A 56,505-nucleotide genomic window follows, 5' to 3' on the forward strand; every position below is an offset into this window, starting at 1 on the left:
CACCAGCTTCACGCCGCGCAGACCGCGACGGGCAAGGTGCGTAGAAAGTCGGTCCAGAAGACTCAGCTTCGGAATGACCGATCGCCATGCCGAGCACTTCGCGCCGGCCATCGCTGTTAACGCCAACGGCAATGATGACCGCGACAGAGACAATGCGACCGGCTCGCCGCACTTTGATGTAGGTCGCGTCCATCCAGAGATAGGGCCAGTCGCCTTCGATCGGACGATCGAGAAAGGCCTTCACCCGCTCGTCGATCTCCACGCACAGTCGGCTGACCTGGCTCTTTGAGATACCACTCATGCCCATGGCTTTGACCAGATCGTCCACCGACCGGGTCGAGATCCCCTGGATATAAGCTTCCTGGATGACGGCCGTCAGTGCCTTCTCTGCCATACGGCGGGGCTCCAGAAACCCTGGAAAATATGTTCCCTTGCGCAGCTKGGGGATCCGCAGCTCGACCGTGCCTGCCCGCGTCTCCCAGTCCCCGATCCCGATAGCCGTTGCGCTGCGCGAGGCGCTCGGGATCCTTATCGCCATAGGCCGCGCCCGTAAGGTCGCCCACTTCCAGCTCCATCAGCCGCTGCGCGGCAAAGCCGATCATATCGCGTAGAAAATCGCCGTCGGCTGTCTTCCCAACCAGGGCGTGCAGGTCCATCTTGTCATTGGTCATCGGTGGTCTCCGTAAGTTGAGTCTCGCAACCCAAACTTATCCGAAGTTCGCCGGTGACCACCCGCGAAACTGACCGGCCGCTACAGCGCTTTATCGATGAGCGCGCGTCCGGTCAGCTTCGCTACCCTCAAAACCTACACCACGCGCCGGAACACGACCGACCACACCTAGAAGATGCCAGCGGAGCGGGTCTGCAAGAAGGATCGAGCTTATGCGTGAGGTAGCAGCCATCGAAACAGGCTAATGGCATCTTCAGCGATTGGGAATGACCGCAAGAGGGGCGACCACCGCCTGACGGAAAACCCCTCGACCAGCGTTGTCGGACACTTTCTCAATCCGACAGTGATTCTCGGACATGTGATTGGCGTCAGGCGGATTGTGCCGCAACACCACAATATCCTCAAAAACACGCCTTATCGCAGCCATGATCTTCAACATGATATTCATGCTATGACGATCATTCGACACGCGATCTTTCCTGGAGACACAGCGGCGGTGCTGAGCATCTGGCGTGAGTTTATCGCCAATTCCCCGGTCAATCTCGATTATCAAAACAACGATGCCGAGTTCGCCAACCTGCCCGGTAAGTATGCACCGCCGAAAGGATGCATTCTGCTTGCGGATCGGGAAGGCGAAATTGAGGGCTGCGTTGCGATGCGCCAAGTCACTCCCGAAATATGTGAGATGAAGCGCCTATATGTTCGTCCCCATGCTCAAGGACGCCATCTTGGTCGCGCCCTCGCCGAACGCCTGATCCAAGAAGCTCGCGCTGTTGGCTACAGAGAAATGAGGCTCGATGTGCAGGCGAAGTTCGTCCCCGCGCGCAAGCTGTATGAGGCTCTCGGTTTCGTCGCGGCTGAGCCGATATCCTTCAATCCGGTTCCCGGCGCGTCGTTTCTCGGTCTCTACCTCTAGCCGATACGATAATTGATCTCGGTTTGGTGGCCGTAAATCAGGTGTTGCCGTCAATGTCGGCTTCGGAGCAAAGCGAGAGGCCGGTCAAATGACCGGCTATGGTCGGCGGTATACCGGCAACTTTACCCGGTTGCCGGTTCGCTGCCGAATATGAACGAACGGCGGATTTCAGGAAGGTGACGGCAGTGCTGGAAAGCCGACCGCTCAAGATTGCGACATCATTACCCTAACCGTGCAACTTACCGGCTCCTCAGCCTTAACGGCTTCCTTATGACATACGGCGAGTCTGTCGCGGTTCTCACGAGCCAGGTCGGCGGCGTCCACAATCACCCGCCAGCCTTCGGGGTTACCGGCACGCATGAGGCGGATACCGGCATCCCATAGAGATGGCTCGCCCAGCGTGCGACGGGCAACCCGTTCCGGCCAGAGCCAGCTTTGCGGGCCGATGCTGGCCGCCCAGCCGGGATAGATCATCCACAGAAGCGACACGGCAAGTGCAGCGCCACCGCCGCAATAGAACATCTGCCAGCGCTGTCCCAGCTTGGTCCTAATGATGCCGACCGCACGCATCTGATCCGCATGGGCTTGATGATGCAATTCCAGCGATTTTTTGATGGTCGCCTTATCCGTCGCTCGTGCGGCATCCGCCGCCACGTCAATCCGCTCCGCCATGCTCTCTGGCGTCAACTGCATGGCGGGCGCGTCCATGATCTTCTGCGTATATCCTGCCAGCGTCGCGAGATAGCCGTTCATCTTGGCAAGCGTTGGGCCGTAGTCGGGAAATTCGAGGCTCTGCTTCTCGATGGCGATATGCTCAAGCGCGCGGGCCATCACCGCCATGCGCCCTTCAAGCCGTTCCTCCATAGCGGCGACGCGCTCCGAGAGATGCGCGAACGCCTCGGCGGCGGCATTGGGCCGGGGTTCCGGTTCGTTCAAAAGGCTCTGCTCGTCGTCCATATCGTGGTCTCCTTGGGTTAGCGGCTCATGCCGCGACTGATGTCGCGTCCGTGATCGAAGGGGATGGAGGATGCGAGGTCGTAGGACAGGCTGCGGCCCGCCTGCTGGCCAATCTCAAGCCCAAGCTCCCGGCTGCGAAGGCCCAGCACAGATTCAAGCTGGGCGTCGCGCTCAAGGCTTTTCGCCATGCCCGCCATCTGCTGCGCCGCACTTTTCGCGCCCCTGAAATTGCCGTCGCGCACAAGCTCGGCATGATGGCGCTGCAACTGCTGCCACCCTTCCACGAACCTGTCGGCCCGCTGGAAGGGGTCCATGCGGATTTCGGTCTCCAATTGCATCGCCCGCACGGCGGCCTGACCACGTCCCTCTGCGGCCTCGCGCACTAGCTCCGGGCTGCTGCGGAACGCGCTGTTTAGGTCGGACGAACCTTCGGGGCGGATCGCGTCCAGAGCATCGCGCGCCCTGTCGAACGCCTCGCGCTGGTGGGGCATGGTGTCCAGACCTTGCGCGCGAGTCGCCTGGATCGCGTCGAACGCCTTGGCGTAGCGCTCCACCGCGCCGCGCACGCCGCCAGCCCGCATCGGCTGCATATCATATTCGGGCTGGTGCTGAACGGCCCGCTCCTGCGCGGCCGGTTCAGCCTTGGGCTGGAAGCCCGCAAATATGTCGCGTTCTTGCTGCGGCGGAAGGTTCGGCCGGAAACTGTCGAAGATACCCCGCGCTTTCTCGACCATGGGCCTGACGATTTCCGCGATCCGCTCGCCGAACGTGATGCCGCGCCGTTCGGCGAACTCCTTTACAGGGTCCGCCTTTTGGTAATCGGTGGCCATGTCCTTGCCGCGCTCGCGCGAAAGCGTGCGAACAAGCCGGGACTGATCGCGAAAATCGTCGCGGCCGTAATGAAGCGCCATGCCCTCCCGGTGGCGGGACATGGCGACATAAGCCCCGTGGCGATCCATCCCCGGCGTCGCCAACACATGCGCCCTGTCCACGGTCATGCCCTGCGCCTTGTGGATGGTGGCGGCATAGCCATGGTCGAGGTCGCGATAGTCTTTCGTGTCGAACGATACGACACGCCCATCATCGGTGCGGACGGACATATGGCCTTCACTCACATGTTCGATGGTGCCCAACGTGCCGTTCTTCACCTCCAGGCTGCGCTCGTTGCGCAAGAACATGATACGATCGCCAGAGGCGAATGGACGTTCGCCGCGCTCGGTCTTCACCTGGCGCTCGTCGCCCAATTCGCCCGCATTGCGCATCGCCGCGCGCGCTGCCTCGTTGAGGTCGCGCACCTCTGCATTGGTATGGGTGAGGATGATGCGGCTGGCGTCGGGCTTGGCCTGCCGTTCGCGATCCCAACGCTCGGCCAGATCGCGCCGCGCATCCTCGCGCGTATCGGCCTGATGCACCATGCCCTTGTCGGCATAGGCAGCAACGGCCTCGCCGGTCCTGCCCGTGGCCAGATGGCGGGTAGCAACCTGTTGCCACTCTTCATGCTGGCGGCGAACCTGCGTGATCTCGACGCCGCCATGGCGCTCATGGATCGCGCGAAACGCCGCGCCCGCTTCGATCGACTGCAATTGCTGCGGATCGCCGACCAGCACGACCTTCGCGCCAACGTCGGCGGCATGGGACAGCACGCGCTCCATCTGGCGCGTGCCGACCATGCCCGCCTCATCAATCACGAGCACATCGCGGGCGGTTAGAAGATCGCGGCCTTGTGCCCAGCTATGTTCAATACTGGCGATGGTGCGCGACGCGATGCCGGAACCATTCTCCAGCCCCTCGGCGGCAATGCCCGCAAGCGCCGCGCCGCGCACGTTGAGGCCAGCGCTTTCCCACACGTCGCGGGCTACCCCCAGCATGGCGCTTTTGCCGGTCCCGGCATAACCCAGCACCAGTGACAATCCGCGCCCTCCCGTTATATGGCGCAGCGCGGCTTCCTGCTCTGCTCCCAGAGCAAGGCCACGACTCTCGGCGGCGCGACTGGCGTAGGTCGCCGCCGCCGAGCGACCATCGCTCCGGTCCATCGCAAGCCTGTCTGCTGCGCGGCTCATCCGCTGTTCGGTCTCAATCATCTCCCGCGACGTGAACCGCTCGTCGCCGCGCCCGTCCTTGCCCAGCGCGATCAGCTCCGGCGAATTATGCACCGCGCGCATGGCAGCGTTGAACTGCTCCTGCCCGTCGCTGTGCCGGTGGATGAACATCGCCATGTCGCGGTTGGTGAATGTCGCCTGTTGGTGAGTAATGGCGTTAAGGGCAATTCCAGGATCGGCGATGATGCGTTCGCCATTCTCCCGTGCGATCTCACGGTGCATCTCGGCGCGGTCGGCTTCCAGTCCCTGGCCATCCATCCGATGCGCGGGGCCGCCGATCTTGCTTTGCGGTTCTAGGTCGATGCCCTGATCGGCAAGGCTGCGGCGATCGATACGCGCGTCTATGTCGAGTTCGGCCAGCCGCGCGTTGACGTGGGTCTCCCAGCGTTCGCGCCAGCGCTCGACATTCTCATGATCGTTCCACTCGCGCACCTTCGCCCCGAAGCCAGCCGTGCCGTCTTCGCGCTGCACGACCTCCCGCATGGTGAGCATGACATGAGCGTGCGGCTTAGGCTGGCCGGCCGCGCCTATGTCCCAATGCACGTTGAGGTCGGCGATCATGCCGCGATCAACAAACTCGGCAGACACGAAATCGCGAGCCAGTTCGATGCCCTGCGCCTTGGTCATTTCGCGCGGAATGGCAAACTCGACCTCGCGGGCAAGCTGGGCGTCCTTGCGCTTCTCGAATGCCTCGACATCATTCCAGAGGCGTTCGCGGTCGCACCATTGTTCGGGCGCACCTTCGGGCAACATGATTTCGCTATGCTCGACGCCGGAGCGGGCGCGGAAATCTTGGGGCCGGTCTAGGCGCTCGTCGTGCAGGCGGTCGCCCGCACGATAGGCGGCGGCGGAGACGGCGGAGCGACCCGCCGCGCGACTGATGACCTGAACGGAAAAATGGAAGATCGCCATGACGATCGTCCATCTACTACGCTCCAGCGCACGTCGGAACGACGTATAAGCGCGCCCTTCTCGAAAATTTCTCGGACGGGACTAGGCGGTGTCAGGCTGTCCCGGCGACTCTACTGCGCTTGCGGAGGGTTCTTCTTATCATAGCGCCATCGTCACTCAATGGAGACCTTACGATGCGCAAACCCCGCGATTTTGATTCGGAACTAAAGCCTTGGCCGACAAGGCCAAGGCGCTCAAGGAGCGGCGCGTGCGCCAGCTTGGCGAGCTGGTGACGGCGACCGGGGCGGATACGCTCGACGCTGATATGCTGGCCGGGGCGCTTCTCCATGCCGTCACGGTGAAGGACGCCGCGACAAAGGAGGGCTGGCGCAAGGCGGGCGCAGGCTTCTTTCTCGGCAAAGGTGGCAAGCCTGCGGGCGGACCTTCTGGCCAGCAAAGCGGCACTCTCCCGCTCGACGGCGGCGCGGCATCGGCTTGAAGCTCAGAAGGCGCGAACCGACATGCAGGATTGGGCCGTCGCACGCCGTGAACGCACGCGGCATTTGATCGAATTGGGCGGCCTCGTCGTCAAGGCCGGGCTAGTCGATCTGACCGACGATGACCGCGCCACGCTTTACGGCGCGTTCCTCACAGTTGCCGACCGGCTGCGCGGAGAGGAATGCGCCAACGCACTTGCCATCTGGAAGCGCAAGGGGAAGCGCGGGTTCACCGCAGAGGACGCCCGAGCAAACGCAGAAATAAATCGCTGAGGCGGGGCCGTCCCGACGATTGTGCAGTGGCATAAAACTGAACTATTCCACTGCATGGCTGCCGATGACTGCCGGAATGCACGCAAGCTTCCCGGTTGCGGGCACATCGACAATGATTTCCTGCCAGTGATGGTCGAAGCTGCCTAGCCAGCGTAGGATACGCGCCTGCATATCCAGCCGTTGCGTTCACTCGCGCATGGCGACCGACGGCTATCGGGAGGCACGCTTCTGGGCCTTATTGATCAACGTGCGCCGCTCGGTCTCCTCTGCGTCGCGCGCCATTTGTTCCCAACGTTCAGCAGAATGCTCATGCTGCCGTCGCCGGTTGGGGAGGTCCGCCTTCGAAGCCGCGAGGCGCTCGCTGGCGGCGTTCTGGTGGTAGAAATCGGCGGCGCTCATGTTTCCACCTCGCAAGTTGATGATCCATTACCCGCGGCTGATGGCGAGGCGTCACAGTCCCCTCTCGCCGCTCTGCGCAACATGGTTGATTGCCAATCATAGCCGTTGTCATGCCACAGGTAAAACCAGGGTCGCACCATCGCAATCGACCGCTCCCTGATGGCAGCATCCGTCATGGCAAGCGACTATGCGGCGGATAAAGCATCTCTGCCGCATACTCTGGCGCATCGGTCACATGCGAGGCCAGCGCGCTGCCCTAGTCACCTGAATCCGAAGTTCGACTCATTGCTTTTTGGCAGAATCGTTTGACGGAGGCGAGGATATCGTCGGCGGATTTGACCCACTTGTAGGGCTTGGGGTTTTCGTTGTGCGCGGCAATGAAGGCGGCAATATCAGCTTCGAGTTCCGCCGTTGATCTGTGGACAGCGCGTTGCAATTGCTTGCGCGTCAGCTCGGCGAACCAGCGCTCGACCTGATTGATCCAAGATGCCGACGTTGGCGTAAAGTGCACATGCCAGTGCGGACGACGTGCGAGCCAAGCCTTGATCCGAGGCGTCTTGTGGGTCGCATAGTTGTCCATCACAAGATGGACCTCGGGACCTTCAGGCATCGCCGCGTCGATCTGCTTGAGAAAGTCGAGGAACTCGGTCGCGCGATGCCGCTTGTAGCATTTTCCGATCACGGCCCCGGTGGCGATGTCGAGCGCGGCGAACAGCGATGTCGTGCCGTTGCGAACATAGGTATGAGTGCGCCGCTCGGGCATGCCGGGCGCCATGGGCAGGACTGGTTGCTCGCGATCAAGGGCCTGGATCTGCGATTTCTCGTCCACGCACAGCACGACCGCGCGGTTCGGAGGCGACAGGTAAAGGCCCACAATGTCTTGCACCTTGTCGACGAACAGGGGATCGCTCGACAGCTTGAAGGTCTCCGACCGGTGGGGCTGAAGACCGAATGCACCCCAAATCCGGCGGATCGTGGTATGCGATAGTCCGACCTCGGCCGCCATCGAACGGATCGACCAATGCGTGGCGTCCTTGGGCGTGGTGTTCAGCGTCCGCTCGATCACCTGGGCCACTTGCGCATCGCTCACCGTCCGCGGTCGGCCTGCCCGATATTCGTCGGTCAGCCCTTCAATCCCGCTTGCGCAAAACGACGACGCCATTTGCCAACCGTGTGCTCGTGAACCCCGAGCCTTTCGGCAACCTCCTTACTCTGCAAACCGTCCGCGCACAGCAACACCATCCGGCAGCGGTCCGATAACGAGCGCGGCGCCTTGTGACGCCGAACCTGCGATTCCAGAAACGTGCGATCTGTCGCACTCAACTCGACAACATCTGCCTGACGACCAACCACCGCATGCCTCCTGCCAATGCAGCGGCATATACAATGAAGCTTATTTCAGTTCCAGGTGACTAGATCGAAAGCTCAAAACTGTCCGGCAACGCTTCAATCAGTTGGTAAGCCTCGACCGGTAAAAAGGAGGCATGCCCAGCCGAATAAATCGCCGCGTAGCTTCGCGAGAGAGCGTATTCCTTCGGGGAATGGCGACCGGCTTCACTGCCGCCGAGCCGTCGGTGCATCGCGTGCGGAACATATCTGCAAGAGGCGCTTGCATCGATGGCGCTGGACATTTGAAGGTTGGACAGACGCTGTTACTCGACATCGGGCGCCTGGAAGAAATCGCGGCCACGACCGTTTGGGTCAGGGATGAATTGGCAGGATTGCGGTTCGCCAAGGACATCGATCCGCTGGAAGCGAAAACGCGAGGCCAGGCCAGTCCACCGCGCGGCAAATTCAGCCAAGGGTGATGCCAATGTGCTGCTCGGTTCCCCGTGGTGACGTCCTCGGAACCAGGGAAGGCCAGGCGGGAAGGATGTAGACGAACAATTCGCCGAGCCGTCCGAACAAAGCGTCGCTTTCTGCTTCCATCGGCCCCTATTCCGATGGAAGGAATGGCACGGTTGTGTAACAATTGCATCGCATAGCGGTGAAAGAACACATAGGAGAGGGATGGAAGGTCAGCCGGTGAAATCGGCCATTTTGCTACCTTATTGAGGTATGCCTGTGACATTGCCGCCGCCCAACGCTGGACTGCCCTTCGGACAATGGCTCGCTGAGATTGCTGAGGTAAATGGCGACTTACAGGGGCTGATCATGTTTTCCAGGGCCGATCCGCTGTTCCCACGCGATGGCGAACCCGACGCCGTGCGCTCCCGCCTCCAATCGGTCTGGGCCGATCAGGACTTGCTGCCTGTTGTCGATGAAGCCGAGCGACTATGGCGTTCGACGCGTCAAGGCGACAGTAGCGGGGTTACTCCGTCCGGCAAACTGCGGAAATAGCGCTGGTCGCTCTCTGATAACAACGCTTCGTTAATCACTTTTTCATGATTATACGCAAAACCATTAATGCGTCCTTACGGTCCCCACCAGGGCGTGCTTCGATCAGACCCCGGCGCTCCCCCTTCTGTGGCGTCGGGGTCAACCGATGTGGAATTGATGGCCGAATATCTTGTTTCCTGCGTTCAGCGCGATCTAACAAAACTGAATCACCCTTTGCACCGCCTCGGTGGTCGAGATCACGAAACCATGCAACGGTGGAACCGAGATGTCTCGATGGTCATCGACCTGATCCGAAAGGGGGATGACAGCTTCTGGCTACAGATCGGCGCCAATCTCGTCCGGATTGAAGTGGCTGAGAAACCGCGAAGGCTTGTGTTGAGTGATGGGTTTGCGATAGATGCCCTGCTGAATCTCCCCGGCTGCTTATAGACCCAATAAGTGCCCGTGTTGACAGGATCGGCGAGATCCTGCGAAGCCTTTCTTTGCGGGGTCAGTCACAAAGCAAGGCTTCGCAGCCCGGCATAGAGCGGGGGCATTAGCGCCGGGACAGCGCCCCTAGAAGACGGCAGATGAACCGTTTATGAAAGGTGGCGAACCGATTCCGGCACCACGATAATTCGATACTGCCCAGCTTTCCTCGATCATGACACCGCTATATGCGTGAGAGATGCCGAAGCTGTGCGAAACACTACCAGTGCCATGGGATGCTTCGGCCATAGTTGGCGTAAGGCGATCACGGGAAGGGGAGTATACGCCCGAACTGGTCGGCCTGTCGCTCAACCAGGCATTGGATCATGTTATGAACCCCAGCCACCCCATGCGGATAAAGTTTTGTATATGGGTGCGATGGGGCGCTCGGGACCTCCAGATCGAACGCCGCGCTATCATGAAACTGGCATCGGCTCCCGATCGCCCTCAGATACTGGCGATAGATATCGGCGGTGCTCACGTTCCAGCCGCACAAGTCGGTGATCCAGACCAAAATCCCCTCTAGCATGATGCATGCGATATTGCTCGCTATGGGCCTATCGTTCATTCCCGGTCATTCAATATTCATGCACGGCAGCTAAAGGAGGTCCGGCGAGGCCCCACAACTTGAGGACTGCATCCGGTGGGGCCTCGTTCCTTGCAGCGCCGAAGGGAGCAAACGCCCCACACTGAGGAGTCATCATGCATCGCTGATAATTCGCGGCATCGCCCGCAGTGTGATGCCTGACGAGCAGCCTCGCCTCGCCTTTTCCGTGATATGTCGCTCAGGTCGTCAGATCCTTTGCCAACGCTCCGGCGCGCAACCATTGCTCGAACGTCATGGGTTGCCGATCCAGAGCACGGATCACATAAAGCATCCTGCGACGGACGACGACGGTCAGCGTTCTCATGCGTCTGGCTATCTGCCGGTGACTGAGGCCATCGACGCGATTGAGAAGGAAGGTTTCGAGAACCGGCGCGGGTAGCGTCTGGAGAAAGGCGATGTTGACGATCAGGTCATCATCACGCCCGCTATCCCAGGCCAGCGGTTCGCTATGGCCCAAAGCGCGCAAGCGCTCCTGGCACGAGGCGCGATAACGGCGGCGCAGGTCGCTTTCGGCAGGCGCGATGTCCGTATTTCTCCAACGCTTCGACACGCCGCCATCCAGCATCGCGGCGATCATGCCCAGCGCTTCGGCCACGCATGCCTGAACAGCGCCGTTGCTGACGGACAAGCGGCAAGCGATTTCGGCGTAGGAGAGGTCGTCCACGCGGTGCATCAGGAAGATCACGCGCGTGACGACCGGCAGTCGCGCCACGGCGGCGTCATAGGCTGCGCGCAATTGGTGGGATGGCTCACCCATGCGCAGTCTCCCCGATGGCGGTAGCTCTTGCATCCAGCCATGCGTTACATCTGGTTTCCACCAGATGGTTCAGCGCTGCGGCACGCTCCATCGCCCAAACCAGTTCCTCCGGGTTGATACGGAAGTTCCGGCCGTAACGAACCTCGACATAAGCGCGACGAATGCAGCCGAACACACGGCGCTCGAACAGGGTTTCGCGTGGCCATGCCTTGGCAAGTTCCCTATCCAGTTCTTCGGCCACTTCGCGCAATTCGTCGAGCGCGTGGGTGCGTAGCCCGTGCAGGGTGAGCGACCAGGCCACACACTGATAAAGATGCTCGCAGGCCTGATGCAGCAGCAGCGCTGCCATCGGCATATTGTCCCGCCCTTGATAGAAGGCTGCACCCAACAGGAAGTCTGTCGCACGGCCATGCCAACGGGTAAATTCCGCTTTCCCACGTTCATGATGGCGGGCGGGGGGCAATGTGCGCGGCGACTCCAGCCGGGCGCTGCTTGCCTCATAAAGCGCGATGCCCTCGGTCGCGATCGTGACAAACCAGGGCACGCCATGAACGAGCGCGTGGTTCACATGGCTCAGGCCGTGTACGCAGAGCCGTACCGGATGCGAGATCTCGCCCAATTCCCACGCCCGGCGGAGCCGATCCCGCGCCGCCGTCCAATCGTCTCGGCGGGCGGCGAGTTTGTTGTGGTTGACGATCGCGAGCAACCGGATCGGCGCGGCGGGAGGAGCGAATGCCCAATGCTGCGCCGCATGATGGCCATAAAGGATCAACTTGACGATATGGCCTGATTTGTAGCGTTCAGCGCGCTTGCCCGCGAGCATGGCGTCGAACCCCTCGAACAGCAGCGCGGCAATTCGGCGGACCTCCTGCTGCATGGCAAATGGCAGATGGTCGAGATCGGTGCGCAACATCATGCGTCCCTCTCCCCCGGCAGGCCGGTGTAGCCGGTGATCCGTCCCACGGCGTCGAGCAACGTCGCGACTGTCTCCACGATCTCGGCGGGCGGCATCACGGTGAGCACGGCGCGCGCCTGATCGGGCGTTCGTCCTTGACGGTGATAGCGCGACAGCGGCGGGATCAGCCGCGCCAGTTCCGGCGAGGGCGGCGGCATTCCGTTTGCCTGCGTCTCTTCCAGCCCCCGCTCAAGATCGAGGCCGATATGCTGGCGGTTCCACTCGTCGGAACAACCTGCGCGTAGCAGGACCGTCTTTAGCGCAAACTCGCTCGCATAGGCCGCTTCGCGCACGACTAGCGAGGGACGATCGCGCGCATGTCCCTCTACCATCAGCCCCACGAAATCCATTGCGCGGCGATAGAATGTCACGGCCAGGATGCGGTCGAAGTCGCCGGGACGGTGATAGAGGTCGAGATTATGGCGGGGATGCTGGCCAAGGCCGGAACGCAGGGACTGGGGCTGTGCATCGTCGCCAAGGCGGGCCAGCAATGCGCCGAACGCCTCCGACAGGTGCATTTCGGCTTCGGCGGCGCTGGCGTCCAGTTTGCGCGCGATCCGGGCGAGGTCGAAACCACGGCGGCGGTATTGGGCGAACGCCGTGCGCTGCGGCTCGTCCAGCGCGTCGGCCGCAGCCGTGATCCGGTCATGGATCGTTTGGCGTTCTGCACTCCTTGGCGGGTCCATCGCCCGGTCGAAGAGAATGATCCCGTCGTCATAGCGCTTGGCCAGCCAAGGGTTGGTAAAATGGAAGCGTTCGGCCTCGTCGATGGTGAAGACGGAAAGCTCGGCCGCTACTGCCCGACCCAGTTCCGATTTAAGCACGGCCTGGGCGCGTCCCCAATAGCGCTCCAGTCCCTTATAGGCCTCATGATCGACAAAGCCCCAGATGTCGAAGACAAGCGGCTCGTTGCCCCATTTGACCGGCTTTCCCGCGTCGGCATGGTCACCGACCAGCATCAGCCAGTGCATCGTCCCGCGCCTCGGCGCGCTGCTGCGGCGATCGACGAAATAGGCGCGCAATATCCTTACAGTGCGTTCCATCGCCATTCGGCCGAAGGCATCGAAATGAAGCATGCGTGCCGGGACGCGCTCGCGCATCTCATTGTGATCGAGCGTCGCGCGCCGTTGGTCCACACCATGGGCAAGCGCATCATGGTCGTCGTCCATAAGAGACCTCCACTCCGCATCCATGGCGGATGAGGCGGAAGCGACGGGGTGGATGCGGCAATGGTCCCGAACTCCCGCGCGCTGGGCGCGGGAGCCGCCGGAACTGCTAACATGCCAGAGACATGCGCCGCCGCCTTTGACCCGAAGGTTTGGACATACGCGACGGCATCCCGGAAAACGAGGTTTCCGAGTTGGTTCTCTGGGCAGGATTAGCAGTCCTGGCGCTGCCTTTTGCGCAACGCGCGGACAGCTTATCAAAAAATGGGTGCGAAACAAAGAGGGGACAGGATTGGCGGTTTGTAGCCAACCGTCTGTGGAATGTCGTTCTTTGGTTCCAGCAAGAAACGAACCGCCCCGGCTTGGCCGGGGCGGTTTTTTCAAATCAGGATCGATCGTGCCCGTCCCGGTCGCGCGCTTGCGGACGCGAGGAACCCGGAGGCGAAGCCGCCTCCGGGTCGGGCAAGGTCAGGCGGCTTTGGCCATTGGCTGCGCCTTCTTTTCATCGGCGGCTTTGGCGGTATCGAACAGTGGCGCAATCGCATTCCACCGCTCGGCACTGCCGACGCCGCCCCGGTCGGTATAGGTTGACGGGGGAAAGGCCATCCAGCGCGGCACCCAGCTATCCACTTTGGCGCGTCCGCCCGTTCCCGCAAGACAATCGCGCACGATCTGGCGCTGCACCTTGACGCTCTCCCCGGCATTGGCCGTTGCCACGGCATCGCCCGCGACCTCCGCGACAATACGGCCGATCACTTGCTTGTCGCGGATGCTATCGAGCAGCGCATCATCGGCCTGCCAGGCCGCCGCCATATCGACGCGGAGCAATGCGCCCACCAACTCGACTATCGCGCTTCCTGCCGTCAGCGTCTCGCCCATCACGATCGCGAGGATCGACAGCACCGCCTCATCGGGCAATTCCAGCAGATGGACGAACAGTCCCGGCAGGCCATCGTCGCCCGCATAGCCACCCGTGACGGTCGGCGTGTCGGGATCGAAGCCCAGCAACGCCAGAACCTCGCGCTGTCTGGCGTCAAACATCGCTTCCGAAACACAGACCTCCACGCTCTCGGCGATGGCGTCCGTGTTGGCGCGCTGCTTCTCCACGTCCAGCCGCCACATCGGCGAACCGACAATGGCATGAGCCACCATCAGGCGTAGCGCCATGGCAGGCTGTGAGAGCAAGGAGGCGCGCACAGCGGCATGGCGGTGCAAATCGACATAGTTCTGGATCGGCGCGCTGATTTCCGGGCGCACCGGCTTGGTTCCGGCGTCGCCCCCTTCAACATGCTTCTCGCGCCTCCGGGCTTCCTTGGTGGTCAGATACCCCTCATGGAAGGTGACTTCGCCGCGATGACTGATGGCGACATAGACCTGTCCGCCTTGCTTCTTCGGGCAGCGCTCATGCTCCCATGTATGGAAATAGTCACCGCGCTCCATGACGACGACCTCCGGCCATCTCGTTTCGCGATAGGATTCCACCCGGTCCTCAACTGCCGCCATCTGCGCCGTCCAAAAGTCGGCGGGACAAGCGAAATAGCTGTCCTCGCCGAACAGGTCGGAAACGACCTCGCCGGAATAGGTGGCAAGGTCGAACAGCGCGACCTTGGTGGAAATGGCCGCGCCACCCATCAGCCATGATTTGAGATTCTGGCCCATTGGGGCGTGATCGTTCTCACTGTCGAGCAATGCCAGCCAATCCCGCTGTTGCCCCTTGGTGGCAAGGGTCAGGTGCCGGACAGTGACGGCATCGATCCTGTCGGCCCGATAAAGATTGCGGATTCGCGGCATGAGATTGCCCAGCGCGAGAGTGCGCTTCACCTGCAAGGTCGTCAGACCAAAGGTAAGGGAAATGTCCTCCACATTGCGGCCTTCCCGGACCAATCGGGTGAAGGTTTCGCATTGGGTCATCTCGTCCGGGTCCAGACGTGCGATATTCTCTATGAGCGAGGCTTCCAGCGCCGCCGCATCGTCGCCCGCTTCCATGACGGCGCAGGGCAACGGGTCGATGCTCCCGCTTTCCTCCGCGACCGCCAGCGCGGCATGATAGCGCCGCTTGCCTGCTACGATCTCATAGGTGTCTGGCGATCTATTCTGGCGAACGATCAGCGGCACGAGGATGCCCCGCGTGCGGACGGAGGGCAGGATATTGGTGAGGTCGGGAGCCTTCCTGCCACCGCGCATGTTAGCGGGCGAGACCGAGAGGCAGGCGATGTCGATATGCTTGAGTTCCATGTCCTTTACTCCTTGCCAAAACACCGGCCCCGGAATGCGGGGTGGGCGGCAAGAGCGACCGGAAGGCGCGTCGGCAGAGGCGGGCTGCACCTGCAAGGCTGAAACGAAGAGGAAGACCCGGCACCGCCGGGTTGCGGCCCGCCGCGACGGGCCTAGAGGGTAGCGACGCCCACACCGCTTGCCGGAACCGGTTGACGCCATCGCGCGCGCGATGTCCGCATGGGGATTGGCGTGGCCGGTCCCCTGCGTCATGCGATCGTAGCGCCCTTGGGCGACGAGACGGCGCGCAGCGGCGGCTCGGTGGAGCGAAGCGGAATAGAGCGCGGCCCGTGCGGAATGCGCGGGGACGCCCGCCATCGGTTCATGAGGACAAGCCCTGCCATGGCGACCTTGCAGCGAGCTGTTGTAAGGGCGGGCTTCCAATCAATTCCATGTTGGCAGAAAGCCCTGTGTGTTAAAGTCAGGCAGGCGCGAACATGCACTATCCCCGACGTAGGCTTACCCCGCTGGGAGCCACGACGGAATAGATTGGCATTTCATCTGCGTTGCATCGCACGGATACGGCTGAGCGGGCGACGGTTTGGGACAGTAATGGCACTTCGCAGCACCGTGTCGCCCAAAAGGAGATTGGAACTGTTGGATGTGAAGCAGCCACGGAAGCGAGCGCGACAGGCTCAATGCGCTGTCTGCGGGCGGCGTATGTCGGGAAAATGGGCTAAGCTGGATGGAGTGATGACCCTCATGCCTCGTTTTCACAGCAGGATTGGTGGTCGCGCCTGTCCAGGAACCCGCCAAGCCGCAATTCTTCTCGATCATCTATGTGCGGATGAGGCGGGCCATTTTTTGACCCCATGATTATGGGGTAACTGCGGTGAAGATCACCCGTTCTTTTGTGGCGGTGAATGGAAGGCCCCTTAACCCGCGCAGCCTCGACGCCTGCTTGCAGCGTCGATAGCTTTTACCGGTTCCCGCCACATCTCTTTTATCGCGGCGATGGTGGTGGGGACAAATCATTCTACAGCGACGCGCAGCAATGGCGCAGTCGGACGTTTTCGGCGCGTCAATTCGGCCTGCGCGGCTGTAAGGCAGGAAGCGCCCCCATCATGCCAACATAGCAGGCGCGCTCGGCAGTTTTAAAACACAATTGGAGGAATTAGCGCGATATTGGCGCAGTCGGCACTTCAGTACCCGCGCCCTTGCGGGGTGGGATCGTTTGAGGCAGATTGATTCGCGACGGGCAGGCCATCGCAAAGGACGATGGATATGCCAAATACATCATAGCTCAGACGATCTGCGGGGACCGGCGAGCGTAAAAAGCGTGGCAACCAGGCAACAGCGCCTGAGAAAATGCGCATGGGTAATGAGGCGGGCAAATTCCCGCCAATTCCCTCTACGTCCGCCGGTGTCCCTCACCGTCCCTCTACAGCCCTACGACATGTATCCGGGTGGCCTGACAGGCTGCAATGGGCGTCTTGTCTTGCGCGGAAACTCCGCCAATTCTGGCTTTAGGGGGCTTTGGCAACGCATGACTTGAAAGCTCTCTTATGCCGAACATCGATCGCATAATTCGCCTCAAAACCGTTCTCGACCGCACCGGCCTCTCCCGGTCCACCATCTACCGCAAGATCGCGGAAGGGACTTTTCCACGCCAAGTGCCGATCAGCATCCATGGTGCTGGCTGGCACGAGTCTGCGGTCAATCGCTGGGTCGCCGATCCTGCCGCTTACCGGCCGGACAACGACAATCCTCCATCGCTTGGGAAGTCCAGTCATGGAGAAGGGTGACAACGCCGCGCCACCCAATCGCCTGACCGCCGCCAACGATAACGGGACGGGCACTGAGTCGCCCAGCGTCGACATAGACACGGCGCTGATCCGCATCGCGGAGGCCATCGGCCGCCATATTGCGCGCCAGCATATTCGCGCGTGCAGGGCGGCCAATGACAATGAGCCGTAAAGATCGGAATGATGGAGTCATTGACATCGTCGCTATTCGATGGCATATAATCCATCATGAAGGCGGAACCGTTGCTCAACGAACGTCACCAGCTTGATGCGAAGTCCTTTGTGGAGCTTCGTATCTGGCGGGTGCCGCAGCCGGTGAAGGGATCGATGCACGATCTCAAATATGCTCTCGCCTATATTGTCGATGGCATCTGCGTGCTGCGTTACGACAATGAGGCGGGCAAGGGCGATCATCGGCATGTCGGCGAGATCGAAACGGCCTATGCCTTCACGACGCCCGCCACATTGCTGGCGGACTTCTGGAAGGACGTAGACCAATGGAGGCCAGAATGAACATCGTTACGCTCTCCGTCGCCAGCCGCGACGATGTGACGCGCCGTGCGCTTGCCGCTTTCGAAGGCGAGGCCCAGGGCGCGCATCATAGCTTCGCCAGTCCCGATCTGCTGTGGCAGACGCTCACCCGCAAGCGCTGGGATTTGATCCAGGCGATGACCGGCCAAGGCGTCATGTCGATCCGTGAGGCCGCGCGGCGCGTGGGCCGGGACATGAAGGCAGTGCATGGCGACGTGCAGGCGCTTATCAGCGCTGGTGTAATCCATAAGGAGGGGCGCGGCATCGTCTTCCCCTATGATGGCGTCCATGTCGATTTCATGCTGACCAAGGCTGCCTGACGGCGGAACGGACCGTAGGAGCTTTTCTCATGACCCGTATTGCCCTTTACGCCCGTTACTCGTCGGACCAGCAGAGCGCCGCGTCGATCGAGGATCAGCTTCGCATCTGCCGCGAGCGCGCCGAGCGTGAGGGCTGGCATGTCATCCACAGCTATCAGGATGCCGCAATCTCAGGTGCGAGCATGATCCTGCGTCCGGGCATTCAATCGCTACTCCAGGACGCACAGGCGGGTAAGTTCGATATCGTCGTTGCCGAAGCGCTCGATCGCGTGTCGCGCGATCAGGCCGACGTGGCGACGCTTTACAAGCATCTCCAGTTTGCCCGCGTCCCGCTGGTGACGCTGGCCGAGGGCGAGATCAGCGAACTTCACGTTGGTCTCAAGGGCACAATGAACGCCCTTTTCCTCAAGGACCTGGCGAAGAAAACCCATCGCGGACAGCGCGGGCGGGTGGAAAAAGGCTTCTCAGCGGGGCCGGTGGGTTATGGCTACCGCAATGTTCGGCGGCTTTCGAGCGAGGGTGAACTGGTGCGGGGCGAATGCCGGATCGAGCCGTCAGAGGCGCCCATTGTGGATCGCATCTTTCGCGAGTACGCGGCGGGCAAAAGCCCGCGCGCCATCGCGCGTGACCTAAACCGGGACGGCATTCTCGGTCCATCCGGCCGCGCTTGGAGCGACACGACCATACGCGGCAAGCCTAACCTGGGCATCGGTATCCTCAACAACGAGATGTATGTCGGCGTGCGGGTCTGGAATCGCAAGCGGGCCGTCAAGGACCCCCGCACAGGACGGACCGTGCGGCGTCCCAATCCCGAATCCGAATGGGTCCGGGTCGAAGTGCCTGGCCTGCGAATTGTCAGTGACGATATGTGGCAGGCGGTGAAGCGGCGACGAGATGTGCTGGTCGAGCAATATAAGCCGATGATCGATGGCTTTCATGCGGCGCAGGCGAGCCGGATGCACCTTGGCCGTCGTCCCGTCACTCTGCTGTCGGGCCTTGTCGAATGCGGCATGTGCGGGGGCACGGTGGGCTTGGCGGTCAACGGGCGCTTTGGCTGTATCAATCACCATCGCCGCCATACCTGCGACAACAACCGCACCATTCGCCGCGAAGCGCTGGAAGAGCGGGCGCTTGCGGGTCTGCGCGAACGGCTGGTGTCGCCGGAGAAGGTGCAGGCGGCAGTCGCCGCTTACGCCGAACATATCAACCAAGAGAACCGCGAACACCAGGCGCAGGTCGAAGCCGACCGCCGCGCCCTGGACAAGATCGAGCGCGCCATTGCCGGGATCATGACGGCGATCGAGGACGGGCTGTACCAGCCCACGATGAAGGCCCGCATGGCGGAACTGGAGCGGCAGAAGGCCGAAATCGCTACCCGCATGGCGTCGGCCCCGCAGGCTGTTCCAGACGTTCATCCCGGCATCGCTGGAATCTACGAACGGGAGGTAGAGCGATTCACCCAAGCGCTCGAAGACCCGGAAACCCGGCTCGACGCCTCCGACGCCATTCGGTCGCTCATTCACCGGATTGTCCTGCATCGTGGCGACAAGTGGGGCGAAATCCATGCCACGCTACACGGCGCCCTCATGGGCATCCTCGACTTTGCAAAGGAAACCCCTCGACCCGCCCCCGTTGTTACGACAAAGGTGGCTCAGGGTTCGCGGGAGAGGCTATGAAGACTTGGCAGCGTGCTGCCTAGTCGCAGTCGATGAGGGTCTTTCTGTCTTTCTGAGGGCGCACCGGACCCGAAGCAAGCCCCTCCCCCAACCTTCAAACGAGGCACGTGACTCGTTTGAACCCGTGAAGACGGGAGAGGGCTAAAGGCAGGCAAAGCGCGACGCCGCCTTAAGCCTAAAATCCTCCCCTGTAAGGGGAGGGGGACCACGAAGTGGTGGAGGGGTCTTACCCCATCGATAGGGCAACACCCCTCCGTCAGGGCTACGGCCTGCCACCTCCCCTACCAGGGGAGGATGACTGAAACCGACCATTTGTTGCCGGTTAGAATGTCGAGGCGGCTTCCCGATTGCAGACATACATAAGCGATGCCATCGTGCGGCGCATGACAAATGAGCAAGAGCAGAGAGCAGCGGACGAATGGCAGACAGCCCTAGTAGAGCAACCCTTCTGATGTGGGGTGTCCGTCTTACAAGCTGCATTGTTGCAATGTTGCTACCAGACGTCGTAGCGGCGCAGGACGTTCAGCCGTGGGCAGGCTACACCACCCAGGGTCTTGGTGAGACCCGCGCGCCTTGGCAGTTCAAGTGGGACGATCCCGAGAACGAGTGGCTGAGGATCAGCACTGATAGTCAGAAGGCAACCTGGTTCCTCCAGCTGGCCAGCGATCTAACGGCCAAGGACCAAACCAAAAGCGCGCGTCGTGTGTGGCTCAAGATTGATTACAGCAAACAGCTGAGTGAGCGCGCAAGGGACTCGAAGGCGCTGTGGGTCATCAACTGTAACGACCAAACATTCACGGTGCGAAACCAGACTTGGTATGCGCCCAATGGGGTCGTACAAGAGACACGATCCTACCCGACCACGGACATCATCCCGGAGAGCATGGCCGCGACGATTGCACGCCGGGTCTGCTCTCAATGAAGGTGTTAACGACGGGCAAAGCCGTCTGGGGTGGTGTCGCGGCGCTCTTGCTCGCCGGTGTGCCTGTCATGGTCGAGAAGACACCAACCCAAGTTTATGAGGGCCTGAAACCTTGGTTCCCTCTCTTCTACGGGCTTGCTGGTATCGCTGCCGTCTTTGCCGTGTTTGCGCTCGGTTATAGCCAAGGACGATCCAGCAAAGAATTGAAGGGTGATCTGCCCATCGTCACCGAACCCGCGAAGGGGCGAGCGATCAAGGACCTGATCTACGCCGCAAACCAGATTGCCTCGATCCTCTTGGAGCAAGGCGCGCTTCGCGTAGGTGCCCTGGAAGCCAAGTATCCTACTCTGGAACGGGATCACGAGGCATGGCACGATGATGATGCCCGCGTGGCACGAGACGATCTCATGGCTATCGCGCGTTATTGTCGAGACCTTAGAGTCGTGAATGGACCGGGGTGGATGGCTGGCCCTGATGCGTCGGGCGACTTCAAGCCCGAGGAGCGGGCCGAATACCAACCGACGATCGAGCAGCGCCGCGATCGGCTAGTGACGCGGCTCAGGGAAATGGATGCAGTATAAAGAACGCGCTGAACTTGGGGTTGCTCGTCTAGCCATAATCTCGGTTTCGACACTGCGGAGTGTCTGCTTTTCTAGCTATTGGCTCAAATAGCTGTCGGTCAGAAAGCCACCCCTTTCCGTCATCCCAGAGCAAGACCTATCCGAGCGGACATTCCCAAACCCTATTCCCCTTCCAATGTAGGATTTCCTCTGATCTATCGTGACGGATGGACCCGCACGCCCTCCGCGCCAGCCGCCCCCTACCAATGCCCCCAAAACCGTCGCGCGGCTGTGACCCACCTGTCGCGTCCCCGTCGCATGGGCGGCGCGTGGCTGTGACCTTGCAGCGGCTTCGCTGTCGCGTCGGCGGTACGTCACCATGGCTATTGCGCCCACAACCCCGGCAAAACCCACCCCAGCAACGGCGTGAACTTCACCCCTGTGACCCTGATCGCCGATTATTTCGCGCGCAGCGCCGTCGCGCAGGCCGCCGGATCGACGTCCGATCCGGTCGGCGTTCGTGCGTCCACATGCGTCACCACCGGCTCTTTCCCGCGCGCGGGCGAATAGAGATAGGCGTCGAGCACGCAGCGGCCATTGGCGAATTGCAGCTTGCGCACCGTGGTTTCGCGAATGTCGAGCCGGGGCGTGCCGAACATCCGGGTCAACGCGCCTGCATCCGACCCCATCAGCGGGCCTTGCTTGGTAAAGGCGCTGGCCGGGGGACCGGCGGGGGCGGGTGTGCCGGTGCGCGGCACCACCGTGCCCGCGCCACAGGCGGCAAGCGGCAGCGACAGCAGCGCCGTCAGCACGAGACGCAGGGATGTCATGCGGATTTCCTTTGGCCATGCAGCATATGCACCGCCATAGCCGCGCTCCAGATCGGTGCAAGCAGGTTGACCAGCGGCACCAGGAAGGCGATCGCCGACAACAGCCCCATCAGCCAGCGGCTGCCCCGCCCGATCGGCGGCAGCGCGGGATGACGCGGCTCGACCATATCGGCCATGTCGCGCCCCAGCAGATAGGCGTTGAGCGCCAGGAACAGGGCGATCGTCCCCACCCCGGTCACCAGCAGGAACAGATAGGCGGGCAGCGCCAGCAAATTCCACCCCAGCGCCCGCGCCAGCGACGCCAGCGCATAGCGTCCGCTGCGCCCCCAGCCCACCGGCCGCGCCGTAGCGGCAGCGGCGGGATAGGATTGGCGCTCGACCGCTTCGATGATGTCGTCGGCAAACAGGCCCATCACCGCCATCGCCGTCGCCCGGAACAAAAGCCAGCCAAGCGCCACCACGGCCAGCGCGGTCACACTCGCTTCGGCCAAACCACCCAAGCTCCCGGCACTCCCCCAGCCGAAATGCAGCCGCAGCGCATGAACGCCCGCCCATATGCCCCCGCCGAGCGCCGCGAAGATCAGCAGCGTCAGCGCCAGCGTCTTGAACAGCAACCGCAATGCCGCGCCATGGAAAAGGGAGGGGAAAGCGCGCAGCGCAGCCATCAGGATCATAAGTCCGACTATCCCCGCCCCAATCCCGTCCGTCAATCAGCCCCGTTGCACCAGGCAGGCCGCACCTATAGAGACGGCGGGATTTTTCGCTCGTCCATCCGCCCCAAAACCAAGGAATTTGCGTGACCTCTCCCGCCCCCACATTGGATGTCGTCGCGATCGGCAACGCCATCGTCGATGTCCTCGCCCGCAGCGACGACGCCTTCCTCGCCGAACATGCGCTGACCAAGGGCGGCATGCAGTTGATCGACGCCGACATGGCCGAAACCCTCTATGCCGACATGGGCCAGGCCAAGGAGATCAGCGGTGGATCGGCCGCCAACACGCTGGCGGGGCTCGCTGCGCTCGGCAAACGCTGCGGCTTCATCGGTCAGGTCAATGACGATCAGCTGGGCGACGTGTTCGCGCATGACGTCCGCGCCCTTGGCATCCGCTTCGACACGCCCGCCGCCACCGGTGACATGCCCACCGCGCGCTGCCTGATCCTGGTGACGCCCGACGCGCAGCGCACGATGAACACCTTCCTGGGTGCCTCGCGATTCCTCCCCGAAGCCGCGCTCGACCTCGACCTCATCCGCTCGGCCGGCATCCTCTATCTCGAAGGCTATCTCTGGGATCCTCAGCAGCCGCGCGCCGCGATGCGCGCCGCAATCGACGCCGCACGCGGCGCGGGGCGCAAGGTCGCCTTCACCCTGTCCGACAATTTCGTGATCGACCGCCATCGCGCTGATTTCCTCGACCTGATCGACAAGGGCCAGATCGACATCCTCTTTTCGAACGAGGGCGAAATCCAGTCGCTCGCCGCCGTCGATGGCTTCGACAAGGCGCTGGCCCTGTTCGCGGACAAGGTGCCGGTGCTGGTGTCGACCCGCAGTGAAAAGGGCGCCGTCGCGATCGTCGATGGCGTCCGCTACGAAGCGCCCGCCGCCCCTGTGACCGAGATCATCGATACGACGGGCGCAGGCGACCTGTTCGCCGCAGGCTTCCTCGCCGCCCATATCGACGGGCGTAGTGTCGAAGAATGCCTGGCGCTGGGTGCCGCCGCCGCCGCCGAAGTCATCTCCCACTGGGGTGCCCGCCCCGAAGCCGATCTCGGCATCATCCGCGACAAGCTCTTCGCCTGACCGAACAGAAAAACGGAGGGGTGTCGCCCCTCCGTCCGTTCAATCCACCTTCTTCTTGCGAAACAGCGCCCGGTCTTCGGACTCGAAGCCCCAGCGCCAGATGACGAAGCCATAGGCGCCCAATATCGCCCAGATGCCGACCGCCAGTTCGACCCACTCGAACCGCTGTGGCAGGGCGACGAAGCCCGCACCGACCAGGCTGGCGACCCCGGCCGCCGACAGCAGCGACCAGCGCCACGCGTTGACCGGCGCGTCCAGCAGCCGCGAAAGCAACCGCGCCTTGACGAAGGCCCCGATCCCCAGAGACAGGCACAGCGCCAGCGACGGCGCGGCCGCCACCCACATCGGCGGCAATGCTATCGCGCGCGCGCCCAGGATCAGCGCGAAACTGAACCCCGCCTGGCACGCGATCATCCCCAGCGAAATCATCAGATTGCGGTGCCGCGCAATATAGACCAGCGCCGATTCGCTGACGACGGCGGTGGCCGCGATCACCTCGGCCAGCAGCAGGAAGCCCAGCGCCCCGGTGCCGCCGACGAAATTGGGGCCGACCAGGCCCATCACCGCTTCGCCCGGAATGGCGAGCGCAAGCGCGATCCCCGCCTGCGCCGCGATGATCCAGAAACCCACCTGGCTCACCTGCCGCGCAATGCCGGCCAGATTGTTTTCGGCCAGGTTGCGGGTGATCACCGGCCCCAATATCGGGTCGAAACTGGTCTTGAGTTTTTGCGGCAGCGACGCGACCTGCTGCGCGACATAATAGATGCCGATCACCGCCGGGCTGACGAACAGGCCCAATATCGCCATGTCCAACCGGCGCGATCCCCATTCCACGCCATCCGCCGCCGCCAGCGGCAGGTTGCGCCGGGCCATCCGCCATAACCGTGGGAAATTGGGTCGCCAGCCCGTCGGCAAGCCATAATGGCGCACCATCGGGATCAGCGACGCGATCAACGCCGCAGTCATCGCCATGGCATAGGCCATGATCAGGCCGTCCCGCCGGGAATAGAAGGAAAAGACAAAGACCGCGATGCTGATCGTCCAGGGTTCGATGATCGCCCGCGCCCGCACCGTCGCGCCGACATCGAACCGATAGGCGCAGGCCGCCAGCGCCACGTCCGACCCGGCGACCGCGATCACGATCAACGCCAGCAGTCGGTCGAGGCCGTTGATGCCGCTATTGGGGAACATCGCCTGCGGAAAAACGAGCAGCAACCCGGCCCCCAGCAGCGACGCGGTCAGCGTCAGCACCATCGCGTCGGTCACGACATGATTGTGCGGCCGCTCGGTCTGGCTGAGCGCGCCCGCCAGCCCGCGCTTCAGCCCCAGCGTGGCAAGCTGCGCGACGAATTCCACCACCAACACCGCATAGGCGAAGCGGCCCAGCGCTTCGGCACCATAGACGCGCCCGGCGATGAACAGGAAGGGCAACCGCGCCGCGAGCCGCAGCAGGAAGCCGAAAATATTGGTCCGCCCGCCCTTGGCCAGGGCGGCGATATCGTCCTGATCGCTCTGCGCGACGGCGGCAGCCGATAGGGACGGACCCGTGGGAGTATCTATAGACAAGTGGATGCTGCGGCGCGGCGGGCTATTCGGGGCGCAACGGACGCGCCAGCAGCGCGTCGATGACCTGGGCGAGCGGCGCGGCTTCGGCCAGCAACGCGCACACCGCATCCACCACCGGCATTTCGACCCCGGCCGCCTGCGCGGCCGCGCGCAGCACCGGCGCGGTGAACGCGCCTTCGGCCACGGTGCGGCGGTTGGCGAGCAGGTCGGCCGCCGACTGCCCCTCGCCCAGCCCCTTGCCCAGCGAGAAGTTACGTGAATTGGTGGAGGAACAGGTGAGGACCAGATCGCCCAGCCCCGACAGTCCGCCCAGCGTCTCGGCCCGCGCGCCGCGCGCCAGGCCAAAGCGCGTCATTTCGGCAAAGCCCCGGCTGATCAGCGCCGCCCGCGCATTGAGGCCGAGGCCCGCGCCCTCGGCCACGCCACAGGCGATCGCCAGCACATTCTTGACCGCGCCGCCAATCTCCGCGCCGATCACATCGTCGGACAGATAGGGGCGGAAGGCCGGTCGGGCGATCCGCGCCGCCAGCCGTTCGCCCAGCGCCCGGTCCTCGCACGCGAGCGTAATCGCGGTCGGCAAGCCGCGCGCCACTTCATGCGCAAAAGTCGGGCCGGACAGGACAGCGATCGGCGACTGGGGCTGCGCCTGTTGCGCGACCTCCGACATCAGCAGGCTGGTGCCCGCCTCGATCCCCTTGGAACAGAGCAGCAGCGGCACGCCCGCAGGCGCCTGCGCCACGACGCTGCGCAGATGCTGGGCGGGGCTGACCACCAGCAACAGATCGCAATCGGCCATGTCGGCCATCGCGCCAGTCGCAGCGATCGAAGGCGAGAGCGCAAGGCCCGGCAGATAGAGCGGATTTTCCTGCGCCCCGTTGACCGCATCGACCACTTCGGGCTCCAGCGCCCATAGCCGCACCACCTGCCCTTCAGCGGCCAGCAATTGCGCCAGCGCCGTGCCCCAGGCACCCGCTCCGATAACGCCCGCCTTCATGCTTTCACTCCCGCTCCGCGCGCCTTTTCCGCCGCCGGGTCGAGCGGCCAGCGCGGCCGGGCGGGAACGGTCAGATCATCGACCATCCCCACCGCATAGCGCTCCGCCCCGGCCCAGGCGATCATCGCCGCATTATCGGTGCAAAGCCAGAGCGGCGGCGCGACGAAGGGCAGGTCATGCTCGGCCGCCAGCGCTTCGAGCGCGCCGCGAATCGCCTGGTTGGCGGCGACGCCTCCGGCCACGACCAGCGCCGTCACGCGCTCGCCCGACCCCAGCGCACGGCGGGTGCGGTCGATCAGGCAGTCGATCACCGCCTGCTGAAAGCTCGCGGCGATATCCTGCGTCGAATAGTGCCCCGACTGGACCGCGCGCATCACCGCGCTCTTGAGGCCCGCGAAGGAAAAATGCGGCTCGGCCGTGCCGACCAGTGGCCGGGGCAGCGGCACCGCCTTGGCATTACCCTGCGCCGCCGCCTTTTCGACCAGCGGCCCGCCGGGATAGCCCAGGCCCAGCAGCTTGGCGGTCTTGTCGAACGCCTCGCCCGCCGCATCGTCGATCGTCGTTGCCAGCCGCGCATAATCGCCCGGCCCGCGCACGAGCAAAATCTGGCAATGGCCGCCCGATACCAGCAGCAACATATAGGGAAATTGCAGCGTCGGATCGGCCAGCCGCGGCGAGAGCGCATGGCCTTCCAGATGGTTGACCGCAACCAAGGGCTTGCCCGCCGCATGGGCCAGCGCCTTGCCGGTGACGAGGCCCACCATCACCCCGCCAATCAGGCCCGGCCCGGCGGTCGCGGCGATCACATCGACATCGGCCAAGGTCATTTCCGCATCCGCCAGAGCCGCCGCGATCAGGGGGCCAAGCGCCTCGACATGCGCGCGCGCCGCGATTTCGGGCACGACGCCGCCATAGGGGCGATGCGCTTCCTCCTGCGTCGCCAGGCGATGGGCCAATATCCGCCCGTCGGCCGTCACCAGCGCCGCTGCGGTTTCATCGCAGCTCGATTCCAGGCCAAGGATGATTGTCATTGCCGCTTCCATCTAAAGCCCGTGGTCATTAGAGCAAGCCGCATATGTATTTGTCCGACCGACCGTTGCGCCTTGGCACCAGAGGCTCCCCGCTTGCGCTGGCCCAGGCGCACATGACCGCCCATGCCCTCATCGCCGCCCATGGCTGGGCACCGGACGCGATCGAGATCGTCACCGTCCAGACCAGCGGCGACCGGATCCAGGACCGGGCGCTTGCCGATATCGGCGGCAAGGCGCTGTGGACCAAGGAGCTGGAGCGCGCGCTGGTCGCGCAGGAGATCGACTTCGCCGTCCACAGCATGAAGGATGTCGAAACGGTCCGCCCCGCCATCTTCCAGATCGCTGCGATGCTGCCGCGCGCCGACGTGCGCGACAAGCTGGTGGGGGTGGAGAGTTTCGCCGCGCTGCCCGCCAACCCGATCGTCGGCACCAGTTCGCCGCGCCGCGCTGCGCAGGTCATGCGGCTGCGCCCCGACGCCACCATCACCCTGTTTCGCGGCAATGTCGCCACCCGCCTCGCCAAGCTGGCGGCGGGGGAGGTCCATGCCACGCTGCTGGCGGCGGCGGGCCTCGACCGGCTGGACCAGAGCGATGTCGGCGTGACCATCCCGATCGACACCATGCTGCCCGCCCCGTCGCAGGGCGCGGTGGGGATCGAGGCGCTGGCCGACAATGCGCCGCTGCATGAAGCGCTGGCCGTGATCAGCGATGCCGACACGACCGATGCCGTCGCCGCCGAACGCGCGGTGTTGAAGGCGCTGGGTGGCACCTGCCATTCGCCGATCGCCGCGCTGGCGGTGGTGGACGGGGACGGTCTGTATCTGCGCGCCGAGATCATCAGCCCCGACGGGCAGGAAACGGTGGCCCAGGAAACATGGCTGGCGCGCGGCGACGATGTGGTGGGGCAGGCGGTCGGCCGCGCCCTGCTGGAGCAGGCCAGCTCCGCGCTGCGCGCCCTGTTCGAAGGGTGAGGGTTCGAGGGGTGAGGCGGCTTCTCATCCTGCGCCCCGAACCGGCGGCGGGCAGGACGGCGGACAAGGCCGCGCGCCTGGGCTTCGACGTGCTGCGCCATCCGCTGTTCGCGCCGTTGCCGCTCGACTGGGCCGCGCCCTCCGCAGAGGGATTCGACGCACTGTTGCTGACCAGCGCCAACACGGTGCGGCTCGCCGGGCCGCAACTGGCTGGGTATCGCGCCCTTCCCACCTATGCGGTCGGCGCGGCGACCGCAGCGCCACTTCAGGAAGCAGGCTTTGCCGCCGTGACCCAAGGCGAGGGCGACGCCAGTGCCATCGCGCCCGAATCGCGGCGGATGGTCATCGCGCCGTCCTGCATCTGGCCGGCACCACGGTCGCGCCGATGGAGGCCGGGCCGCTCCGCCTCACCCGGATCGCGGTCTATACGATGGCTAGCCTGCCGCCCGACCCGGCGCTGCTGCGCGCCGCCACCCCCGGTGCCATCCTGCTCGTCCATTCGCCGCGCGCGGGCGAGCGGCTGGCCGAACGCATCGCCGCCAATGAGCGGGCCATGCTGCATATCGTGGCGATCAGCCAAGCCGCCCTTGCCGCCTGCGGCCCCGGCTGGGCCAGCGGTTCCGCGCCGCACCAACCGGTCGATGACGACATGCTGGCCCTCGCCCTGTCTTTGTGCGAATGACGGGGTAATGACAGGCGAAAGGGTCAGCATGCACGACGCGGACGGCGATAGGAGTATCCCCGCAACCCCGCCCCCTGCCCGTCGGTGGAGCATCCTGCCGCTGGCGACCCTGGTGCTGCTCGCCTTCGTGATCGGCGTCGCGCTCACCGTCTGGGCCTGGCCGAAAATCCAGCAGCGCTGGAACGGCCAATCGACCCGGCCCGTCGCCGCCATGCCGCAAGCCGGTACGCCATCACCGGCCATCGCGCCCAACGCCATGAGCGCCAGCAGCGCCCAGATGCTCGACGCCCGCGTCGCCGCGCTGGACGAACGACTGACCCGCATCACGGTCGAGGCGCAGGCCGCATCGGGTAATGCCGCCCGGGCCGAGGGGTTGCTGATCGCCTTCGCCGCGCGCCGCGCGCTCGATAATGGCGGATCGCTCGGTTATATCGAGGCGCAACTGCGCTCCCGTTTCGGCCAGGCTCAGCCGCGCGCGGTCGCCACCATCATCAATGCCGCGCGGGAGCCGGTAACGCTGGCCGATTTGCGCGTCGGCCTCACCGACCTTGGCGATCAATTGACCACGCCGCCGGTGGAAAGCGACTGGTGGGACGCCATCGCCCATGAAGCGCGCGAACTGGTGACGATCCGCAAGGCGTCCGCCCCCTCGCCCCGGCCCCAGGCCGCGCTGGAGCGTGCCGTGCGCTATCTCGACGGCGGGCGCGTGAGCGCGGCGCTGGCCGAAATAGAGCGCATGCCGGGCCGCGCCGCTGCGGATCGCTGGCTCCAATTTGCGCGCCGCTATCTCGAAGCGCGCCGCGCGCTCGACCTGATCGAGACTGCTGCGATCCTCGAACCGCGTCCCTTGCGGTCCATCGATCCTGCCCCCGCCAGCCCTGTCCTTCCGACATCCTGAGCCAATACAGCGACGAACCGTTCGTCTCATAAGACGAAACCAATAGACGCGCGCGGCGTTTGTCACGATAACGTCATCTTTGCCCGAATGGGCCTGGGATTCTTGTTTTCGTGCCACCTTACGCCCAAACCGTCAGCAGTTTTTGGAAAGATCGTTTCGCATCGGGGCCAGCCGCGCCGGTGCGGCCTTCCTTGTCGCATCTGCTCGGCAACCTCTCGGTCCCCCGCGATCTCGCCCGCACCCAGGCGCAGGCGGATATGCTGGCGCAGCAGATCAGGGGCGATGGTCGTTCCATCTTGCTGATCCCCGGCCTCCTCGCGTCCGAACGGCGGATGGGCGCGATGCGCCAGATTTTGACGGCAGCGGGCTATGCCGCGCATGATTGGGCGATGGGCCGCAATTATGGGCCGAAACCCGACAGCTGGAACAGATCGACCGTCGCGTCGATGCCATCCGGCGTGAAGGCGGCGGGCCGGTGACGCTCGTGGGCTGGAGCCTTGGCGGGCTGTATGCGCGCGAATATGCCAAATATGCGGCGCACAAGGTCGGTGGCGTGGTCACCATGGGCACGCCCTTTTCCGGCGATCCGCGCGCCAATCATGCCTGGCGTCTCTACCAGCTCGTATCGGGCTTTCCGGTCGACAATCCGCCCTTCCCCTGCACCCGCGAGGCCAAGCCCCCGGTGCCCACGGTCGCGCTGTGGTCGCAGCGCGACGGCGTGATCCTGCCCGAATGCGCCAAGGGCCGCAGCGGCGAGCGCGACAAGGCGATCGAGGTCGATTGCACCCATATGGCTTCGCCGCCGCGCCCGAAGGCATATTGGCCGTCGCCAAGGCGCTGGAGACGATGCGCGCATAGGGCATCCAGACGGCCTGGCGCGACCGGTAGGGTCACAGGGCGCAAGTTCACACCATGACAGGCCACGCGTTTCCGAGCGTTTTCGCTGTAATTGCCACCGTGGCGTACCACCCAAGCCCCCGCGACGCGCCACCGAAGCACCGCTAAAGTCACACCGACGCGACGGCGACGCGACAGGCGGGTCACTACGCATGGCGGTCGGTGGGGGGGGGGGGGGGGCGACGGGCGGACTGGTCCATCGACAAGGATAGATCAGAGCAAATCCTATTTCGGAAGCGGAATAGGATTTGGTGTGGGCGCATCGGCGCAGATAGACTTCGGATTAAATGGGTGGTTTGCGGAATGTCGGGTTTCGGACAGGCATAGGCCGATAGTGGACATGCTATGGTGACGGAAAACCCTGCTTTTGGGTTTCCGGGGCATTGATGCAATCCGGCAGTGTTTTTCGGGCAATTGGGCAGGATAAAGGGTCGCGCAATCTGGAAAACGGCGCGATTAAAGAGCATTTTCACCGCTCCCTGACGGCTATCATGTGATTTTCGGCGATAAACGTCTTGCATGACGATCGCCCGCTATATGAAAGTCGCCGATCGTGGGGACGAGATATTTGGGAATGTTTTCGACAAAGCCGGGTGAAGCGCCAGCAGATGGTTGGCACCAAAAACGACCATTTTATCAAGGAGCTTATCGTCAAAGGTCGCTATAATCTGATGCAGATGGTTATTGCGCGCATCCGTCTCGCTTCGGACGATACGGGGAAGCTAGATCAGCCCCCGCAAAGGCGTGCCAAGATTACGTGCATTTTTCTGAAATCGAGTAGGGCACATCGTACGTTTCCTTGAACCAATCCTCAAAGCTGAAGGATTTTTCGATGTCAGGGAAATATCGTCTCATGCGCTCAACTAGCGCTGCCGGGGACGTGCCCTTATCATTGGTCATACGGCGCAACACATGAGAACCGAGAATATCGGCGCTGTTGAAGCCGGAGGCTCTGCTATGTGTGATCAGTTCAGAGGTTGAGAGATCGCCACCCATGACCGATAGGCCTCGATCAGCTGCAAGCGCTACAGCATATAAAGGCTCCGGAATGCGGCCCGCGCGTAGCATGTTTTTAGCGTCATTGATGACATGAGGAGGGTCTTTCCCCAATGACGACGGTACGCCCTCGACAATGAGAAAGGGCAATCCACGTCCAAGTTCACGCTGGATGAGGTTATGAGTTGCACTAGTCGGATCGAACTCATGTCGCGAAGCCAAAAATCGAATCTTAGCTTGGCTGTTGGCGTAGCCACAATAAATGGCGGTTCCCAAGGCATTAATTCGGACGGGGGAATTGAGCAAGGCTCAGCAAACTTTGTAGCCCCACCAATATTTGGCCATAGTGCAAGGCCAAGCGATGAGGTCAGAACGGTTCGTCGATTAAACAAAGCGAGCCCTCCAGGTAACACCATTTCCCTAACTACCTTCGGCTTAACCAAGGCTGACAGATGAATATATCCATTGCGCAATGCTAGCTAAATGGCTCCGCGCTTCTTTGGTGCGGCATCGGTCAATGCACGAAAAACAGGTGAAATCCGTTCATTCATTCGGGGCTTCCGCTTGATCCGCGACGTCGGTGATCGGCGGCCACTGGCGGCGCGCATGCAGCAAGCGCAAGATGCGCACCAGATCGTCGGCGACATCGTAAACCAGGATATAGTTGCGATGCACCACTAGCTCGTATGTCCCTGTCACACGGCCTGGGCGTGCGATTGCGGGATGGTTGACCAGATTGCGCGCCTTCTGCGTGAACAATGCATCCAGCGTCAGGGCGGCCGCTGGATTTTCCTTGGCAATGTAGGTGCGTATGTGCCGCCGGTCTTGGCGCGCCTCAAGCGTCCATGCGAGCTTCACGCCCTGCCAGCCATCCTAGCCCGCGTCTCGTCCCGCCATGCCTCCGCTTCCTGTTCGACGTCATCGTCAGAGACGAGACGTCCGGCATTGGCCGAATCCAGCCCGACCTGCACCTGCTTCCGGAACCATGCGTCATGGTCAGCCGGCTGGCGTTCGCCCGACACATAGTCGCGCATGAAATCGCGGATGAGTTGTGCGCCGGTGCGATCATGGGCCTTCGCAGCGTCGGCAAAGGCGCTTTTAAGGGCGTCATCGACCCGGAAGGTAAAGGTGGACTCGCCCATGCTGCCATCTCCATGTGTTACAAGATTAGCGCATGGTAACATGAAACCCCTTACAATGGAGGGTTTTATGTTCGCTCCTCGTCGCGCCTCCCCTCAGGACTGGAGGCGGCGCAGCGCTTCGTCCCGGCCGATCAGCGGCAGCAGCAGGCTCATGTCCGGGCCATGATCGAGGCCGGTCAGCGCGCGGCGCAGGGGGAGGAAGAGGGTTTTGCCCTTGCGGCCCGTTTCGTCCTTCAACGCCTGGGTCAGTGTGCGCCAGATACAGGCGTCGAACGGCAGGTCAGCCAGCAGGCGGTGCGCGGCGGTCAGGAAGGCCTGGTCTTCGGTGGCCGGCGCGGGGGCATCGACGGGGCCGGTGACGATCCGCCACCAGTCAGCCGCGCCCGCCACGGTTTCCAGATTGGGGCGGATCGCGTCCCAAGCCGAGGCGTCCATGCCGTCGGGTAGCCGCCCAGCCACCGCCTCATAGGGCAGGAGATGCACGATCTTCTGGTTCAGCCCCGCCAGTTCCGCCTCATCGAAGCGCGCGGGGGCGCGGCCGAAATGGGCGAAATCGAAACTGTCGATCAGCGGCGCCATATCGGCGAACGGCTCGACCGACTGGCTGCTGCCGAGCCGCGCCAGCAGCGACGCGATCGCCATGGGTTCCAGCCCCAGCTCGCGGAAATGCGCGACGCCGAGCGACCCCAGCCGCTTGGACAATTTGCCCTCCGCCCCCGTCAGCAGCGCTTCATGCGCGAATGCGGGGAGCGGCGCGCCGAGCGCTGCAAACATCTGGATCTGGGTCGCGGTGTTGGAGACATGATCTTCGCCGCGCAGGACGTGGGTGACGCCCATGTCGATGTCATCGATCACCGATGGCAACATATAGAGCCAACTGCCATCGGCGCGGCGGATCACCGGATCGGACAATAATTTGGGGTCGAACCGCTGTTCGCCGCGAATGAGGTCGGTCCAGACGATCGGCTGGTCATGGTCCAGCTTGAACCGCCAATGCGGCTGGCGGCCTTCGGCTTCATAGGCCGCGATCTCTTCCGGCGCCAGGCTCAGCGCGCCGCGATCATAGACTGGCGGCAATCCCCGGCCCAGCAGCACCTTGCGCCGCAATTCCAGTTCCTGTTGCGTCTCATAGGCCGGATAGACATGGCCCGCCGCGCGCAACGCCGCGAACCGGCTTTCATACAGCGCGAACCGTTCGGACTGCTTGGCCTCCGCGTCCCAGGTCAGGCCCAGCCAGTGCAGGTCGGCGCGGATCGCGTCGGCATATTCGGGGCGGGAGCGTTCAAGGTCCGTATCGTCCAGCCGCAGCAGGAATTGCCCGCCTGATTTTTGCGCGAACAGCCAGTTATGCAGTGCGGCGCGGATGTTGCCGACGTGGAGATGGCCGGTGGGGGACGGCGCGAAACGGGTGATGACGGTCATGGATATCTGGTCCTGATCCCGTTCGCCCTGAGCCTGTCGAAGGGCTGTTCTTCTTCAGAAGAAGGACGAGGCTTCGACAAGCTCAGCCCGAACGGAGTTTGGGGTGTCATGTTCTAAACGCATTGGTGATGGGATAGCGGCGGTCGCGGCCGAAATTGCGGGTGCCGAGCTTGACGCCGGGGGGCGACTGGCGGCGCTTATATTCGGCGACATAGAGCAGCCGCTCGATCCGCGCGACCGTCTCGCGCTCGAAGCCGCGCGCGACCAGTTGTTCAACCGACAACTCCTCCTCGACCAGGCCGTAGAGGATCGGGTCGAGCACTTCATAAGGCGGCAGGCTGTCGTCGTCGCGCTGGTCGGCGCGCAATTCGGCGCTGGGCGGCTTGCTGATCACCCGTTCGGGCATCACCGGGCCGGTGGGGCCAAAGCCTTCGCCGAGCGTCGGGACATGTTCGTTGCGCCAACGGCACAGGTCAAACACCGTCGTCTTATAGGCGTCCTTCAACACCGAATAGCCGCCCGCCATATCGCCATAGATGGTGGCATAGCCGACCGACATCTCGCTCTTGTTGCCGGTGGTCAGCAGCATGTGGCCGAACTTGTTGGACAGCGCCATCAGCGTCACGCCCCGGATGCGCGACTGGATATTCTCTTCGGTCAGGTCGCGCTGCCGCTCGGCGAATACATCGCCCAGCATCGTGTCGAACGCGCCGACCGCCGGTTCGATGGGGATGCTGTCATAACGCACGCCCAGCAGCCGCGCGCAGGCGACGGCATCGTCCAGGCTCTCCTGGCTGGTGAAGCGCGAGGGCATCATCACGCACCACACGCGGTCCGGCCCCAGCGCATCGACCGCGACGGCGGCGGACAGCGCGCTATCGATCCCGCCCGACAGGCCCAGCACGACGCCGGGAAAACGGTTGCGGTTCACATAATCGCGCAGGCCCAGCACCATCGCATTATAGATGTCGGCGGGCCGGTCATCCAGGACATGGCGATCGCCCGGCAGGCAGACCCACTGCCCCGCCTGCTTCTCCCACGTCGTCAGCACCAGCGCTTCGTCCCAGTCGGGCATCTGGTGCGCGATCGACAGGTCGGCGTTCATCACGAAGGACGCGCCGTCGAACACCAGTTCATCCTGCCCGCCGACGCGGTTGAGATAGGCGAGCGGCAAATTGGTCTCGCGCACCCGCGTCCCCGCGACGCCATTGGTGCGGCGGTCATCCTTGTCGACCTCGAACGGGCTGCCATTGGGGCTGATCAATATGTCCGCGCCCTGCGCCTTGAGATGCGCGGTGACGAAGGAGAACCAGATATCCTCGCAGATCGGCACGCCGATCTTCACGCCCTTGAAGTCGATGGGCGCGGGCAGCGGGCCGGGCGCGAACAGGCGCTTTTCATCGAACGTGCCGTAATTGGGCAGCTCGCGCTTCTGGCGGATGGCGGTGACCGCCCCGCCTTCCAGCAGCGCGACGACGTTGAACAACACACCCTGCGCCGCGACCACGGTACCGACCAGCATCGCCGGGCCGCCATCGCCGGTCGCCTGCGCCAGCCGGTCCAATTCCTGATTGGCGCGCTCGACCAGCGCGGGCTTCAACACCAGGTCTTCGGGCGGGTAGCCGATCAGCTGCAATTCGGGATAGACGATCAGGTCGGCGTCCATCGCCCGCCCGCGCCATTCCAGCATCGCGTCGGCATTGGCGGCAAGGTCGCCCACCGACTGGGTCATCTGGGCAAGGGCGATCACGAGTTTGTCGGTCATGGACGCGGCCCCTAATGCATTTTTCCGGTTGGCGCAAAAGCGCCTTTCCACCGCGACCCTGCGCCGCTACAGGGGCGGCGTTTCACCCAGCGTCATCAATTCGTCACGCCTTTTCATTTCAGGGGGTTTTGGCCATGAAGCTCATGACCGGCAATTCGAACAAGCCGCTCGCGGCCGCCATCGCCGACTATATCGAAATTCCCCTGACCGACGCCAGCGTCCGCCGCTTCGCCGATGAGGAAGTGTTCGTGGAAATCCACGAAAATGTCCGGGGCGAAGATGTGTTCGTGCTGCAATCGACCAGCTATCCCACCAACGACAATCTGATGGAATTGCTGATCATGATCGATGCGCTGAAACGCGCGTCGGCCAAGCGAATCACCGCCGTCGTCCCCTATTTCGGCTATGCCCGGCAGGATCGGAAGCCCGGCCCCCGCACCCCGATCAGCGCCAAGCTGGTCGCCAACCTGATCACCAAGCGGGCGCCGACCGCGTCCTCTCGGTCGATCTGCACGCCGGGCAGATCCAGGGCTTTTTCGACATTCCGACCGACAATCTGTTCGGTGCGCCAGTCATGTCGGCGGATATCCAGGCGCGCTTTGGCGACCGCAACCTGATGGTCGTGTCGCCCGACGTCGGCGGCGTGGTGCGTGCGCGGGCGCTCGCCAAGCGGCTCGACAACGCCCCGCTCGCCATCGTCGATAAGCGCCGCGAGCGCGCGGGCGAATCCGAAGTGATGAACATCATCGGCGACGTCGCGGGGCGCTTTTGCGTCCTGATCGACGATATCGTCGATTCGGCCGGCACGCTCTGCAACGCGGCCTCCGCGCTCAAGGCGGCCGGGGCCGAGGACGTCGTCGCCTATGTCAGCCATGGCGTGCTGTCGGGCGGCGCGGTCGCGCGCGTGGATGCGTCCGACCTGCTGGAACTGGTCATCACCGACACGATCCAGGGGACCGAGGCGGTCAACACCGCCAAGAAGGTCCGCCACCTGCCCATCGCCCCGCTGCTGGGCGAAGCGATCAAGCGCATTGCTGACGAAAGTTCGGTATCCAGCCTGTTCGACTGATCGGCGCAGGACGGCAATTGCCGTCTTGCCCAAAGCCGCGCCGCTCGTTATCGGGCTGGCGTCCGTTACGCTCGTTTGAGCGCAGCGGGCAAAGATCGCGCCGGTGCCTCTTGATCGAGGCTTAAAAGGGAAGGCGGTGCGGATGGGTCACACCATCCAAAGCCGCAGCTGTCCCTGCAACTGTAAGCGGTGAGCGTGATGTACACGGCTTCCTCCTGGAAGGAAGCAGCCACTGGACCCTTAAAAAGTCTGGGAAGGTCGTACATGACGACATGACCCGTGAGCCAGGAGACCTGCCGGCGTTCTGGTCGCTCTTGCCTTGGTCCAGGGGATGGCCGCGGCACGGTAACTCTCCGTCTGAGCGACGACAGGAAGGCGGCCGGGGCCGCAACCGTCGTGGGACGCTGGGCTATATATGCGCCGGTTCGTCGCCCTGCGTCGGCCGTCGATCGGCGGGCCATGCGCCTATCATCGACATGCTCCACCGCCCGATATCGCTCGGCGCGGAGGAGACTATAGATGTACAAACACGGCATATCCCTGCTGGCGCTGGCGGCTGCCAGTCCCGTTTTCGCCCAGGCGCCCGAACAGATTTCGGACCTGAGCGGCAACAGCACCCCCATCATCGTCACCGCCTCGCGCGTCACCAGCGAAGCGCGCGAGATCGGCAGCGCGGTGTCGATCATCACCCGCGCCGATATCCAACGCAACCAGATCCTCTTCTTGAAAGACATATTGCAGGACGCGCCCGGCGTGCAGACGACGGCCGACCGGCCCGGCCAGCTGACCAGCGTCCGCATCCGGGGATCGAACAATAATGAGATTCTCTGGCTGATCGACGGCATCGAACTGGGCGACCCCAGCGCGATCAGCACCCAGTTCCAGGCCGATCACCTGACCAGCCGCGACATCGACCGGGTCGAAATCCTGCGCGGCAACCAAAGCTCGCTCTATGGCTCCGACGCGGTTGGCGGCGTCATCAACATCATCACCCAGCGCGCGACCGAAGAAGGCTTGCAGGTCAATGCCGAAGCCGAAGCCGGTTCCTACGGCATGCGCAGCGGCGGCGCATCGTTGCTGGGCAAGAGCGGCGCGCTCGATTTTCGCCTGACCGCGACCGGCTATCGCCATGACGGCCCCTCGCTCGCCGATCCCCGCACCGCCAGCCCCACAGGGTCGGCCACCGAACAGGACGCATATCGCCGCTACGGCTTTAGCGGCCGGGTCGGCTATCAGGCGACCGACACCTTGTCGCTGCAAGCGATCGGCTATTGGTTCGACGCCTTCAGCGATCTCGACAATACGACGTCCGACAGCGACGACACCGCCAAAACACGCGACTATGCCGCCGCGGGCCAGGCCAGCTACAAGAGCCTGGACGGCCAGTTCACCGCCGACCTGACCGCCAGCCGCTATGCCGCGCGCCGCCGCTATTTCGGCACCTGGAACCGGGCCGAAGGCGACCTGTTCCGTGGCACCAAGGACGAACTGACGCTGGCCCTCGCCTATGGCGGCACCGGCCCTGTCAGCCTGGCCGCAGGGGGCAATTATGAGCGGGAGAAGACGACCCAGATCACCAGCTTCTCCGGCGCTTTCCCCGCCCGCGTCAACACCCGCTCGGCCTATGCCGAAATCGCGCTGCGGCCGGTTGCGGGGCTTACCCTGACTGGCGCGGCGCGGGTCGACGATAATAGCCGCTTCGGCACGTTCGACACCTATCGCGGTACGCTGGCCTATGCGCTGGGCGCGCTCAAGCTGCGCGCCAGCTATGGCACGGGGGCGAAGGCACCGGGCCTCTATCAATTGTTCGACCCGACCTATGGCAATCCAGACCTGCAGGTCGAAACCAGCCGGGGCGGCGATGTCGGCTTCGACCTCGCGCTGGCCGAAGGGCTGACCGCGCAGGTCAGCTATTTCTTCACCCGCAAGACCAACGAAATTAATTTCGACGCAGCCGTCCGCCCTTTGGTGGCTATGGCCAGTTCGGCCGCACCCGTGCGGAGGGGATAGAGGTCGGCGTCACTGCCCAGCCGCTGCCCTGGCTCGGTGTCAGCCAGACCTATGGCTATACCGACCATGAGCTGGATAGCGACATGGACGGCACCTATGTCAACAGCGGTCGCCCGCGCTATACCGGCACCACATCGGTCATCCTGACCCCGGCCGAACGCGCATCGATGACCGCGCGGGTCCGCTATCATGATGGCGATTCGTCGGGCTTTGGCGGCGCGACCCAGGCCTATACGGTGGTCGACCTGCTCGCCTCCTACGGCATCACCGACCGGGTCGAACTCTATGGCCGCGTCATCAACCTGTTCGATAAATGGTATCAGGTCAGCTACGGCACCCAGACGCTCGGCCTGTCGGCCTATGGCGGCGTGCGCCTGAGCTTCTGATATGATCCCGTCCCCGCCATCAGACCCCGTAAGGCAGGCTGCGCTTGGCCAAGGCCGGGTCGTTGGCGGGGAAGGGTCAGCGCGGCTTGACCGCGCGGGCGATCGCCTGCGCCGCCTGCACATAGGCGGGGCCGCCGCATACCGTCCACGCCTGCGGAATGGCGATGCGCGGGATAGTGCGCAGCGCGGGGTGGTGCAGCATTTCGGTGCCCTGATCGGTCACTTTCTGCGTCGCGCTTTCGATGATCAGATAGTCGGGCCGCGCCGCCACCATCTCCTCCAGGCTCATCTGCGACAGGGCGGGTTTGCCCAAGCGAGTCGCCAGATTGGTGACGCCCGTGCGCGCCAGCAGATCGTCGATCAGCGTGCCCGATCCGGTCAGATAGCCGCGCCGCTGATAATAAGCCGCCACCGGCGCGCGCGCGGGCCGGGGCAATCGCGCCAGGTCCGCCTCCATCCGCGCGATCAGCGCCTCGCCACGCGCGGGATGCCCCACCGCCTGCGCCACCTGCCGGATCGAGGCAAGGATGCTGGCGTAATTTTCCGCCGATTGCAGGTCGAGCGTGCGGAAGGGCAGGCTCTTGAACGGGGCGAGTGCCGGATGCCGCGCGCGGGCAGGCCGATCACCAGATCGGGCCGTGCCGCCAGCACTTCCTCCGACGTGCCGCGCAGCATCGGCAGGCCGCGCGCCGCCTCTGCCGCCGCCGACATGTCGGAATCGCGCACATTGCTGGTCAGCCCGGCAATCTGCGACCGGTCGGCCAGCGCCAGCACCAGTTGATCGGAACACAGGTTCAGCGACACGATACGCTCCGGCCGCTGGGGCGCAACGCCACGCCGCTCGGCCGCCGCGCCGGGCAAAGCAACGCACAACAGGCAGGTGGCAAGGGCAAGCGAGCGCAAGATCATCATCGCGCTTCCATAACGCCCCGGTGCCGTGACACAAGCAAGCCCGATCGGACCCCATGCGCCTGACCCATGAACCGCCCGCGCCGCGCCATCCTGCGCTGATGCCGCTGCTGATCGCCGGGGTGGTGATCGTCGCGGTCGCATCGCTGCGGCTTGGCCCGGTCACGCTTTCGCTCGACCGGCTGCTGGCCGTCGTCATGGGTCATGGCGATCCGGTCGCGACCACCATATTGCTCGACCTGCGCCTGCCGCGCACGCTCATCGGCCTGCTGGTCGGGGCGATGCTGGGGCTGGCGGGTGCAGTTTTGCAGGGCTATTTGCGCAATCCGCTGGCCGAACCCTCGGTGCTGGGCGCCTCCAATGCCGCCGCCCTGGGCGCAGTCGCCGCCATTTATTTCGGCGTGGCGGGCTGGCACCCCGCGATGCTGCCCCTGCTCTCGATCGCCACCGGGCTGATCGCGCTGCTGCTGCTCTTCACCCTCGCCGGGCGCGCGGAAAGCGCGTTGACGCTGATCCTGGCGGGCATCGCCGTATCGACGCTGGCCGGGGCGGGGATCAGCCTGGCGCTCAACCTCTCGCCCAATCCCTTCGCGGCGATGGAGATCATGACCTGGCTGATGGGGTCGATCGAAAACCGGTCGATCGATCATGTCTGGATCGTCCTGCCTTGCGTGATCGTCGGCGGCGCGCTGCTGCTCATCGACCGGCGCGCGCTCGACGCGCTGACGCTGGGCGAGGATGGCGCGCGCTCGCTCGGCGTCGATCTGCGCCGTACCCGCACCCGCCTGCTGCTCGGCGTCGCGATCGGCGTGGGCGGGGCGGTGTCGGTGTCCGGTTCGATCGGCTTCATCGGCCTCATCGTCCCCCATCTCGTCCGCCCGCTCACGGATCGCAGCCCATCCGCCATCCTGCTCCCCTCGCTGCTGGGCGGCGCGATCCTGCTGGTCGCCGCCGACATCCTCGTCCGGCTGATCCCCACCACCAGCGAGTTGAAGCTCGGCGTGGTGACCGCCTTCCTCGGCGTCCCCATCTTCCTGCTCCATCTGTTGCGGGAGCGGCGGACATGGTGACGATCCGGGTCGAGGGGCTGTGCGCCCGGCTTGGCCGCCGCGCGGTGCTGCAGGATATCGACGCGACGCTCGCCCCTGGCGCGCTGATCGGCATCATCGGCCCCAATGGCGCGGGCAAATCGACGCTGGTGCGGGCTATGCTCGGCCTCATAGATACTACGCGCGGCAGTGTCACGATCGACGGCCACGCCATCGCCACCCTGCCGCCGCGCGACCGCGCCCGCGCCATCGCCTATCTGCCGCAGGGGCAGACGCTGCACTGGCCGCTCAGCGTCGAGCGGCTGGTCGCGCTCGGCCGCCTGCCCCATCTTGGCCCGATGTCGCGCATCGGCGCGGCGGACCATGACGCCATAGCCGCCGCGATGGCCCGCACCGATGTCGCCCATATCGCCGACCGGATCGCCACCGAATTGTCGGGCGGCGAGCGCGCCCGCGTCATGCTCGCCCGCGCGCTGGCGGTGGGGGCACCCGGCCTGGCCGTGGACGAACCCCTCGCCGCGCTCGACCCCGGTCATCAGATCGACGTTATGCAGTTGCTCGCGCGGGAGGCGCGGGCGGGCGGGCTGGTCATCGCCGTGCTGCACGACCTCTCCATGGCGGCGCGCTATTGCGACCGGCTGCTGCTGCTCGATCGCGGCACTTTGGTCGCCGATGGCCCGCCCGACGCGGTGCTGACGCAGGACCGGTTGCGCGCCGTCTATGGCATCACCAGCCGCATCGATTTCGCCACCACGCCGCCGCTGGTCGCCCCGCTTGATCGCTGGACCGGCACGCCTGACCATGGAGAATAAGATGCCCCCAGCCGCCCCCTTCTGGTCCAGCCCCGCCGACTTCGACGCCGCCTTGCGCGCGCTGCCCGGTCCCGACACCGACGCCATCGCCGCCGCCGCCGCGCGGCAGGCGCAACTGACCAAGCCCGCCGGGTCGCTCGCCCGGCTGGAGCAACTCGCGCTGTTCTTCGCCGGGTGGCAGGGGCGCGCGATTCCGGCGCTGGACCAGGGGCGAGTGCTGATCTTCGCGGGCAATCATGGCGTCACCGTCCATGGCGTCAGCGCCTTTCCCGCCGAAGTCACCGCGCAGATGGTCGCCAATTTCAATGCTGGCGGCGCGGCGATCAACGCGCTGGCCGCCGCCGCCAGCCTCGACCTGCGCGTCGTGCCGATCGACCTTGACCGCCCCACCGCCGATTTCACGCAAGGCGCGGCGATGAGCGATGCGGACTGCCTCGCGGCGCTGGCGATCGGCGCGGCGGCGGTGGAGCCAGGCCTCGACCTCGTGCTGCTCGGCGAAATGGGCATCGGCAATTCGACCGCCGCCGCCACCCTCGCCGCGCGCAGCCTGGGCGGCAGCGCGGCCGATTGGGTCGGGCCAGGCACCGGCGTCGATGCCGACGGCATTGCCCGCAAGATCGCGGTGATCGACCGGGCGCTCGCCTTCCATGCCGACGCCCCGATGACCCCGTTCGAAACGCTGCGGCGCGTCGGCGGGCGAGAGATTGCGGCGATGGCGGGCGCGGCGCTGCGCGCCCGGCAATTGCGCATCCCCGTGATGCTCGATGGGTTCATCAGCGGCGCGGCCATCGCCCCGCTCGCCGCCGCCCATCCCGCCATCACCGATCATTGCCTCGCGGGCCATTGTTCGGCCGAACCCGGCCATGACCGGCTGCTCCGCCAGCTTGGCCTTGATCCGCTGCTGCGCCTTGGCATGCGCCTTGGCGAAGGCAGCGGCGCGGCGGTGGCGGCCAATATCGTGCGGTCCGCGCTCGCCGTCCATGCGCAGATGGCGACCTTCGCGCAGGCCGGCGTGTCGGGCGCGGCATGACGCCCCGGCTGCTCCATTTGCTGCGCCACGGTGCGCCCGACACGCCCGGCCTGCTGATGGGCCGCACCGATGGCGCACCGACACAGGCAGGGATCGACGCCTGCCGCGCTCGCGCCAACGACCTCGCCGTGACCGCCATCGTCAGTTCCGACCTGACCCGCGCCAGCGCCGCCGCCGACGCGATCGGCCGCGACCATCGCCTGCCTGTGCTGCTCGATCCGCGCTGGCGAGAGCTGGATTTCGGCGCATGGGATGGCCTCCCCCCATCCGCTGTCCCGGCGCAGGCCTTTGCCCGCTTCCATGCCGATCCCGACGCCAACCCGCCACCGGGCGGCGAGCGCTGGTCGATGCTGGTCGACCGCGTCGCTGCCGCCACCGCCGCGCTGACCGCCGACTCCACCCTCATCCTCACCCATGGCGGCGCGATGCGCGCGGCCATCGCCCATCTATGCGGCCTGACCCCTGCGCAAAGCTGGGCGTTCGACCTGCCCTATGCGTCCTTGCTCTCGCTGCGCCTGTGGCCCGGCCCGCAGCCTGCCGCGCAGATTATCGGCCTGCACCCATGAAGGGGCTGATCATCGCGCTCCAGTTCCTCACCCGCCTGCCGATGCCGCGCGTCACCGCCTCGGCACAGGATTTCGCCCGGTCGATGCGCTGGTTCCCTCTCGTCGGCCTGATCCTCGGCGCGCTGATCGCTGCCGCCTGCGGGGCGGGGGCGCGGATCGACCCGTGGGTCGGCGCACTGCTCGGCCTTATCGCCTGGGTCGGGCTGACCGGCGCGCTGCATCTCGACGGGCTGGGCGACATGGCCGATGCGGCAGGCGCGGTCCATAAGGACAAGGATCGCCTGCGCGCCGTCCTCTCCGACCCCCATGTCGGCAGCTTCGGCGTCGTCGCGATCGCGCTGCAACTCCTCACCAAGTTGATCCTGCTCCATGCGCTGCTCGATCGCGCGCCTCTCGCCGCGCTGATCCTGATCCCCTTCGCGGCGCGGATCGCCCCGCTCTGGTGGACCCGCCTGCTCCCGCCGCTGCACGAAGGCCTCGGCACTGCCTTTCGCGGCGCGATCCGCCCGGTCGATCCGGCGCTCTGGGCCGCCGCCTGGCTGCTCGCCTGCTGGTGGATGCCCGGCCTGCTCGCCGCGCCGGTGCTGATGCTCAGCTGGGGCCTGTGGCTCCGTCGCCGGATCGGCGGCATTTCGGGCGATGGCCATGGCGCGGGCATCGAACTTGTCGAAAGCGGCCTGCTGCTGGCGGTGCTGCTATGATCGACCGCTGGCACTGGCATGGCGGCGGGCTTGGCGCGGTGCGCGCCCATTTCGGTGCGGGCGATACACCCTGGATCGACCTGTCGACCGGCATCAACCCCCAGCCCTGGCCCATACCGCCGCTCGCGATCGACTGGGCACGCCTGCCCGATGACGCGGCCCTGCAGGCGCTCGAAGCCGCCGCCGCCGCGCATGTCGGCGTCGATCCCGCCACGGTCTGCGCCCTGCCCGGCACCGAGATCGGCCTGCGCCTGATCGGCGACCTGCTGCCCGGCCCCGCCTGCTACATCACCCCCGCCTATCGCACCCATGGCGAGATGATCGTCGGTAGCACACCGGTTAGCCGCGCCCATCTGGCCGCGGCCGACGACCAGACACTGATCCTCGCCAACCCCAACAACCCGGACGGCCATCGCTTCGACCGCCCCGCCCTGCACGACCTGCTCGCACGGCGCGGCGGCGAGGGCTGGCTGATCCTCGACGAAGCCTTTGCCGATGCCGACCCGACGATCAGCTTTGCCGATCAGGTTGTTGACGACCGCCGCCTGCTGGTCTTCCGCTCCTTCGGCAAATTTTTCGGGCTTGCAGGCGTGCGGCTCGGCTTTGTGATCGGCCCGCCCGCGATCCTCGCCGCCGTCCGCCGCAAGCTGGGAGCATGGCCACTCTCCGCCCCGGCCATCGCCATCGGCACCGCCGCCTATCGCGACCAGCCCTGGATCGCCGCCACCCGTCAGCGCCTTGCACAACAGGCCGACATCCTCGACGCGCTACTGATCCGCTGCGGCTACCGCCCGATCGGCACTTGCCCCATGTTCCGCCTGATCGAAACCGACGACGCCCCCGCATTGTTCGAGCGTCTCGCCCGCCGCGCCATCCTCACCCGCCCCTTCACCGAGCAACCCCGCTGGCTACGCATCGGCCTGCCCGCCAATGCCGCCGCCTCCGACCGGCTCGAAGCGGCGCTGCGCCATGCTGAGCCGGTCGCGCTCGTCGCCCTGATGCTCGACGCCGCGATCGGCTGGCCCGCCTGGCTATATGCGCGGATCGGCCACCCGGTCGGGCTTTTTGCGCGCCTCATCGACGGGTGCGAGGCGCGCTGGAACCGCCCGCACGGACGCGACGCCACCCGCCGCTTGGGCGGCATCGCCACGGTCCTGCTCCTCCTGATCGTTGCAGCGGGCGGCGGCTGGATCGTGCAGACCACCATCCTGCACCTGTGCGGCCCCTATGGCTGGCTACTTCTTGCCCTGCTCGCCTTTCCCGCGCTCGCCCAGCGCAGCCTGTTCGACCATGTCCGCGCCGTGGCGCAGGCGCTTGCCGCCGACGACCTGCCCCGCGCCCGCCAGCAGGTCGCCCGTATCGTCGGCCGCGATACCGATGCGCTCGATGCCAGCGGCGTCGCCCGCGCCGCGATCGAAAGCCTGGCGGAAAGCTTCTGCGACGGCATCGTAGCGCCGCTCTTCTGGCTGTTGCTGCTCGGCCTGCCCGGCGTCTGGGCCTATAAGGCGATCAACACCGCCGACAGCCTGATCGGCCATCGCGAACCGCGCTGGCGGGCGTTCGGCTGGGCGGCGGCGCGCAGCGACGATCTGCTCAACCTGCTGCCCGCGCGGATCGGCGGGGCATTAATCTGCATCGCGGGCGGCGGCGGATGGCGCATCCTGCGGCGCCACGCGCGCGCGCATGCCTCTCCCAATGCGGGCTGGACCGAAGCGGCGATGGCGGGGGCCTTGCGCCTGCGCCTCGCCGGGCCGATCGCCTATGATGGCGTCGCTTGCCCCAAGCCCTGGATCGGCGACGGGAGGGCGCAGGCCGATGCCCGGGATATCCACCGGGCGCTGCGCATCACAATCCGCGCCTGCCTGCTGCTCTGGCTGATCGCCGGGCTGTGGGCATGGTTGGCATGAAGGAGAAGACGGACATGACCATAGATCATAGCCTGCTGGTGCTGGGCGGCGCGCGATCGGGCAAGAGCCGCTATGCGCAGGCCCGCGCCGAAGCGACCGGCCTCGACCGCTGCTTCATCGCCACGGCGCAGCCTTTGACGACGAAATGCACGACCGCATCATCCGCCACCAGCAGGATCGCGATGCCCTGTGGCATACGGTCGAAGCGCCGATGGCGCTCGCCGACGCAATCCGCACCCACGCCGCGCCGGGCCGCGTGCTGCTCATTGATTGCCTGACGCTCTGGACCTCCAACCTGCTGCTCGCGGATCGGGACATCGACGCCGCAACTGACGATCTGATCGCCGCCATCACCGCCGCGCCCGGCCCCGTCATCCTCGTCGCCAATGAAGTCGGCCTCGGCATCGTGCCTGACAATGCGCTCGCCCGCCGCTTCCGCGATGCCGCAGGGCTGCTCAACCAGCGCGTCGCCGCCTCCGTGCGCGAAGTCCAGTTCCTCGCCGCAGGCCTGCCGCTCACGCTCAAGGGGGCCGCCCCTCTGGCGCAACCGGGCGCAACCGGCTAGGTCACGAGGCCATGACCACCCGTGACGATCTGACCCTGGCCCACCGCCTTGCCGATGCGGCGGGCGAAGCCATCCGCCCCTTCTTTCGCGCCCGCTACGACATGGAGCTGAAGGCCGACAAGTCGCCGGTGACCGAGGCCGACCGCGCCGCCGAAGCCGCGATCCGAGCGATCCTGGAAAAGGAACGGCCCGGTGACGGCATCATCGGCGAAGAATATGGATCGGTGCGCGAGGATGCCGAGCGGGTCTGGATTCTCGACCCGATCGACGGCACACGCAGCTTCATCGCCGGACGGCCGATCTTCGGCACGCTGATCGCGCTGACGCAAGGAGGGTGGCCGACCGTCGGCCTCATCGACCAGCCGATCGCGCGCGAACGCTGGGCGGGCATGTCCGGCCAGCCCACGACCTTCAACGGCCAACCGATCCGCACCCGCACCTGCCGCGCGCTGGAAGGCGCTGGCATCGCCACCACCAGCCCGCACCTCTTCGCCGATGGCGACGTGCCGCATTATATGGCACTGGTCGCGACCGTTTCCGGCGGCGCTCCGCGCCAGGGGCCGGTCTATGGTGGCGACTGCTATAATTATGGCCTGCTCGCCTCCGGCTTTCTCGACATCGTCATCGAATCGGGCCTGCAAAGCTATGACTTTGCCGCTCTGGTGCCTGTGGTCGAGGGCGCAGGCGGCCTGATGTGCGACTGGAATGGCGAACCACTGACGGCGGACAGCGACGGCCATGTCCTGGCGCTCGGCGACCCCGCCCGGCTGGAAGATGTGCTCGAAGCCCTCGCCAGCACCCCGCACGATCATAGCCACGACCATTAAGTATGGCTCCCCTCCCGGCGGGGAGGGGTTGGGGGAGGGGGAGCGAGGCGAAGCCGAGCGTCGATGCTGGGGCGATAGCGCACCCTCAGCCCCCTCAAAAAATCCCCAGAAACTTCTTCTTCTGGCTCTGCTGCTCGCTCTTGCTGCCCTCGCCCTTTTCGTCCTTCGCGGTCGTGCCCTGGCCGACATCGTCGCGGGGATTGCCGCGCTTGGTGCGCTGCGCCACCGCATTGGCCCCGGACAGGATCGGCCCGCAGGCTGCGCCCTTGGCATCGCCCACATCGGCAAAGGCCAGCACCGCCGCCAGCGGCGTACCGACCACGGCCAATCCCAACGCCGCGCCACCGCGCGCCATCAGTTCGGGGCTGACGACCGCCATGCCGGGCCTGGCGAAATAGCCATTGATGCCGATCGGCGACTGGCCGGAAAACAGGCTGATCTTCTTGCTGTCCGCGCGGAAGGCGATGTCCAGCCGCTCGTTGCGGAACGAAAAGCCGCCCCGCCCGATCATGACATTCTTCTTGGTATCGATCAGGATCGGGTCCGCCGCCGCCACGCCATTGCGCACGGTAAAGGCGATCAGCCCGCAATTAATCTGCACCGGCTCCTTGAGCTTGCCGGAAAACATCTTGGTCGCAAAAGTGCCGATGTCGAGTTCCGACAATTGCACATTGCGCGCCCACATCGTGCCTGCGGGCAATATCACCGCGATCCGTCCGTTCGATGTCGCCAGCGAATCATGCAGCGTATCGCCAAGGCCAGTCATCTGTATCCGGCCCTTGATCGTGCCGGTGGTGCCCGATTGCTCCACGCCCCAGCGCGCCAGCAACGTGCCCATCGGCGTCGGGGCCAGCCGAATGTCATAAGTCGTCCGCACCGGCGCGCCGCGCGCGTTGATCTCGATATCCGACGCGACCTGCCCGCCCGACATGGCGAAAGTCAGCGGCGACAGCGTCAACACGCTGCGATCCAGTTTCAGCGACAGGTCGATATCCGAGATCGGGACATGCTGCGCCCGCACCCGCTTGACCTTATATGCGACCGTCGCATCGAAATTGCGGATCGCCTCGACCCGCAACGGTGTGTCGGGCAGGACACGCGGGGTGCCCTGCACCGTCTCGATCGCGCCAGCGGCCCCCTGCTTCTCGATCTTCGCAGGATCATAGCCAAAGAAGGGCGCGACATCGATGATGTCGAGCGTCTGGGTCGCCAGGTCCGCCGTCAGCAACAGGCGCCCATTGGGCAGCGACGCGGTAAAGCGCCCGCTCAGGTCGCTATCGCCAAAGCGCCCCTTCAACCGGGTGAAGCGCCACTCGTCGCCCACCTTGGTCAGCGCCGAGGTAAAGCGATAGCGGCGCGTATCGGGGATCGCCGCACCCAGGAAATCGAACAGTTGGCGGAGGTTCGGCCCGCGCGTCACCAATTGCAGGTCGCTGCCTTCCAGGTCGGTCGCGCCGCGCAGCGTACCGGTGACATCCACCACCGTCGCGCCGGCCTCCGCGCGCAGCACCAGGCTGTTCTTGCCGCCCGACACCGTGGCGTTGGGGGACAATAGGCTGCCCTTGAGGTCGAACGGCTTGCCCCGCATGCTGCCCGTGCCCGACAGCCGCACGTCGCTGGCAAAGCGGGTATCCTTCGCCCTTACCGTCTCGAACCCGATATCGGCGTTCAACTCCATTTGCGGATCGCGATAGCGCAGCGTCGTGCCTGCCAGCCGCGCCTGCCGGATCAGCGGCATCGTCATCGGCTCGCCATCGGCATTAGGGTCACCCAGCGTCCATGTATTGCGCTTGTGATCGCGCGACCATTCCAGGTCCACCGCGCCGTTGCGCAGTTCCAGCCACGATAACCGCGCCCGGTCGCCGAAAATCAGGCTGAACGGCGCGATCCGCGCATCGATCAGGTCGGCGCGGAACAGGTCGGGCTGGCTCGCCCAGGGCAGGTTGGCGATGCGCGCCTTTTCGGCGAGCAGCTTGATGGAGAAGGGCGCGAAATAGAGCTGGAAATCGCCGCCGACACGCACGTCGCGTTCGAGCTGGCTGCCGACGATCTGTTCGAACGGCCGTTTGAGGAAGCGCCCCTTGGTGATGAAGAGGATCAGCCAGATCGCAAAGAGGAAGCCCAGGATGCCGAGCAGGGTCTTCACCGGCAGCGGCAATCTGCGCCACCGTTCGCGCGCACGCGTCGCGTGATGACGCACGGCCGCCGGCCGCTTAGCTATTTCGGACTCACCATCGACCATCGCGCGCTCAACGCCCCAGCCCGTCAAATGGCTCCCGCGACCCCCAAAGCGCGAATCGCTTGCCTTTTCCCCGGCCGCCCCTTATGGCGCGCCCTTCGCGATATTCAGTGGGACCGCCCGGCTAACTAGGGCTGCCGGGGCTGTCTGTAATCGTCGCGCTACGCAAAGGAGACGAAAATGCCCAAGCTCAAGACCAAGAGCGGTGTGAAGAAGCGCTTCAAGTTCACCGCTTCCGGCAAGGTCAAGCACGGCGTCGCTGGCAAGCGTCACCGTCTGATCAGCCATAACGCCAAATATATTCGCCAGAACCGTGGTACTTCCGTGCTGTCCGATGCCGACGTGGCTCACGTCCGCCTCTGGGCACCCTACGGCCTCAAGTAAGGAGTAAGGGACAATGGCACGCGTCAAACGGGGTGTAACCACCCGCGCCAAGCATAAGCGGCTTCTGGTACAGGCGAAGGGCTATTATGGCCGTCGCAAGAATACCATCCGTATCGCCCGTCAGGCCGTCGAAAAGGCCGGCCAGTACGCTTACCGCGATCGCAAGGTCAAGAAGCGCAGCTTCCGTGGCCTATGGATTCAGCGCATCAACGCGGGTGTCCGCGCTGAAGGCCTGACCTATTCGCAGTTCATGCATGGCTTGAAGCTCGCCGGTGTGCAGCTGGACCGCAAGGTTCTGGCCGACATCGCGATGCACGAAGGCGAGGCGTTCAGCGTCATCATCGCCCAAGCCAAGGCTGCCCTGCCCGCAGCCTAAGGCCGATCGATCGCAAGATCGTCAAAAGGGCGCCGGGGCAGATGCTTCCGGCGCCCTTTTTGTTTGTTGCAACGTCCATCTCCCCGTTCGCCCTGAGCGAAGTCGAAGGGCATCACCGAACGGAGTGAGGTGCCTTCGCTTCGCTCAGGCGGGGGCTTCGACTTCGCTCAGCCCGAACGGATTGGGAAGCTGACCGAACATCCAAGGACCACCCCATGTCGCTGCATCTCTGGTGGCTCTATGTCACCGCCGTCTTCCTCATCTCCGCCACGCCGGGGCCGAACATGCTGCATGTGATGACGCAGAGCATTCAGCACGGCCCGCGCAAGGCGATGGCGACGATGGCGGGCCTGATGAGCGCGGTGCTGCTGTGCCTCGCGGCTTCGGCGCTGGGCCTTGGCGCGCTGCTCAAAACTTCGCCGCGCCTGTTCGATGTGCTACGCTATGCCGGCGTCGCCTATCTCGTCTGGTTGGGGATCAAGGCCTGGCGCGCACCGGTCGGCGACGCCGCCGTCGCCGCCCCCGCCCGTTCGCACCATGCCCTCTTCGCCACGGGCCTGCTCACGGGCCTCTCCAATCCCAAGCTCATCATCTTCGCCGCCGCGCTCTTCCCCCAGTTCATCGACACCGACCGCCCCTTCGGCATCCAGCTGGCCATCCTGGTGCTGACCTTCGTGGTGATCGAGAGTTTCTGGTACAGCGTCTATGCGCTCGGCGGCCTCCGCCTCGCCCGCTGGCTCGCCCCTGCCAACCGCCAACGCCTCTTCAACCGCGCGACCGGTGTCATGTTCATCGGCTTCGGCGGCGCGTTGCTCGGCGCGCGGGCGTAGGTTAAACTTCTCACGCCGTCATTCCCGCCTCTTATTTAGTCATTCCCGCTCTTTATTTCCGTCATCCCCGCGAAGGCGGGGACCCATCTCCGGGGGCCTGTATGAAGCGCGAGATCAGCCCAACCGTCTATCTTCTGGCCAGTCGCAGGAACGGGGCGCTCTACACAGGGGTCACATCTGACCTTATAAAGCGACTCTATGAACACCGAAACGGCTTGATCGAAGGCTTCACCAAAGACTACGGCATCAAGCGCCTGGTCTGGTTTGAACCGCATGACAGTATGGACAGCGCCATCCTGCGGGAGAAGCGGATCAAGAAATGGAACAGGCCGTGGAAGATCGCGCTTATCGAAGCCGGTAATCCCGACTGGGACGATCTGGCGTTGGGCTTTGGCTATGAGCCTTTGCCTACTCTGCGCTGCGACTGACCGACAGGTCGGGAGATGGGTTCCCGCCTTCGCGGGAATGACGAGATGGTGGTGACAGGATAATGATGACAGACATTAGCGCATTGAAAGCCGGGCTGATCGCCGACATCGACGCCGCCGACACGCCGGACGCGGTGGAGGCGTTGCGGGTCGGGGCGTTGGGCAAGAATGGGGTCATCACCGGCCTGCTCAAGACGCTGGGACCGATGTCGCCGCAGGAGCGGCTGGAACAAGGCCCGCCGATTCAGGATCTGCGCGAATCCGTCACCGCCGCCATCGCCGCGCGCAAGGCGGCGCTGGAAAGCGCGGCGCTCGACGCGCGCCTGGCGTCGGAAAAGATCGACATGACCCTGCCCGCCGATCTGGGGCCGCAAGGCAGCGTTCACCCGGTCAGTCAGGTGATGGACGAACTGGCCGAAATCTTCGCCGATCTGGCTTCTCCGTCGCCACCGGGCCGGAGATCGAGGACGACTGGCATAATTTCACCGCGCTCAACATCCCCGAAACGCATCCGGCGCGCGCGATGCACGACACCTTCTACTTCCCGGACGAGGACGGGCAGAAGCGGATGCTGTTGCGCACCCACACCTCCCCGGTCCAGATCCGCACGATGATGAACGGCACGCCCCCGCCGATCCGCATCATCGCGCCCGGCCGCGTCTATCGCAGCGATAGCGACGCGACCCACACGCCGATGTTCCACCAGATCGAAGGGCTGGTGATCGACAAGGGCATCACGCTCGGTCATCTGAAGTGGACGCTCGAAACCTTCCTCAAGGCTTTCTTCGAGCGCGAGGATATCGTCCTGCGCCTGCGCCCCAGCTACTTCCCCTTCACCGAACCCTCGGTCGAGGTCGATGTCGGCTATACGCTCACCAATGGCCAGCGCGTCATCGGCGGCGACGGCGATGCGCCCGATGGCGGCTGGCTCGAAGTGCTGGGCAGCGGCATGGTCAACCGCCGCGTGATCGAAAGCTGTGGCCTCGACCCCGACGAGTGGCAGGGTTTCGCCTTCGGCACCGGGGTCGACCGGCTCGCCATGCTCAAATATGGGATGAACGACTTGCGTGCCTTCTTCGACGGCGACCTGCGCTGGCTCAAACATTATGGCTTCTCCGCGCTCGACGTGCCCACGCTCAGCGGAGGAGTAGGCGCATGAAGTTCACGCTCAGCTGGCTCAAGACGCATCTCGCCACCGATGCGACCTGGCGACGATCCTCAAGAAGCTCAACGCCATCGGCCTGGAGGTGGACGGCGTCGAAAACCCCGCCGAAAAGCTCGCCGCGTTCAAAATCGCGCGCGTGCTGACCGCCGATCCCCATCCGCAGGCGGACAAGCTGCAAGTGCTGACCGTCGATCAGGGCGACGGCACCCCGCTGCAGGTCGTGTGCGGCGCACCCAATGCGCGCGCAGGCTTGCTCGGCGTGTTCGGGACGGAGGGCGCGGTCGTGCCGTCCAACGGCATGGTGCTGAAAAAGACCGCGATTCGCGGCGTCGATTCCAACGGCATGATGTGTTCCTCGCGCGAGCTGGAACTGGGCGACGATCATGACGGCATCATCGAACTGCCGGGCGATGCGCCGGTGGGGCAGGTCTATGCCGACTGGGCGGGCCTCAATGATCCGGTCATCGACGTGTCGATCACCCCCAATCGCCAGGATTGCATGGGCGTGCGCGGCATCGCGCGCGATCTCGCCGCTGCGGGCCTCGGCACGCTCAACGCGCTGATCGTGCCGCCGATCGCAGGCGTCGCCCCCGGCCCGGACGTGCGCACCGACGATGCCGAAGGCTGCCCTGCCTTCTACGCCCGCACCGTGCGCGGCGTCACCAACGGCACGTCGCCCGAATGGATGGCGCGGCGGTTGAAGGCCATCGGCCAGAAGCCGATCAGCACCCTGGTCGATATCACAAACTATATCATGATCGACCTTGGCCGCCCGCTGCACGTCTATGACATGGCCAGCCTCAAGGGCGGCCTGGTCGCGCGCAAGGGCAAGCCCGGCGAGCAAGTGCTGGCGCTCAACGGCAAGACCTACACCGTCGATGACACGATGACCGTGATTGCCGACGATGCAGCGGTCCACGATATTGGCGGCATCATGGGCGGCGAACATTCGGGCGCGCAGGATGGCACCACCGACGTGCTGATCGAATGCGCCTATTTCACGCCCGAACGGATCGCGATGACGGGGCAGAAGCTGACCCTCACCTCCGACGCGCGCGGCCGCTTCGAACGCGGGGTCGATCCCGCCTTCCTCGACGATGGCCTGTCGATCGCCACCAGCCTGGTCATCCATCTGTGCGGCGGCACCGCCAGCGAACCGACGCGCGCGGGCAGCCCGCCGCTCACCCCCAAGGTCATCGACTATGATCCCGACCAGTGTCTGGCGCTGGCCGGTGTCGATGTCCCCGCCGACGAACAGAAGCGCATCCTGACCAGTCTCGGCTTTACCGTTACCGGCGAGGCCGCAAGTTTCGACTATCAGGATGGCATGCCCGTCAGCCTGCCCGGCTATTGGGCGGTCACCGTGCCAAGCTGGCGCCGCGACGTCGATGGCTGGCCCGACCTGGTCGAGGAAGTGGTGCGGATCGTCGGGCTGGACCATGTCCCCTCCACCCCGCTGCCGCGTGTGCCAGGCGTCGCCCGCCCCACCGCCACGCCCGAACAATTGGTCGAACGCCGCGTGCGCCGCACCGCCGCCGCGCGCGGCCTGTCCGAAGCGATCAACTGGTCCTTCCTCTCCGAAAAGGAAGCCGCATCGGTCGGCGGCGGTGACTGGGTGCTGGCCAACCCGATCTCCGAAGACCTCAAGGTCATGCGCCCCTCGCTGCTGCCCGGCCTACTGTCCGCAACCCGCCGCAACATGGATCGTGGTGCCTCGTCGGTGCGCTTGTTCGAGCTTGGCCGACGCTATTTCAAGCAGGGCGAGCGCGCGACGGTCGGCTTCGTGCTGGCGGGCGATCAGTCCCCGCGCGGCTGGCAGACCGGCAAGGCGCAGCCTTTCTCCGCCTTCGATGCCAAGGGCGAAGTCGTCGCCTTGCTCGCGGCGGCGGGCGCGCCGGTCGCCAATCTGCAGAATTTCGGGGAGGCCTCCGGTGCTTATCATCCCGGCCAGTCGGGCACACTGCGCCTTGGTCCCAAGGTGATCCTCGCCGAATATGGCGTGCTGCACCCCGCCCTCGCCAAGCAGTTCGGGCTTAGCGGCACGGTGGTTGCGGGCGAAATCTTCCTGGATGCCATTCCGGGCAAGCGCAAATCGGGCTTCATGCGCGCGCCCTACGCGCCGCCCGCGTTGCAGGCGGTGAAGCGTGACTTCGCCTTCGTCGTGCCGGAACAGCAGGAAGCCGACGCGCTGGTCCGCGCGGTCAAGGGCGCGGACAAGAAGGCGATCGTCGACGCGCGCCTGTTCGACGTCTTCACCGGACCAGGCGTGGAGGACGGCCACAAGAGCCTCGCCATCGAAGTCACGCTACAACCCGGCGACAAGAGCTTCACCCAGGACGATCTCGACGCGATCAGCGCCGCCATCGTGAAAGCCGCCCAGAAACTGGGCGGCGTCCTGCGGGGATAATCCAATAGGCTGTTTCCCCGGCCCATGGCCGGGGAACGCGGCTTACTTCTTATCGTCGTCCTTCTTGGGCTTCGCCACCACCGGCGGCGCGATCGGGGCGATCTTGCAGCCCTTGGCCGCCGCCATTCCGCGCAGATAGCCGCGCCGCGCGATTCCCGCCGTCACCGCCGCCTGCAAGCGCCGCTCGGCCGGGGCCGCGCCGCTGATCTCGCGCACCAGCCCGCGGAACGGGATCAGCGAATTGACCACCGTCTTGCCGACGGCAGACGCGATCTTGCCCGTCCGATTCTCGTTCGCATCCTTGCCGACCACGAAGTCATCGCCCAGCACCGCGTTCAATTCGCCCAGTCCCCGGTTCAGCCCGGTGCAGGTGCGCGACGGCGGCGTCGCATAGGGATTGTCCACTGCCTTGAGCAGCACCGGCGGAATCTCGTCCTTTTCCAGGCCGATGTCGCGCACCGGCTGGCTGGCGATCTCGCCCGCCCGGTCCAGCGTATCGTCCCTTGGCTTGTCCTTGTCCTGCGCCAGCGCCGCCCCCGACAGCAGCAGGGACAGGGTGGCAGCAGCGATAAATGATTTCATGATATTTCTCCCGATCGCCAAACCCGCGACCAACGGTTTCGGTTCCCAGACGAAACGATTGCCGGGGCAGACAGGCCCATGCCGCATCGCTATGCGGATGGATATAGACGCAGGAGCCCCCCTTGTCCGACGCCCGCATATCCATCGCCTCGCCCGCTTTGTCCGCCGCCATCAGCCCGCTGGGGGCCGAACTCCAATCGCTTCGGGACGCGCAGGGTCGCGACCTGATGACCGATGCCGACCCGCGC

General features: G+C 64.7%; 50 protein-coding genes, 9 pseudogenes and 1 riboswitch (1 of these 60 only partly in view). Of the genes and pseudogenes, 37 read left to right on the forward strand and 22 right to left on the reverse strand.

The features are described from left to right. Window positions 1-671 (reverse strand): annotated as a pseudogene (locus BF95_RS26465) (IS256 family transposase); the annotation flags it as partial. Between the two features lie 243 nt (window positions 672-914). On the opposite strand from BF95_RS26465, the gene BF95_RS14055 reads away from it, so the two are divergent. Next, window positions 915-1,586: a GNAT family N-acetyltransferase gene (locus BF95_RS14055; protein WP_235209758.1), complete on the forward strand. Its 672-nt coding sequence runs from the start codon at window positions 915-917 to the stop codon at window positions 1,584-1,586. Window positions 1,587-1,790: 204 nt separating this feature from the next. Here the strand turns inward: BF95_RS14055 and BF95_RS14060 are convergent, their stop codons facing one another. Together BF95_RS14060 and traA are read right to left on the reverse strand one after the other, a co-directional pair. Continuing rightward, the gene (locus BF95_RS14060; RefSeq protein WP_043152041.1) at window positions 1,791-2,543 is read right to left on the reverse strand and encodes a DUF6118 family protein; all 753 of its coding nucleotides are present in this window, start codon (window positions 2,541-2,543) and stop codon (window positions 1,791-1,793) included. A gap of 17 nt (window positions 2,544-2,560) precedes the next feature. Further along, a complete protein-coding gene (traA, locus tag BF95_RS14065) occupies window positions 2,561-5,554 on the reverse strand; it encodes a Ti-type conjugative transfer relaxase TraA (RefSeq protein WP_043152042.1) in 2,994 nt (997 codons plus the stop codon). A 173-nt stretch (window positions 5,555-5,727) separates the two neighbouring features. Here traA and BF95_RS14070 point away from each other — a divergent pair. Continuing rightward, window positions 5,728-6,032: pseudogene (locus BF95_RS14070) on the forward strand (conjugal transfer protein TraD). 22 nt (window positions 6,033-6,054) lie between these two features. Then, complete coding sequence (locus BF95_RS14075) at window positions 6,055-6,303, forward strand: conjugal transfer protein TraD (protein ID WP_043152043.1); 249 nt, start codon at window positions 6,055-6,057, stop codon at window positions 6,301-6,303. A gap of 210 nt (window positions 6,304-6,513) precedes the next feature. On the opposite strand, the gene BF95_RS14080 is transcribed toward BF95_RS14075, so the two are convergent. Together BF95_RS14080 and BF95_RS14085 are read right to left on the reverse strand one after the other, a co-directional pair. Further along, window positions 6,514-6,702 carry a hypothetical protein gene (locus tag BF95_RS14080; protein WP_043152045.1) on the reverse strand — a complete coding sequence of 63 codons (189 nt, stop codon included), beginning with the start codon at window positions 6,700-6,702 and terminating at the stop codon, window positions 6,514-6,516. Between the two features lie 256 nt (window positions 6,703-6,958). After that, a pseudogene (locus tag BF95_RS14085) lies at window positions 6,959-8,055 on the reverse strand (IS630 family transposase). A gap of 131 nt (window positions 8,056-8,186) precedes the next feature. Between BF95_RS14085 and BF95_RS14090 the strand changes: the two are divergent. Continuing rightward, window positions 8,187-8,510: a PilZ domain-containing protein gene (locus BF95_RS14090; protein WP_152542731.1), complete on the forward strand. Its 324-nt coding sequence runs from the start codon at window positions 8,187-8,189 to the stop codon at window positions 8,508-8,510. Between the two features lie 688 nt (window positions 8,511-9,198). Next, a complete protein-coding gene (locus BF95_RS14100) occupies window positions 9,199-9,471 on the forward strand; it encodes a hypothetical protein (protein WP_152542732.1) in 273 nt (90 codons plus the stop codon). Between the two features lie 824 nt (window positions 9,472-10,295). On the opposite strand, the gene BF95_RS14110 is transcribed toward BF95_RS14100, so the two are convergent. The 4 genes from BF95_RS14110 to BF95_RS14125 form a co-directional block, all read right to left on the reverse strand. After that, on the reverse strand, window positions 10,296-10,874 hold the full coding sequence (locus BF95_RS14110) for a sigma factor-like helix-turn-helix DNA-binding protein (protein WP_043152048.1): 579 nt from the start codon (window positions 10,872-10,874) through the stop codon (window positions 10,296-10,298). Continuing rightward, window positions 10,867-11,790, reverse strand: a complete 924-nt coding sequence (locus BF95_RS14115) for a DNA-binding protein (RefSeq protein ID WP_051520030.1) — start codon at window positions 11,788-11,790, stop codon at window positions 10,867-10,869. The genes BF95_RS14110 and BF95_RS14115 overlap by 8 nt, the downstream gene beginning before the upstream one ends. Continuing rightward, window positions 11,787-12,998 carry an RNA polymerase sigma factor gene (locus BF95_RS25655; protein ID WP_051520031.1) on the reverse strand — a complete coding sequence of 404 codons (1,212 nt, stop codon included), beginning with the start codon at window positions 12,996-12,998 and terminating at the stop codon, window positions 11,787-11,789. Before BF95_RS25655 ends, BF95_RS14115 begins: the two co-directional genes overlap by 4 nt. Before the next feature lie 465 nt (window positions 12,999-13,463). Continuing rightward, window positions 13,464-15,230 (reverse strand): ParB/RepB/Spo0J family partition protein, encoded by a 1,767-nt coding sequence (locus BF95_RS14125; protein WP_043152049.1) that lies wholly within the window; start codon window positions 15,228-15,230, stop codon window positions 13,464-13,466. A 1,544-nt stretch (window positions 15,231-16,774) separates the two neighbouring features. Here BF95_RS14125 and BF95_RS14130 point away from each other — a divergent pair. The 7 genes from BF95_RS14130 (at window position 16,775) to BF95_RS14160 (ending at window position 21,044) form a co-directional block, all read left to right on the forward strand. Continuing rightward, window positions 16,775-17,014, forward strand: a complete 240-nt coding sequence (locus tag BF95_RS14130; protein ID WP_043152050.1) for a helix-turn-helix transcriptional regulator — start codon at window positions 16,775-16,777, stop codon at window positions 17,012-17,014. Further along, the gene (locus BF95_RS14135; RefSeq protein ID WP_043152051.1) at window positions 17,001-17,186 is read left to right on the forward strand and encodes a hypothetical protein; all 186 of its coding nucleotides are present in this window, start codon (window positions 17,001-17,003) and stop codon (window positions 17,184-17,186) included. The genes BF95_RS14130 and BF95_RS14135 overlap by 14 nt, the downstream gene beginning before the upstream one ends. Before the next feature lie 56 nt (window positions 17,187-17,242). Then, the gene (locus BF95_RS14140; RefSeq protein WP_043152052.1) at window positions 17,243-17,527 is read left to right on the forward strand and encodes a toxin-antitoxin system TumE family protein; all 285 of its coding nucleotides are present in this window, start codon (window positions 17,243-17,245) and stop codon (window positions 17,525-17,527) included. Next, on the forward strand, window positions 17,524-17,865 hold the full coding sequence (locus BF95_RS14145) for an HVO_A0114 family putative DNA-binding protein (RefSeq protein WP_043152054.1): 342 nt from the start codon (window positions 17,524-17,526) through the stop codon (window positions 17,863-17,865). The genes BF95_RS14140 and BF95_RS14145 overlap by 4 nt, the downstream gene beginning before the upstream one ends. A 29-nt stretch (window positions 17,866-17,894) precedes the next feature. After that, a complete protein-coding gene (locus tag BF95_RS14150; protein WP_043152055.1) occupies window positions 17,895-19,541 on the forward strand; it encodes a recombinase family protein in 1,647 nt (548 codons plus the stop codon). Window positions 19,542-20,028: 487 nt separating this feature from the next. Further along, entirely contained in the window at window positions 20,029-20,463 is a 435-nt protein-coding gene (locus BF95_RS14155; RefSeq protein WP_043152056.1) for a surface-adhesin E family protein, read from the forward strand. After that, a complete protein-coding gene (locus tag BF95_RS14160) occupies window positions 20,460-21,044 on the forward strand; it encodes a hypothetical protein (RefSeq protein WP_043152057.1) in 585 nt (194 codons plus the stop codon). The genes BF95_RS14155 and BF95_RS14160 overlap by 4 nt, the downstream gene beginning before the upstream one ends. A gap of 437 nt (window positions 21,045-21,481) precedes the next feature. Here the strand turns inward: BF95_RS14160 and BF95_RS14165 are convergent, their stop codons facing one another. Both BF95_RS14165 and BF95_RS14170 read right to left on the reverse strand, forming a co-directional pair. Continuing rightward, window positions 21,482-21,853 carry a hypothetical protein gene (locus tag BF95_RS14165; RefSeq protein ID WP_043152058.1) on the reverse strand — a complete coding sequence of 124 codons (372 nt, stop codon included), beginning with the start codon at window positions 21,851-21,853 and terminating at the stop codon, window positions 21,482-21,484. Continuing rightward, a complete protein-coding gene (locus BF95_RS14170; protein ID WP_043152059.1) occupies window positions 21,850-22,527 on the reverse strand; it encodes an EI24 domain-containing protein in 678 nt (225 codons plus the stop codon). The genes BF95_RS14165 and BF95_RS14170 overlap by 4 nt, the downstream gene beginning before the upstream one ends. Window positions 22,528-22,649: 122 nt before the next feature. Here BF95_RS14170 and BF95_RS14175 point away from each other — a divergent pair, with 122 nt between their 5' ends. Beyond that, window positions 22,650-23,651, forward strand: a complete 1,002-nt coding sequence (locus BF95_RS14175) for an adenosine kinase (protein ID WP_043152060.1) — start codon at window positions 22,650-22,652, stop codon at window positions 23,649-23,651. A 39-nt stretch (window positions 23,652-23,690) separates the two neighbouring features. Here the strand turns inward: BF95_RS14175 and BF95_RS14180 are convergent, their stop codons facing one another. Genes BF95_RS14180 through tsaD form a run of 3 tightly spaced genes read right to left on the reverse strand, consistent with a single transcriptional unit; the run spans window position 23,691 to window position 27,242 of the window. After that, window positions 23,691-25,217, reverse strand: a complete 1,527-nt coding sequence (locus tag BF95_RS14180; protein ID WP_443018369.1) for a lipopolysaccharide biosynthesis protein — start codon at window positions 25,215-25,217, stop codon at window positions 23,691-23,693. A gap of 22 nt (window positions 25,218-25,239) precedes the next feature. Further along, window positions 25,240-26,211 (reverse strand): NAD(P)H-dependent glycerol-3-phosphate dehydrogenase, encoded by a 972-nt coding sequence (locus BF95_RS14185; RefSeq protein ID WP_043152061.1) that lies wholly within the window; start codon window positions 26,209-26,211, stop codon window positions 25,240-25,242. Continuing rightward, window positions 26,208-27,242 (reverse strand): tRNA (adenosine(37)-N6)-threonylcarbamoyltransferase complex transferase subunit TsaD, encoded by a 1,035-nt coding sequence (gene tsaD / locus BF95_RS14190; protein WP_043152111.1) that lies wholly within the window; start codon window positions 27,240-27,242, stop codon window positions 26,208-26,210. The genes BF95_RS14185 and tsaD overlap by 4 nt, the downstream gene beginning before the upstream one ends. A gap of 44 nt (window positions 27,243-27,286) precedes the next feature. On the opposite strand from tsaD, the gene hemC reads away from it, so the two are divergent. The 6 genes and pseudogenes from hemC (at window position 27,287) to BF95_RS29275 (ending at window position 30,709) form a co-directional block, all read left to right on the forward strand. Continuing rightward, window positions 27,287-28,213: a hydroxymethylbilane synthase gene (hemC, locus tag BF95_RS14195; protein WP_043152062.1), complete on the forward strand. Its 927-nt coding sequence runs from the start codon at window positions 27,287-27,289 to the stop codon at window positions 28,211-28,213. Beyond that, a pseudogene (locus BF95_RS30715) lies at window positions 28,117-28,479 on the forward strand (uroporphyrinogen-III synthase); the annotation flags it as partial. The gene hemC and the pseudogene BF95_RS30715, both read left to right, overlap by 97 nt. Before the next feature lie 119 nt (window positions 28,480-28,598). Next, window positions 28,599-28,895, forward strand: coding sequence for a hypothetical protein (locus tag BF95_RS30720; protein ID WP_327195468.1), 297 nt, complete (start codon window positions 28,599-28,601; stop codon window positions 28,893-28,895). A gap of 28 nt (window positions 28,896-28,923) precedes the next feature. Beyond that, on the forward strand, window positions 28,924-29,793 hold the full coding sequence (locus BF95_RS14205; protein ID WP_043152112.1) for a hypothetical protein: 870 nt from the start codon (window positions 28,924-28,926) through the stop codon (window positions 29,791-29,793). Window positions 29,794-29,903: 110 nt separating this feature from the next. Continuing rightward, window positions 29,904-30,272, forward strand: a complete 369-nt coding sequence (locus BF95_RS29270) for a hypothetical protein (RefSeq protein WP_235209759.1) — start codon at window positions 29,904-29,906, stop codon at window positions 30,270-30,272. Beyond that, complete coding sequence (locus BF95_RS29275) at window positions 30,269-30,709, forward strand: alpha/beta hydrolase (protein WP_235209760.1); 441 nt, start codon at window positions 30,269-30,271, stop codon at window positions 30,707-30,709. Before BF95_RS29270 ends, BF95_RS29275 begins: the two co-directional genes overlap by 4 nt. A 734-nt stretch (window positions 30,710-31,443) precedes the next feature. On the opposite strand, the gene BF95_RS27415 is transcribed toward BF95_RS29275, so the two are convergent. The 5 genes from BF95_RS27415 to BF95_RS14235 all read right to left on the reverse strand — a co-directional run bounded on the left by BF95_RS27415 (window position 31,444) and on the right by BF95_RS14235 (window position 36,015). Beyond that, window positions 31,444-31,962 (reverse strand): hypothetical protein, encoded by a 519-nt coding sequence (locus BF95_RS27415; RefSeq protein WP_235209761.1) that lies wholly within the window; start codon window positions 31,960-31,962, stop codon window positions 31,444-31,446. 267 nt (window positions 31,963-32,229) lie between these two features. Further along, on the reverse strand, window positions 32,230-32,544 hold the full coding sequence (locus BF95_RS14220) for a type II toxin-antitoxin system RelE/ParE family toxin (protein ID WP_051520032.1): 315 nt from the start codon (window positions 32,542-32,544) through the stop codon (window positions 32,230-32,232). After that, a complete protein-coding gene (locus tag BF95_RS14225) occupies window positions 32,541-32,828 on the reverse strand; it encodes a CopG family ribbon-helix-helix protein (RefSeq protein WP_043152065.1) in 288 nt (95 codons plus the stop codon). Before BF95_RS14225 ends, BF95_RS14220 begins: the two co-directional genes overlap by 4 nt. A 93-nt stretch (window positions 32,829-32,921) precedes the next feature. Then, a complete protein-coding gene (gene gltX, locus BF95_RS14230) occupies window positions 32,922-34,250 on the reverse strand; it encodes a glutamate--tRNA ligase (protein ID WP_043152066.1) in 1,329 nt (442 codons plus the stop codon). A 106-nt stretch (window positions 34,251-34,356) separates the two neighbouring features. Beyond that, a complete protein-coding gene (locus BF95_RS14235; RefSeq protein WP_043152068.1) occupies window positions 34,357-36,015 on the reverse strand; it encodes an NAD+ synthase in 1,659 nt (552 codons plus the stop codon). Window positions 36,016-36,149: 134 nt separating this feature from the next. Between BF95_RS14235 and BF95_RS14240 the strand changes: the two are divergent. The 3 genes and pseudogenes from BF95_RS14240 to BF95_RS30375 all read left to right on the forward strand — a co-directional run bounded on the left by BF95_RS14240 (window position 36,150) and on the right by BF95_RS30375 (window position 39,480). Next, window positions 36,150-37,084: pseudogene (locus tag BF95_RS14240) on the forward strand (ribose-phosphate pyrophosphokinase). A gap of 84 nt (window positions 37,085-37,168) precedes the next feature. Then, window positions 37,169-37,399: riboswitch (cobalamin riboswitch) on the forward strand. 204 nt (window positions 37,400-37,603) lie between these two features. Continuing rightward, a complete protein-coding gene (locus tag BF95_RS14245; RefSeq protein WP_043152069.1) occupies window positions 37,604-39,094 on the forward strand; it encodes a TonB-dependent receptor plug domain-containing protein in 1,491 nt (496 codons plus the stop codon). Continuing rightward, entirely contained in the window at window positions 39,091-39,480 is a 390-nt protein-coding gene (locus tag BF95_RS30375; RefSeq protein ID WP_081764168.1) for a TonB-dependent receptor domain-containing protein, read from the forward strand. Before BF95_RS14245 ends, BF95_RS30375 begins: the two co-directional genes overlap by 4 nt. 76 nt (window positions 39,481-39,556) lie before the next feature. Here the strand turns inward: BF95_RS30375 and BF95_RS31085 are convergent. Beyond that, window positions 39,557-40,392, reverse strand: a pseudogene (locus BF95_RS31085) (ABC transporter substrate-binding protein). 53 nt (window positions 40,393-40,445) lie between these two features. On the opposite strand from BF95_RS31085, the gene BF95_RS14260 reads away from it, so the two are divergent. From BF95_RS14260 to hisN, 8 genes and pseudogenes are all read left to right on the forward strand, one after another. After that, window positions 40,446-41,459 carry a FecCD family ABC transporter permease gene (locus BF95_RS14260; protein WP_043152071.1) on the forward strand — a complete coding sequence of 338 codons (1,014 nt, stop codon included), beginning with the start codon at window positions 40,446-40,448 and terminating at the stop codon, window positions 41,457-41,459. Continuing rightward, on the forward strand, window positions 41,453-42,250 hold the full coding sequence (locus BF95_RS14265) for an ABC transporter ATP-binding protein (RefSeq protein WP_043152072.1): 798 nt from the start codon (window positions 41,453-41,455) through the stop codon (window positions 42,248-42,250). The genes BF95_RS14260 and BF95_RS14265 overlap by 7 nt, the downstream gene beginning before the upstream one ends. A gap of 1 nt (window position 42,251) precedes the next feature. Then, window positions 42,252-43,280 carry a nicotinate-nucleotide--dimethylbenzimidazole phosphoribosyltransferase gene (gene cobT / locus BF95_RS14270; protein WP_051520033.1) on the forward strand — a complete coding sequence of 343 codons (1,029 nt, stop codon included), beginning with the start codon at window positions 42,252-42,254 and terminating at the stop codon, window positions 43,278-43,280. Next, window positions 43,277-43,846, forward strand: coding sequence for a histidine phosphatase family protein (locus BF95_RS14275; RefSeq protein WP_043152074.1), 570 nt, complete (start codon window positions 43,277-43,279; stop codon window positions 43,844-43,846). Before cobT ends, BF95_RS14275 begins: the two co-directional genes overlap by 4 nt. Then, window positions 43,843-44,547: an adenosylcobinamide-GDP ribazoletransferase gene (gene cobS / locus BF95_RS14280; protein ID WP_043152075.1), complete on the forward strand. Its 705-nt coding sequence runs from the start codon at window positions 43,843-43,845 to the stop codon at window positions 44,545-44,547. The genes BF95_RS14275 and cobS overlap by 4 nt, the downstream gene beginning before the upstream one ends. 317 nt (window positions 44,548-44,864) lie before the next feature. After that, complete coding sequence (gene cbiB, locus BF95_RS31090; RefSeq protein WP_443018370.1) at window positions 44,865-46,454, forward strand: adenosylcobinamide-phosphate synthase CbiB; 1,590 nt, start codon at window positions 44,865-44,867, stop codon at window positions 46,452-46,454. 14 nt (window positions 46,455-46,468) lie between these two features. Continuing rightward, window positions 46,469-47,019: pseudogene (cobU, locus tag BF95_RS14290) on the forward strand (bifunctional adenosylcobinamide kinase/adenosylcobinamide-phosphate guanylyltransferase). Between the two features lie 11 nt (window positions 47,020-47,030). After that, on the forward strand, window positions 47,031-47,846 hold the full coding sequence (hisN, locus tag BF95_RS14295; RefSeq protein WP_043152076.1) for a histidinol-phosphatase: 816 nt from the start codon (window positions 47,031-47,033) through the stop codon (window positions 47,844-47,846). A 94-nt stretch (window positions 47,847-47,940) separates the two neighbouring features. On the opposite strand, the gene BF95_RS14300 is transcribed toward hisN, so the two are convergent. Further along, a complete protein-coding gene (locus tag BF95_RS14300) occupies window positions 47,941-50,088 on the reverse strand; it encodes an AsmA family protein (protein ID WP_043152078.1) in 2,148 nt (715 codons plus the stop codon). Between the two features lie 177 nt (window positions 50,089-50,265). On the opposite strand from BF95_RS14300, the gene rpmI reads away from it, so the two are divergent. From rpmI to pheT, 6 genes and pseudogenes are all read left to right on the forward strand, one after another. Further along, window positions 50,266-50,469, forward strand: coding sequence for a 50S ribosomal protein L35 (gene rpmI / locus BF95_RS14305; RefSeq protein ID WP_004208916.1), 204 nt, complete (start codon window positions 50,266-50,268; stop codon window positions 50,467-50,469). 13 nt (window positions 50,470-50,482) lie between these two features. Then, on the forward strand, window positions 50,483-50,845 hold the full coding sequence (gene rplT, locus BF95_RS14310) for a 50S ribosomal protein L20 (RefSeq protein ID WP_043152080.1): 363 nt from the start codon (window positions 50,483-50,485) through the stop codon (window positions 50,843-50,845). A 215-nt stretch (window positions 50,846-51,060) separates the two neighbouring features. Then, on the forward strand, window positions 51,061-51,675 hold the full coding sequence (locus BF95_RS14315) for a LysE family translocator (RefSeq protein WP_043152081.1): 615 nt from the start codon (window positions 51,061-51,063) through the stop codon (window positions 51,673-51,675). A 101-nt stretch (window positions 51,676-51,776) separates the two neighbouring features. Then, window positions 51,777-52,103: a GIY-YIG nuclease family protein gene (locus tag BF95_RS14320; protein ID WP_043152083.1), complete on the forward strand. Its 327-nt coding sequence runs from the start codon at window positions 51,777-51,779 to the stop codon at window positions 52,101-52,103. Window positions 52,104-52,168: 65 nt separating this feature from the next. Next, a pseudogene (gene pheS, locus BF95_RS14325) lies at window positions 52,169-53,262 on the forward strand (phenylalanine--tRNA ligase subunit alpha). Further along, window positions 53,259-55,675: pseudogene (pheT, locus tag BF95_RS14330) on the forward strand (phenylalanine--tRNA ligase subunit beta). Before pheS ends, pheT begins: the two co-directional pseudogenes overlap by 4 nt. Before the next feature lie 42 nt (window positions 55,676-55,717). Here pheT and BF95_RS14335 read toward each other — a convergent pair. Next, window positions 55,718-56,257 (reverse strand): hypothetical protein, encoded by a 540-nt coding sequence (locus BF95_RS14335; protein WP_043152117.1) that lies wholly within the window; start codon window positions 56,255-56,257, stop codon window positions 55,718-55,720. A 122-nt stretch (window positions 56,258-56,379) separates the two neighbouring features. Here BF95_RS14335 and BF95_RS14340 point away from each other — a divergent pair, with 122 nt between their 5' ends. Next, on the forward strand, window positions 56,380-56,505 hold the 5' end (the start) of the coding sequence (locus BF95_RS14340) for an aldose 1-epimerase family protein (protein ID WP_043152084.1). 759 nt of this gene lie beyond the right edge of the window; the window shows 126 of its 885 coding nt (coding positions 1-126); it begins with the start codon at window positions 56,380-56,382; its stop codon lies off the right edge, out of view.

Origin of the sequence: Sphingobium sp. Ant17 (genome assembly GCF_000588875.1) — a bacterium.
Classification (GTDB): domain Bacteria; phylum Pseudomonadota; class Alphaproteobacteria; order Sphingomonadales; family Sphingomonadaceae; genus Sphingobium.

Bases quoted from the DNA above. Each gene is read 5' to 3' on its own strand.
- BF95_RS14055 (WP_235209758.1), top strand. From the start codon at position 915: ATGGCATCTTCAGCGATTGGGAATGACCGCAAGAGGGGCGACCACCGC.
- BF95_RS14060 (WP_043152041.1), bottom strand. From the start codon at position 2,543: ATGGACGACGAGCAGAGCCTTTTGAACGAACCGGAACCCCGGCCCAAT.
- traA (WP_043152042.1), bottom strand. From the start codon at position 5,554: ATGGCGATCTTCCATTTTTCCGTTCAGGTCATCAGTCGCGCGGCGGGT.
- BF95_RS14075 (WP_043152043.1), top strand. From the start codon at position 6,055: ATGCAGGATTGGGCCGTCGCACGCCGTGAACGCACGCGGCATTTGATC.
- BF95_RS14080 (WP_043152045.1), bottom strand. From the start codon at position 6,702: ATGAGCGCCGCCGATTTCTACCACCAGAACGCCGCCAGCGAGCGCCTC.
- BF95_RS14090 (WP_152542731.1), top strand. From the start codon at position 8,187: ATGCCCAGCCGAATAAATCGCCGCGTAGCTTCGCGAGAGAGCGTATTC.
- BF95_RS14100 (WP_152542732.1), top strand. From the start codon at position 9,199: ATGGCCGAATATCTTGTTTCCTGCGTTCAGCGCGATCTAACAAAACTG.
- BF95_RS14110 (WP_043152048.1), bottom strand. From the start codon at position 10,874: ATGGGTGAGCCATCCCACCAATTGCGCGCAGCCTATGACGCCGCCGTG.
- BF95_RS14115 (WP_051520030.1), bottom strand. From the start codon at position 11,790: ATGATGTTGCGCACCGATCTCGACCATCTGCCATTTGCCATGCAGCAG.
- BF95_RS25655 (WP_051520031.1), bottom strand. From the start codon at position 12,998: ATGGACGACGACCATGATGCGCTTGCCCATGGTGTGGACCAACGGCGC.
- BF95_RS14125 (WP_043152049.1), bottom strand. From the start codon at position 15,230: ATGGAACTCAAGCATATCGACATCGCCTGCCTCTCGGTCTCGCCCGCT.
- BF95_RS14130 (WP_043152050.1), top strand. From the start codon at position 16,775: ATGCCGAACATCGATCGCATAATTCGCCTCAAAACCGTTCTCGACCGC.
- BF95_RS14135 (WP_043152051.1), top strand. From the start codon at position 17,001: ATGGAGAAGGGTGACAACGCCGCGCCACCCAATCGCCTGACCGCCGCC.
- BF95_RS14140 (WP_043152052.1), top strand. From the start codon at position 17,243: ATGAAGGCGGAACCGTTGCTCAACGAACGTCACCAGCTTGATGCGAAG.
- BF95_RS14145 (WP_043152054.1), top strand. From the start codon at position 17,524: ATGAACATCGTTACGCTCTCCGTCGCCAGCCGCGACGATGTGACGCGC.
- BF95_RS14150 (WP_043152055.1), top strand. From the start codon at position 17,895: ATGACCCGTATTGCCCTTTACGCCCGTTACTCGTCGGACCAGCAGAGC.
- BF95_RS14155 (WP_043152056.1), top strand. From the start codon at position 20,029: ATGTTGCTACCAGACGTCGTAGCGGCGCAGGACGTTCAGCCGTGGGCA.
- BF95_RS14160 (WP_043152057.1), top strand. From the start codon at position 20,460: ATGAAGGTGTTAACGACGGGCAAAGCCGTCTGGGGTGGTGTCGCGGCG.
- BF95_RS14165 (WP_043152058.1), bottom strand. From the start codon at position 21,853: ATGACATCCCTGCGTCTCGTGCTGACGGCGCTGCTGTCGCTGCCGCTT.
- BF95_RS14170 (WP_043152059.1), bottom strand. From the start codon at position 22,527: ATGATCCTGATGGCTGCGCTGCGCGCTTTCCCCTCCCTTTTCCATGGC.
- BF95_RS14185 (WP_043152061.1), bottom strand. From the start codon at position 26,211: ATGAAGGCGGGCGTTATCGGAGCGGGTGCCTGGGGCACGGCGCTGGCG.
- tsaD (WP_043152111.1), bottom strand. From the start codon at position 27,242: ATGACAATCATCCTTGGCCTGGAATCGAGCTGCGATGAAACCGCAGCG.
- hemC (WP_043152062.1), top strand. From the start codon at position 27,287: ATGTATTTGTCCGACCGACCGTTGCGCCTTGGCACCAGAGGCTCCCCG.
- BF95_RS30720 (WP_327195468.1), top strand. From the start codon at position 28,599: ATGGAGGCCGGGCCGCTCCGCCTCACCCGGATCGCGGTCTATACGATG.
- BF95_RS14205 (WP_043152112.1), top strand. From the start codon at position 28,924: ATGCACGACGCGGACGGCGATAGGAGTATCCCCGCAACCCCGCCCCCT.
- BF95_RS14225 (WP_043152065.1), bottom strand. From the start codon at position 32,828: ATGGGCGAGTCCACCTTTACCTTCCGGGTCGATGACGCCCTTAAAAGC.
- gltX (WP_043152066.1), bottom strand. From the start codon at position 34,250: ATGACCGTCATCACCCGTTTCGCGCCGTCCCCCACCGGCCATCTCCAC.
- BF95_RS14235 (WP_043152068.1), bottom strand. From the start codon at position 36,015: ATGACCGACAAACTCGTGATCGCCCTTGCCCAGATGACCCAGTCGGTG.
- BF95_RS14245 (WP_043152069.1), top strand. From the start codon at position 37,604: ATGTACAAACACGGCATATCCCTGCTGGCGCTGGCGGCTGCCAGTCCC.
- BF95_RS14260 (WP_043152071.1), top strand. From the start codon at position 40,446: ATGCGCCTGACCCATGAACCGCCCGCGCCGCGCCATCCTGCGCTGATG.
- BF95_RS14265 (WP_043152072.1), top strand. From the start codon at position 41,453: ATGGTGACGATCCGGGTCGAGGGGCTGTGCGCCCGGCTTGGCCGCCGC.
- cobT (WP_051520033.1), top strand. From the start codon at position 42,252: ATGCCCCCAGCCGCCCCCTTCTGGTCCAGCCCCGCCGACTTCGACGCC.
- BF95_RS14275 (WP_043152074.1), top strand. From the start codon at position 43,277: ATGACGCCCCGGCTGCTCCATTTGCTGCGCCACGGTGCGCCCGACACG.
- cobS (WP_043152075.1), top strand. From the start codon at position 43,843: ATGAAGGGGCTGATCATCGCGCTCCAGTTCCTCACCCGCCTGCCGATG.
- cbiB (WP_443018370.1), top strand. From the start codon at position 44,865: ATGATCGTCGGTAGCACACCGGTTAGCCGCGCCCATCTGGCCGCGGCC.
- hisN (WP_043152076.1), top strand. From the start codon at position 47,031: ATGACCACCCGTGACGATCTGACCCTGGCCCACCGCCTTGCCGATGCG.
- BF95_RS14300 (WP_043152078.1), bottom strand. From the start codon at position 50,088: ATGGTCGATGGTGAGTCCGAAATAGCTAAGCGGCCGGCGGCCGTGCGT.
- rpmI (WP_004208916.1), top strand. From the start codon at position 50,266: ATGCCCAAGCTCAAGACCAAGAGCGGTGTGAAGAAGCGCTTCAAGTTC.
- rplT (WP_043152080.1), top strand. From the start codon at position 50,483: ATGGCACGCGTCAAACGGGGTGTAACCACCCGCGCCAAGCATAAGCGG.
- BF95_RS14315 (WP_043152081.1), top strand. From the start codon at position 51,061: ATGTCGCTGCATCTCTGGTGGCTCTATGTCACCGCCGTCTTCCTCATC.
- BF95_RS14320 (WP_043152083.1), top strand. From the start codon at position 51,777: ATGAAGCGCGAGATCAGCCCAACCGTCTATCTTCTGGCCAGTCGCAGG.
- BF95_RS14335 (WP_043152117.1), bottom strand. From the start codon at position 56,257: ATGAAATCATTTATCGCTGCTGCCACCCTGTCCCTGCTGCTGTCGGGG.